Source organism: Variovorax sp. 10L421, from assembly GCF_056395365.1.
Genome location: NZ_JBFTJJ010000030.1, coordinates 1 through 52002, shown reverse-complemented (window position 1 = coordinate 52002; position 52002 = coordinate 1). Strand labels below are relative to the sequence as shown.

Sequence of the window (52002 nt, the reverse complement as noted above, 5' to 3'; positions counted from 1 at the left end):
CCGCTGCATTTCTTCCGGCGTCAGCTTCTCGATGCAGTGCCCCACGTTCCAGCGATGGCCGAAGGGGTCGCGAAAAACGCCGGAGCGTTCCCCGTAGAACTGATCCTGCGGTGCCATGTCGAGCGTGGCGCCTGCAGCGACTGCGCGCGCCACCAACGTGTCGGCATCGTCCACATGCAGGTGCAGCGTGACGGCCGTGCCGCCCAGCGTCTTCGCACTGTGGATGTTGAACTCGGCGAATTCGTCCGAGATCATCAGGATCGCGCCGTTGTGGAAGTCCAGCTCCGCGTGGCCGATGCGTCCGCTGGGTTCGGTCAGGCGAAAGATTTCCTTCACCTCGAAGACCTTGCAGTAGAACTCGATGGCTGCGCCGGCATCATGGACGCAGAGGTACGGAAACAGCTCGTGGATCGCCATGGTTCGTTGTCCCTTCGGGTTGAGATGGGCGCGATTCTGGCGCTCGCCGCAAATCGGGTCTTGAACAATTTTGACCTGCGGGGGCGTGGCAGGCCGCTCAGATCCGCACGTGCCGCGAGGACGCCGGCGCCGCCCGCCGGTACGCCTGCGGCGACATGCCGGCAATGGCCAGGAAGTCGCGATTGAAGTGCGCCTGGTCGCTGTAGCCGGCCTGCAGCGCCAGCTCGACCCAGCGTTGGGTCGGGGCGGTGGCGAACTGGCCGATCACGCGGTCGAAGCGCAGCATGCGCGCGTACTGCTTGGGTGCCAGGCCGGTCATGCCGCGAAAGAGCGCGATGAAGCGCCTGTGGCTGTAGCCGCTTTCCTTCACCAGTTCGCCGATGGCACCGGCTTGCCCGTCGTTGTCGTTGGCACTCGCGCTGGACATGCGGGCCAGTGCCTGCGCCACCGCGGGGTGCAGGCCGCGCAGGGAGGACGAGGCAATGCGCGCGCTCAGCAGGGCTGCGACGATGGCGAGCTGCCGCGCCTGCGAGTCGGTGCCGTGCAGCTGTTCGAGCGCGAAGCCCGCATCGGCACCCCAGAGCGCTTCGAGCGGGGTGTGGCGCCCGGCCAGCGCATCTTCCGGCGCCCCGAGCAGCGCCCTGGCCGCGCCCGGCTGCAGCATGACGCCGACCGAACGCGTCGCAACGGACACATCGCGCACGAAGAAGGCCGAGCGGGTGCCGCCCACCATGGCGTAGCCCACCGTGAAGCCCTGCGCATCGGCATCGTCGCGAAACAGGCGCAATGGCGGCCCCGAGAGCCGGAAGACCAGGTGCATGCCGCCGGTGGGCAGCACATGCTCGCGCACACCCGGGCGCTCGGCAGGCTTGCCCCCGGGCGACGAGGCCCACATCAGCCGCACGAAGGGCCGCAGGTGAGAAGGGGCAAGGCGCGTCAGTTGCACGATCGCGAGCTTCTTCCATGAAGCGGGCTCTGGCCCATCCGCGCATTGTGCGATGGAACGCGTGCCGGAGGCACCGGGCCGGCCGCGATAGCATCCACCCATGAGCAAGCCTTCCACGACCCTGATCCACCACCCCTACGTTCCGCCCGCCACCTTCGCTGCGCCGCAGCCCGGCGTTTTCAAGGCATCGACGGTGTTCTTCGCCGACGTGGCCGCCATGCGCGCGCGCGACTGGCGCACCAAGGCCGGCTACACCTACGGCCTGCACGGCACGCCCACCACCTTCACGCTGGAAGAGCGCCTGGCCACGCTCGAAGGCGGCACCGAGTGCCTGCTCGTGCCCAGCGGGCTGGCGGCCATCTCGCTGGTCTCGTTCGCTTTCCTCAAGACCGGCGACGAGGTGCTGATCCCGGACAACGCCTACGGACCCAACAAGGCGCTTGCCACCGGCGAACTGGCGAACTTCGGCATCACCCATCGCCTGTACGACGCGATGAACCCGGCCGACCTCGCGGCCAAGCTGTCGGACCGCACGCGGCTGGTCTGGGTGGAAGCAGCGGGCTCGGTGACGATGGAGTTTCCCGATCTGCCCGCGCTCGTGAACGTCTGCCGCGCGCGCGGCGTGATGACGGCGCTCGACAACACCTGGGGCGCGGGCCTGGCCTTCGCGCCCTTCGATTTCAACGGCAGCGGGCAGGGCGTCGACATCTCGGTGCACGCGCTCACCAAGTACCCGAGCGGCGGCGGCGACGTGCTCATGGGCAGCGTGATCACGCGCGACGAGCGGCTGCACCGCGCGCTCAAGCTCACGCACATGCGCATGGGTTGGGGCATCGGCGTGGGCGACGTGGAAACGCTGCTGCGTTCGCTGCCCAGCATCGCGCTGCGCTATGCCGCGCACGACCGCTCGGCGCGCGAACTGGCCGGCTGGCTCAACGGCTGCGAAGAGATTGCGCAGGTGCTGCACCCCGCGCTCGAAGACTCGCCGGGCCACACCCACTGGCGTGCGCTGTGCGGCGCCACCGACCTCGCGGCGGGCCTGTTCTCGGTGGTATTCGACGAGCGCTACAGCACCGAGCAGGTCGATCGTTTCTGCGACAGCCTGCGGCTGTTCCGGCTCGGCTACTCGTGGGGCGGCCCGATCAGCCTCGTGGTGCCTTATGACATCGGCCTGATGCGCGACGCCGGCGTGGCGCGCTGGCCCTACAAGGGCACGCTCGTTCGTTTTTCCATCGGCCTCGAAGACGTGGAGGACCTGCGCGCCGACCTTCAGCAGGCATTGGCGCGGATGTAAAAAATCGCTTCGCGCTCCCTGCGAGCGTCATGGGGTACCGTCTCGAGACCGCACCGTTATCGCTTACAGTAGGCCACGTGCAGTCACCCTGACTGCCTCGCCCAAGGAGAAGCAGTGGCAACACCCAATTACGGCTACGAGAAGCGCCAGAAAGAGCTGGCCAAGAAGAAAAAGAAGGAAGAGAAGCTCCGGGAAAAGGCGAACCGCAAACTCAGCCCGAGCAGCGACGGCTTGGCCCCCGGAGACCCGGAAACCGACATGGCCTCGCTCGAACGCGATCCACCCACCGTGCCCGAGTTGCCCACCAAGAACGGTTGATCCGCTCCTGGCGTACCGATCGAGAAGAAGCCGCCGCAGGCCTGTGCCTGCGGCGGCTTTTTCCATTACCTGGGCAGCAGCTTGCGCAATTCGGGCCAGACGTTGTCGAGCAGTTGCGGCTGTGCCGCGGCCGTCGGATGGATGCGGTCGGACTGGAACAGCGAGAGCGCATCGGGCGCATCGGCCACGCCCTTGAGCAGGAAGGGAACGAGCGCGGACCTGGTGGCGCCAGCCACCTTGGAAAACACCGCCTCGAAGCGCCGCGTGTAGTCGCCGCCATAGTTCGGCGGCACCTGGATGCCGACGATCAGCACCTTCGCGCCCGCAGCCTGCGCGGCCCTGGCGATTTGCAGCAGGTTGCTTTCCGTGTCCGACAGCGGCAGGCCGCGCAAGGCGTCGTTGGCGCCGAGCTCGATCACCACGTGGCTGGGCTTGTGCTGCGCGAGCAGCGACGCAAAGCGGGCTCGCCCACCGGAACTGGTGTCGCCGCTGATGCTGGCGTTGACCACCGTGGCCGGGATCTTCTGCTGCGCAAGCCTTTTTTCCAGCAAGGGTACCCAGCCTTCGCCGCGCTTGAGGCCGTACTCTGCGCTCAGCGAATCGCCGAGCACCAGGATCACCGGCTTGCCGGTTGCCACGGCCTGGGCCTGCGCCGCGGCCGTCCATGTCCCCGCGCTGCCGAGCGCGGCGGTGGTCAAGATAAAGTCTCGTCGATTCAAAACCAAAGCCTTTCCATGTCCCAACCCCCGTCTGATGCCATTGTCGCCGTCGAGCATGTCTTCAAGTCCGTCACGGACTCGACCGGCACGCTGGACATTCTGCAGGACATCGATTTCACCCTCGGCGCGCGGGAAACCGCTGCCATCGTCGGCGCCTCGGGCTCCGGCAAGAGCACCTTGCTGTCGATCATTGCGGGGCTGGACACGCCCACGCGCGGCACGGTGCGCATCGCCGGCGAGGACATCTTCGCCATCGACGAGGACGAGCGCGCAGCGGTCCGGGCGCAGCGCGTGGGCTTCGTGTTCCAGAGCTTCCAACTGCTCGGCAACCTCAGCGCGCTTGAAAATGTGATGCTCCCGCTGGAGTTGGCCAACCGCAAGGACGCCCGCAAGGCAGCCACCGAAATGCTCGGCCGCGTCGGGCTTGGGCAGCGGCTCGGCCACTATCCCAAGGTGCTCTCGGGCGGCGAACAGCAGCGCGTGGCGCTGGCACGTGCCTTCGTGGTCCAGCCCGCGCTGCTGTTGGCCGACGAGCCCACCGGCAGCCTCGACTTCGCAACGGGCGAGCAGGTGATGCGGCTGATGTTCGACCTCAACCGCGAATTGGGCACCACGCTCGTGCTCGTCACCCACGACCGCGGCATCGCGGCGCAGTGCGAACGCCGCATCACGATCGAGGCCGGGCACGTCTCGCTTAATGAAAAAGTGGCTCTGGCGCCCGCATGACAAGCGCACTAGGCTATCAAATGAATAGCGAGTCAACTCGAGGAGATAGCCATGGAGGAACTTCCGCAGGACGCCGTCCTGGCGCTGCAGCGCGGCAGGATGATCGAGGCCATCAAGATCGTGCGCAATCGCACGGGCATGGACCTCAAGGCGGCCAAGGAAGCCGTCGATCGCTATGCCGACCGGCAGGAAGCAGGGGATGGCGATGCCGCCTGCGGACGCTGCGCGCCCACTGCCGCAAGGCAGGAACGCGGCTTTGCGGCTATGCCCTCCACCGCGCTCGCGGCCCTGGCGAGGGGCAACAAGATCGAGGCCATCCGCCTTACCCGCGAAGCCACCGGCCTGAGCCTGGCCGCGGCGAAGCGGCTGGTCGACAACCACGAGGATCCGTCGGGCATCGGCTTCGGCCCGCTGACCCGGCACATGCCCCGGTGCTCGATGAACGAACCGGGCCGCGAGCACGGCGGTGGCTACAGATGGCTGCCGGCGTTGATCATCGCGATGGCCGCGCTCATGATCTGGCTGTATTTCGGCAGAGGGGCTTGAGCCGATGATCGTTCCCCAGTTCTGGGCGGAAGGCCGTATCCAGGAGCGTGTCGCGGGCAAGCAGTTCACCGTGCGCCGCTATGGCTGGTCCGACGAGAGCCCGATCGCCGCGCAGGCGCATGCCGACCAGCGCACGCGCGACGCCTTCGACCGCATCGTCCACCAGGGCGAGAAGCTCGACCGCCGCGAGCGCAAAGTGCCCTACAACGGCGCCGATGGCGTGCCGATCCGCGAGGAAATCGTCGAGCGCCATGGCGACACCGTCATCACGCGCAACACCTACGGCGCGCGCTGCCTCAATACGCCCGATGTGCTGTTCGTCGACATGGATTTCGAGGAGCCCCTGCGCGGCAGCGTGTTCGGCTTTGCGCTGGTGCCGGCGCTGATCGCAGGCGTGGTCGGCGGCTGGGCCGCCAAGACCTGGCTGGGTGGACTGATCGCGGCCATCGTGGTCTTCGCCGTGGCCTGGGTCATCGGGCAGCGCAAGAAGCGCGGCGAGCCCAGCGGCAACCCCGTGCCGGAGAAGCAGGCGGCCGAGCGCATCGCGCGCTTCATGCAGCAGCACCCCGACTGGAACCTGCGCATCTACCGCACGCCCGCGGGCTTCCGGGTGCTGGCGATGCACGATGTCTTCAGCCCGTCCGACACCGCGGTGGCCGACTGCTTCCAGGCGCTGGGCGTCGACAAGATCTACGCGCGCATGTGCCGCAACCAGAACTGCTTTCGCGCCCGGGTGAGCGCCAAGCCTTGGCGGATCGGCATCGGCGACCACATGCGGCCCCGGCCGGGCGTGTGGCCGGTGTCGCCCGACAAGCTGCCCGCGCGCGACGCCTGGATCGCGCGCTACGAAAAGGCCGCCGAAGGCCATGCCGCCTGCCAGTACCTGGAGAGCGTGGGCAATGGCGGGAAGGTGCATCCGAGTGCGCTGGCGGTGCAGGAACTGCACGACGAGCGCACTCGCGCGCTCAGCGGTTTGCCGCTCGCTTGACGGGCCTTTGGGGCAGGGGCGCGCGGCACTCGATAATCGGGGGATGTCTTCTCCCAAAGTGATCTTCGGCTTCCATGCCGTGGGCGTGCGCATCAAGACCGCGCCGAAATCGGTGCTCGAAGTGATGTTCGACGCCAGCCGGCGCGATGCGCGCATGAAACAGTTCATCGCGCGTGCGCAGGAAGCCGGCGTGCGGCTGGTCGAGGCCGATGGCCTGCGGCTGTCCAAGCTCAGCGGCAGCCACGGCCACCAGGGCGTGGTGGCGCGGGTCGAACCTGTGGCACAGGTCCGCTCGCTCGACGAACTGCTCGAAGGCCTCGAAGAGGCCGGCACCGTGCCCCTGCTGCTGGTGCTCGACGGCGTGACCGACCCGCACAACCTCGGTGCTTGCCTGCGCGTGGCCGACGGCGCCGGCGCGCACGCGGTCATCGCCCCCAAGGACCACGCGGCCGGCATCAATGCCACCGTGGCCAAGGTGGCGAGCGGCGCGGCCGAGACGGTGCCGTACTTCATGGTCACCAACCTTGCGCGCACGCTGAACGAACTCAAGGAACGCAACATCTGGTGCGTGGGCACCAGCGACGACGCGCCGGGCACGATCTATCAGAGCGACTTCAAGCGCCCCCTGGCACTGGTGCTGGGCGCCGAGGGCGAAGGCATGCGGCAGCTCACGCGCAAGACCTGCGACGAACTGGTGAGCATCCCGATGGCCGGCGCGGTCGAGAGCCTGAACGTCTCGGTGGCGAGCGGCGTGTGCCTCTACGAGGCGATGCGGCAACGCGGCGCCTGAGCGTCTTTCGGGCTAGTTTCCTGGCGACGATCCACCCTTGCGGTGGAAGTAGATGAGTTCGGCCACCCGCCGCATCTGCGGCGTCCCCAGCAGGTGGTTGAACATCCAGTCGCTCTGGAAGTGGTCGAAGGCCCAGCGCAGCGTGCGCTTGAGGCGAAAGCCGGGGTAGCTGCGCACGAACCACGTGGCGGGATCGCCGGCCTCGCGGCGCACGAAGCGCGCAACAGCCTCGCCCGCGCGCTGGCCGTGCAGCAGCGCCGTGTGGATGCCGCCTGCCGTTACCGGCGACACCATGCCGGCCGCATCGCCCACCAGCAGCGCCCGTTCCCGCGCCACCACCGGCAGCACGCCGCCGCACGGGATCATGCCCGCGCGCACCGCGACCGGCGGCGCATCGCCGGGCGCGACCACCGGCGCGATCTTGCGCAGCAGAGGCTCGAGCTTCAGCGCCCCGGCATGGTGGTGCGCCACGCGGCGCGCCAGTCCGATCTGGCTGACGCCCACGCCCTGGAGCGCCCAGCCGATGTAGCCGGGCGCGAGCCTGCGGTCGATGAAGCAATGCAGCAGGCCCGGAGCCATCAGCGCGCCCTGGTATTCATGCTCGATGCCGTAGAGGAAGCGCGTGTTGCGTGACAGTCCCAGCGTCTTGGCAACGCGCGAATGGGGCCCGTCGGCGCCCACGAGGTAGGTGGCCGTGATGCAGGGTCCCTGCGTCACCGGCACTTCCCAGTGTCCGTTGACCCACAGTGCCTGCTCGAACAGCGTGCCCAGCCGCACGTCGACGCCGCAGTCGCGCGCCGAACCCACCATCCAGTCGAGCAGCGCTGGCGCGTCGGTGGCCCAGAACCAGTAGCCTGGTGCGTGCAGGTCGACGTGGCGCATGTTGGGGGCATACAGGCGCACCCCTTCGATCCGGCGCACGAGCGCGGGCGGCACCTCTGACAGCCAGGGCACGCTGTCGACCGCGTCCTTGACGATGATGCCCGTGGTGTGAAGCTTGGCCCCGGCGCTGGCCTTCTTCTCCACCACCATCACGCTGAGGCCCGCGAGGGCGGCCGCCCGCGCGCAGGCGAGGCCGGCAAAGCTCGCGCCCACCACGAGCAGGTCGACCTTGAGGCCGCCCACATGGTCGGCCGGGGGAAGGGGCGAAGGCGCTGCCGAAGAGGCAGGCGAAAAGAAGGGAGAAAAGAAACTGGAAGAAGAACTGGGAGAAGAGGTGTGCATGGAGGCCGCCGACTTGAAGCAATGCGCACCGCGTTCCGCGATGCGCATGCGAAGTTAGCGACCCTCTGTGCGTGCGGCGTGAAGCCTTCGTGAACTCAGGAAGGATCCTTGCTGCGTGTGCGGCTCACCGCGCTGAAGATGCCGATGCCCAGCAGGATCACCACGCCGATGCCGATGTAGAGCGAGGGCACGCCGGCCACGGAGGCGCCCCAGGCGAGGCCGGCCAGGAAAATCAGGAAACCGATCAGGTAGAGCACGAAAGACATAGTCGTTCCTCTGGAAGCCACGATGGCTTGCAGTATCCCGGGCCGTGCCAACCGTCGCACCGGTGCGCGCCGACTGTGCATGTGGGAGCTTGCCTACCCTGCGGACGCTGCCCGAGGCCCGCGCTACTGCGGACTGGCCGCCAACAGGTAGCGGCAGCCGGTGCGGCCCAGCGCCTTGAAGGCCAGCGGCCGGTCGACGCCGAAGTCGAGGCAGTCGCCGGGCGAGAGCTCGAAGCGCTCGTCGCCGTAGTCGACCCGGAGGGCGCCCTCGAGCATCCACAGGCATTGCCGGTACGGCTTGCCGCTCCAGCGCGGGTAGTCGACCTGTGCCGAGCGCGGCAGTTCGACCTCGACCAGTTCGACGCCGCCCCCCCGGCGCTCGGCGACCTGCCGGCGCAGGTAGCCTGCCTTCGGGTCGCGCCAGATCTCCTGTTCGGCGCGAGTGCGCAGCCGCTGCGGCTGCTCCCTCTCCTCGGTGAGAAGCTGCGCCAGCGGTACGCCGAGCCCGGCGGCCAGCCGTCCCAGCAGAACGGCCGTGGGGCTGCTCTGGGCGCGCTCCACCTTGGAGATCATGGCCTTGCTCACCCCCGAGCGCTCGGCCAGGTCCGCAAGGCTCAGTGCCTGCACCTGCCGCAGCGCCAGCAGCCGGGCGGCGATGAGCGTGTCGATGTCCGGGCCGGGCGCGCTGGTTGTCGTTGGATCGTTTCTCATATGAGATTATTATTCTCTTATATTGAACGAAACTTCAAAGAGGAAAACCATGCGTCTCATCTCCTGCAGCGAGGAAACCCACGCCGCCGCGATACTGGCGATCCTCAACGAGGCCATCGCCACCTCCACCGCGCTGTACGACTACAAGCCGCGCACGCCCGAGAACATGGTCGCGTGGTTCGCCGCCAAGCGCGCCCACGGCTTCCCGGTGATCGGCGCGGAGGACGACAGCGGCAAGCTGCTGGGCTTCGCGAGCTATGGCGCTTTCCGCGCCTTTCCCGCCTACAAGTACACGGTGGAGCACTCGGTGTACGTCGACAGCGCGCACCGCGGCGAAGGCCTGGGCCGCACGCTGATGGAGGCGATCATTGCCGAGGCGATGGCGCGCGACATGCACGTGATGGTCGGCGCCATCGACGCCGCCAACGCCGGCAGCATCGCGCTGCACGAGCGCCTGGGTTTCGAGCATTCGGGCACCGTGCGGCAGGCCGGCTTCAAGTTCGGCCGCTGGCTCGACGTGGCCTTCTATCAGCGCATTCTTGCGACGCCGCTGAACCCGGTAGACGGTTAGACCAGCGTGTAGAAGCGCATCACCACTTCGGCAGGGTGGCGCACGCCGGCCCCGGTGAACATGCGCTCGTTGATCCACCGCAGCGAAGGCGACGCGGTCTCGAAGCGCGGGCTGCAGCGGAAATACACCTGCGACGGATCGACCGGTTCGCCGCGCAGCAGCCTGCCCATCACCTCGGGCGAGGCCGAGCGCACAGCGTGGTTCTGGACGTAGACGAGGTCACCCGCATCGGTCTCGAGGCCGTAGCGCGCGTCGAGCTCGGAGAGCGTATCGCTCACGATCAGCTGGAAGTCGCTGCCGCCCGGCAGCACGCGCGCCCGCCAGCCGTGGCCGATGGCCTCGCCGCCGGTGATCGGCACCACGCGGCGCAATCCGCGCTGGCTGCTACCCAGCACCTGCGGCACGCCCACCTCGACGCGCAGGTCGGCGAAGTGCTCGAGCGCAGGGGCTGCGATGGAGTCGAACACACTCATTGCCGTTGGCCGTTCAGGCTGCGGGTTGGGTTTCGGCGCTGGCGCGATCGAGCATTTCGATGGTGCCTGCGTCGAGCTTCAGCTGCGTCGCGACCACGAGTTCTTCGAGCTGGCCGATGGAGGTGGCGCTGGCGATGGGCGCCGTCACGCCCGGCCGCGCGATCTGCCACGCAATGGCGACCTGGCCCGGCTTGGCGTTGTACTGCTGGGCCACCTTGTCGAGTGCGTCGAGGATGCGCAGGCCGCGCTCGTTGAGGTATTTCCTGGTGGTGTTGGCGCCGCGCGGGCTCTTGGCCGCATCGGCCTCGGTGCGGTACTTGCCCGTGAGGAAGCCGGCCGCCAGCGCGTAGAAGTTGATCACGCCCACTTCGCGCTTCAGGCACAGCGGCTCCAGCGCGTCCTCGAACACCGCGCGGTCGTACAGGTTGTAGAGCGGCTGCAGGCTTTCATAGCGGGCAATGCCCAGGCGCTCCGACACGTCGAGCGCCTCGGCCAGCCGCGGCGCGCTGTAGTTCGAGGCGCCGATGGCGCGCACCTTGCCTTCCTTGATCAGCTTGTCGAAGGCGCCGAGCGACTCCTGGAGGGGCGTGCCGGCGTCATCGTCGTGCGACTGGTAGAGGTCGATGTAGTCCGTCTGCAGGCGCTTGAGCGAGGCCTCGACAGCTTCGCGGATGTATTGGGGCGACAGGCCCGACTTGCCTTCTCCCATCGGCTTGCCGACCTTGGTGGCCAGCACCACGCGGTTGCGCTTGCCGCTCTGCTTGAGCCATTTGCCGATGATGGTCTCGGACTCGCCGCCGACGTGGCCCGGAACCCAGGCCGAATAGACGTCGGCGGTGTCGATGAAGTTGAATCCCGCGTCCAGCCAGGCATCGAGCAGCTTGAACGACGCTGCCTCGTCGACGGTCCAGCCGAACACGTTACCGCCGAAGGCGAGCGGGGAAACCAGGAGGCCGGAGCGGCCGAGCGGACGAAGTTGCGACATGTCGAGGTGTTCCTGAGTAAGACGAAGGAATGCGAAAGATGAGAGCGGTCAGACGAAGCCCACGGCGCCCAGGATCGCCCCGGCGCCGAGCAGCCAAAGAAGGTGGATGCGCGTGCGCCAGACGATGAGTGCGGTCGCGCCGCTCAGCAGCCACAGGTGCCATGCAGGCGCATCGCCGGCATGGTTGCCGGCGGCCAGCACCCAGCCGGTGGCGATCAGCAGGCCCACGACCACGGGTGCCATGCCCTGCTTGAACGCGCGCACTTCGCGCCGCGTGCGGTTGCGGTGGCCCCAGCGCGTGGCGAAGTAGGTGAGGGTGGTGCTCGGCAGCATGATGCCGACCATGGTGACCGTCAGGCCGAAGAAACCGAGCGCCCAGGCCGGGAGCCCGGCGCCGATGCCGCCGCCCGCGTTGAGGCCGACGTTCCAGCCCATCAGCGCCACGAACAGCACGTTGGGCCCGGGTGCGGCCTGTGCGATGGCGACCGAGGAACTGAACTGCGCATCGGTGAGCCAACCGTTCTGGGCCACGAGGTAGCGGTGCATGTCGGGCACGGTGGTGATGGCGCCGCTGATCGACAGCAGCGACAGCAGCATGTATTGCCCGAACAGCGCCAGCCAGTCGTGCCATTGCATCGCGATGCTCATGCGGGGATTTTCTTCCAGGTCCACACGCAGGCCACGCCCCCCACCACCAGCAGCACCCAGCCGAGCGGCATCTTGAGCACCACGATGGCCACGAACACCAGCGCCATGAAGGCGAGGCAGGCTGCGAAGCCCAGCGGGTGCTTGCGCAGCTGCGGCACCAGCTTGATGCCGGTCGCGGCAATCAGTCCGCCCGACACCGCGCCCATGCCGCGCAGCGCCGCCGCCACTTGAGGGTTGCCCGCGTAGTGCGCGTACAGCACGGCCAGCGCGAGGATGACGACCATCGGAATGGCCAGCATGCCCGCCACGGCGGCGAGCGCTCCGCGCAGGCCGAAGTAGCGGTCGCCGATCATCAGGCCGAGGTTGATCACGTTGGGCCCCGGCATCACCTGCGCCACGGCCCAGTCTTCGAGGAACTGCTCGGGCGTGAGCCATTTCTTCTTCTCGACCATCTCGCGCTGGACGATGGCGAGCACGCCGCCAAAGCCCTGCAGCGCGAGCCAGGTGAATGAAAGGAACAGGTCGCGTGGCGATTGGGGCTGGGCGGCGGGGGGAGACGGGTGCATGTGGAGCGATTATCGTAGGCAGGCTTTCAACTTGCCGGGCAACGGACTGACACGGCACCGGGCGGCTTCACTGAGAAACTTCGGCATGCTCATGCAACTGCGCGCACTCTTCGATCTTTGCCAGCGGGCCTTCAATTCCTGGTCGAACGACTACGCGCCGAGCATGGGCGCGGCGCTGGCGTACTACACGGTGTTCTCGATCGCGCCGCTGCTGCTGATCGTGATCTCGGTCGCCGGCCTGGCGTTCGGGGAAGAGGCCGCGCGCGGCGAGATCTTCGCGCAGCTCGCCGGGCTCATGGGTGCACAGGGCGCGGCGGCGGTGCAGGGCATGCTGCAGGCCGTCAACAAGCCGGCCGAGGGCATCGTCGCGACGGCGATCGGGGTCGGGTTGCTGGTGGTGGGCGCCACCACCGTCTTCGGCGAGCTGCAGGATGCGCTCGACCGCATCTGGCGCGCGCCGGCCCGTGCCAAGAACAAGGGGCTGTTCAACCTGCTGCGCGTGCGGCTGCTGTCGTTCGGCATGATCATGGGCATCGGCTTCCTGCTCATGGTGTCGCTGGTGGCGAGCGCGGCACTCGCGGCGCTGGGCAAGTGGTGGTCGCCGGTGTTCGGCCCCTGGGAGGCGGCGGCGCAGGCCGTCAACTTCGTCTTCAGCTTCGCGATGGTGACGGTGATCTTCGCGATGATCTACAAGATCATGCCGCGCGCCAGGGTGCAGTGGCACGACGTGTGGATCGGGGCAGGCGTCACTGCGCTGCTCTTCACCGTGGGCAAGCACCTCATCGGGCTGTACATCGGCAAGAGCAGCGTCGCCTCGGGCTACGGGGCCGCGGGCTCGCTGGTGGTGGTGCTGGTGTGGGTGTACTACTCGGCGCAGATCTTCCTGCTGGGAGCCGAGTTCACCTGGGTCTATGCGCGCACCTACGGCTCGATGAAGGATACCAAGGGCGCGGGCGACCTGAATCCGTCCCCGACGCGCGAAGCGCCGCTTCCACACAACGACGCCTGAGCGTCAGCCGGCAAAGCCGCCTTCGTCGAGAAAGCGCTGTTCTTCCGCCGTGCTGCTGCGACCGAGCATCCTGTTGCGGTGCGGAAAACGGCCGAAGCGCGCAATGATGTCGCGGTGCAGCACTGCATAGCGCTGCGTGTTGGCGTCGAGCGCCGCGTTGAGTTCGACCGAGCGCTCCTGCTCGGCCAGCACCTCGGAGTGCATGAAGGGCAGGTAGAAGAAGGGGCGCAGCGCCGGCTCGCACTGCCGGTCGAAGCCCGCAGCTACCGCCTGCTTCGCCACGGCCAGCGCCTTGCCATCGGTAGCCAGCATGTGCGGATTGCCGCGCCAGGTGTTGCGAGGGAACTGGTCGAGCAGCACCAGAAGGGCCAGCGCACCTTCGGCATCGGACGCCCAGTGGTCGAGCTCGCCGCGGGCTGCAGCCTGATGGGCTTGCGAGAAGCGGGCGGAGAAATCGGCGTCGAAGGAATCATTCTTGGCGAACCAGCGGCCGGGACCGGCTTCGCGCCAGAAATCGGCCACGTCGCGGGCGCTGGGGAGGGGGGTGGAAGTCATCGCCGCATTCTCTTCCAGCCACCTGGGCGCCATCAAAGTCGGGGTGGTGGCCGACAAGACAAGAACCGCGGCGCTGCCTATGCTGTGGAGGTTTTCATAACTCAGGAGATCAAGCTCATGACCAACTATGGCACTCTTTTGCGCGCAGCTCTCGTCACCGCGGTGGCCAGTGCCGCGCTGGTCGGCTGCGGGATGATGTCGAAGTCGAACGTGGCGAGCTTCAGCGGCGCGATGAACGCGGCCAGCGAAGTCCCGCCCAACATGACGCGCGGCAGCGGCATGGCCGAGGCCTGGCTCAACCGCGACACCAACGTGCTCAAGTACAAGATCACCTACAGCGGCCTGAGCGGCCCGGCCACCATGGCGCACTTCCACGGCCCGGCCGCCGCCGGCGCCAATGCCGGCGTGGTGCTGCCCTTCGCCAACCCGGCGAGCCCGATCGAAGGCCAGGCCACGCTCACGCCGGCACAGGCCGCCGACCTGGCTGCGGGCAAGTGGTACGCCAACGTGCACACCGCCGCCAACCCGGGCGGCGAGATCCGCGGACAGATGCTGCCGAAGATGTGACATCGTTCCGGGGCGGCAAGCCCTGGTCAGGTTGGCGTCGCGGGGCTGGTGTCAAATGAACGAATGACGACACCACCCAAGAAGAAAATCCGTGCCGCCTCCAAACCCCTCGACCCATTCGCTTCGCGCCGCGAAGACATGCGCACCGCCCGCAAGGCGCTGGTGCTGCAGGGCGGGGGCGCGCTCGGCGCTTACCAGGCCGGCGTGTATGCAGCGCTCAGCGAAACCGAACTGCAGCCGCACTGGATCGCCGGCGTTTCCATTGGGGCCATCAACGCGGCGCTGATCGCGGGCAATGCGCCCGAACGCCGGGTCGACCGGCTGCGCGAGTTCTGGCACCTGGTGTCTTCGGGTCCTTCGCAGCGCCTGCCTTCATGGCTCGGCGACCGGGCCACGCAGAACCAGTACAGCGCGACGATGGCCTCGCTGCTCGGCATTCCGGGCTTCTTCGAACCGCGCTACTCGCCGGCCTTCCTGATGGGCGGCGCGGCGCCGCTGCTGAGCTACTACGACACCTCGCCGCTGAAGGCCACGCTCGAACGGCTTGTGGACTTCGACCGCATCAACGCCTGCGAAGCGCGCTTCAGCGTAGGCGCGGTCAATGTGCGCACCGGCAACTCGGTGTACTTCGACAACACGCGCCAGCGCATCGGGCCCGAGCACATCATGGCCAGCGGCGCGCTGCCGCCGGGTTTCGCACCGGTCAGCATCGACGGCGACGACTACTGGGACGGCGGCATCGTGTCGAACACGCCGCTGCAGTATGTGCTCGACATGCACCCGCGCTCCGAACCGCTGGTGGTGCTGCAGGTCGACCTGTTCAATGCGCGTGGCGAGATGCCGCGCACCATGGCGGGCGTGATGGAGCGGCAGAAGGACATCACCTACTCGAGCCGCACCCGCATGAACACCGACGCGCTGGCCGCCAACATGAACCTGCAGCAGGCGATTGCCGACCTGATCTCCAAGCTGCCGGTCAGCCTGCGCAACGACCCGAGCGTGCTCGCGGTGCAGTCGCAACTGACGCACCAGCCGATCGACATCTTCCATCTGATCTACCGCGACAAGCCCTACGAGCTGGAGTCGAAGGACTACGAGTTCTCGCGCGCCGCGGTGGAAGAGCATTGGGAATCGGGTGCGCGCGACATGCGCAACACGCTGGCCCACCCCGAGACCCTGCGCGCCGACGCCACGGTCAATGGCGTGACCACCTTCGACCTCGGTGAACATGGCGCGGGGCGCGTCAAGCGGCCGGGCCTGTCGACATGACGATGAAGGTGCCTCGATTCAGCCGCGGCTAAGAAACCGGCGCCAGACTGGCTGCCACTTCAACAGGAGGAATGTCCATGAACATTGAAGACGTGCGACGAACGGCATTCGCGATGCCGTTGACCAGTCCCGCTTTTCCGCCCGGCCCGTACCGGTTCGCGCGGCGCGAATTTCTCGTCGTCACCTACAGCACCGACATGGACGCTCTGCGCGCCGTGGTGCCCGAGCCGCTCGAAGTGGTCGAGCCGCTGGTCAAGTACGAATTCATCCGCATGCCCGACTCCACCGGCTTTGGCGACTACACCGAGTCGGGCCAGGTCATTCCTGTGCAGCTGCGCACCGCCAGGGGCGTGGAGAAGGGCTCGTACGTGCACGCGATGTACCTCGACGACCATCCGCCGATTGCCGGCGGGCGCGAACTGTGGGGTTTTCCGAAGAAGCTGGCCTCGCCGGTGCTCGACTATGAGACCGACGTGGTGGTCGGCACGCTCGACTATGGCAAGGTGCGCGTGGCCAAGGCCACGATGGGCTTCAAGCACCGCACGCTCGAGCCCGGGCCCATCCTCGCGGGCATCGCGCAGCCGAACTTCCTGCTGAAGATCATTCCGCACGTCGACGGCACGGCCCGCATCTGCGAGCTGGTGCGCTATCACATGGTCGACGTCACGCTGCACGGCGCGTGGGCCGGCCCGGCTTCGCTCGAACTGCATCCCCATGCACTGGCGCCGGTGGCCGACCTGCCGGTGCGCAAGGTTGAATCCGCGGTGCACTACATCGCCGACATGACGCTGGCGCTGGGCACCGTCGAACACGACTATCTCGCCTGACTCCCGCAGCCTCTTTCCCTCCCAACCCTCATCCAAGGAACTCACCATGCAACTCAAGGACAAGGTCGCCTACATCACCGGCTCGGCCAGCGGCATCGGCAAGGAAATCGCCATTCTGTTCGCACAGGAAGGCGCGAAGATCATCATTGCCGACCTCAACAAGGAAGCGGCCGACGCTACCGCGGCCGAGCTCAAGGCCACGGGCGCGCAGGCCATCGGCGTAGGTGTCGACGTGACCAACGAAGACCAGGTCAATGCCTCGGTCGAAGAGGGCGCTGCGGCCTTCGGCGGCATCGACATCCTCATCAGCAACGCCGGCATCCAGATCGTTCACCCGGTGGAAGAGTTCAGCTTCGCCGACTGGAAGAAGATGCTCGCCATTCACCTCGACGGGGCCTTCCTCACCACCAAGGCCTGCCTGAAGCACATGTACGCGCAGGGCCGCGGCGGCAGCGTGATCTACATGGGCTCGGTGCACTCGAAGGAAGCCTCTCTGCTGAAGGCGCCCTACGTGACGGCCAAGCACGGCCTCATCGGGCTGGCCAAGACTGTCGCGAAAGAAGGCGCCAAGCACGGCGTGCGCGCGAACGTGATCTGCCCGGGCTTCGTGCGCACGCCGCTGGTGGAGAAGCAGATTCCCGAGCAGGCCAGGACGCTGGGCATCAGCGAGCAGGAAGTCATCAAGAACGTGATGCTGAAGGAAACGGTGGATGGCGAGTTCACGACCACGGAAGACGTGGCGCGCGTGGCGCTGCTGTTCGCGGGCTTCCCGACGAATGCGCTCACCGGCCAGTCGCTGGTGGTGAGCCACGGCTGGTTCATGCAGTAACTGTTGCTCGTCCCCAGGCTGCGCGCACTTCGTGTCGCTTCGCCAACCCCCTACCGGGGGCAACACCTGAGGCCCGGCAAAGCCGGTTCCTCGGTGTTCCTGGCACTACAACTTCAATTCCCAGGTCTCGCCCACGAGATGCTGGCCATAGCTCTCGTGCGGCTCCGACTTGGCGAGCTGGAAGCCGCGCTTCGCATAAATGCCGCGCGCGGCCGACAGGCAGCTGTTGGTCCACAGCACCATCTTCCGGTAGCCCTTGCGGCGCGCGAAGGTGATGCACTCGTCCACCAGCTTGCCGCCCAGGCCCAGCCCGCGCGCGGCGGGCGCCAGGATCAGCATGCGCAGCTGCGCCACCGTGGCCGACTTGCGCACCACGAAGATCGCGCCTACGCGCTCGCCGTTGAGTTCGGCGATCCAGCAGCGCTCCCACTCGGGCTGGAACTTGAGCAGGAACTCGCTCGCGATGCCGGCCACCAGAGCCTCGAACTCGCCGTTCCAGCCGTACTCGCGCGCATAGATTTCGCCGTGCTGCTGCACCACCCAGCCGATGTCGCCGGGCGCCGGGTCGCGCAGCACGGCCGCCTGGAGCTTCGCGGGCGGCGCCTCGGAGTCGAGCAGCGCTTGCATCGTGCCCATCGCCTGCACCAGCTGCTGGCGCTGGGCCGGCGCCAGCGGGGCGAGCAGGGCGGCGGCTTCTTCGCGCGATTTCTGTTGCAGCGGCGCGAATGCGGCGTGGCCGGCGTCTGTCAGGCGCAACACGCTCTGCCGCGCATCGCGCGGATGCGGCTTGCGCGAAAGCCAGCCCTCGTTCTCGAAGCGGCGCAGGATGCGGCTCATGTAGCCCGCATCGAGCCCGAGGTCGCGGCCGATCTCGCTGGCGACGGCCGTTTCACGGTGCGCCAGCTCGTACAGCACGCGCACGTCGGTCAAGGACATGGTGCTGCCGAGGTAAGGATCGAGGGCGCCGATACGGCGCGTGTAGAAGCGGTTGAACTGCCGGATTGCCTTGACGGCGGCGGGATCAACGGTTGGAGATGGGGTGGACATGATTGCCATTGTCATCAAATTATTTGACTTTGGCAATCAATTGAAGGCCTTGCGACCACCGGGTCACAGGATGTTTGTCGCGACAGACATGGTGGAAAACCCTAAAATCGAGGGTTGCCCACAACGGCGCCGCTATGGCGCTGTCAACGCCCACCGATGAACGCCCCCGTCGACGTCTCCCTTTTTGCACGTGCCGCCAAGCCGCTGACCAGCTACCGCAAGTACTGGGCCGCCCGTTTCGGCACGGCGAAGTTCCTGCCGACCTCGCGCAAGGAAATGGAAGCGCTCGGCTGGGACAGCTGCGACATCATCGTGGTCACCGGCGACGCCTACGTCGACCACCCCAGCTTCGGCATGTCGGTGATCGGCCGCATGCTGGAGGCGCAGGGTTTCCGTGTGGGCATCATCGCCCAGCCCGATTGGCAGAGCGCAGAGCCCTTCAAGGCGCTGGGCAAGCCGAACCTGTTCTTCGGCGTGACCGCCGGCAACATGGATTCGATGATCAACCGCTACACGGCCGACCGCAAGATCCGCAGCGACGACGCCTATACGCCCGGCGACGTCGGCGGCTCGCGCCCCGACCGCGCGGCCATCGTGTATTCGCAGCGCTGCAAGGAAGCCTGGAACGACGTGCCGATCATCCTCGGCGGCATCGAAGGTTCGCTGCGCCGCATCGCGCACTACGACTACTGGTCGGACAAGGTGCGCCGCTCGATCGTCGTCGATTCGAAGTGCGACCTGCTGCTGTACGGCAACGCCGAGCGCGCCATCGTCGAGATCGCGCACCGCCTGGCCGCCAAGGAGCCGGTGCAGCAGATCACCGACGTGCGCGGCACCGCGTTCGTGCGGCGCGAAACGCCCGAAGGCTGGTTCGAGATCAACTCCACCAGCGTCGACGAACCCGGCCGCGTCGAAGCGCATGTCAACCCGTACCTGATGGTGTCCGACCAGGCCAAGGCCAACGGCGCGACCTGCGCGAAGGAAGACGAGGCCGAAGCCGTCGCCAAGGCGGCAGAAGCTGCCGGCTCCGCTGCCGGTTCGGTCGTCAACCCCGCCATCAAGCCGCTGAACTTCGTGCCCAACCCGGCGCTGGCCATGCGGGCAAGAATCAAGGTTCCGCCGCGCGACCATTCGGTGATCCGCCTGCCGTCGTACGAGCAGGTGCGCAGCGACCCGGTGCTCTACGCCCACGCCAACCGCGTGCTGCACCTCGAGACCAACCCTGGCAACGCCCGCGCGCTGGTGCAGGCGCACGGCGAGGGCGCCACGGCGCGCGACGTGTGGATCAACCCGCCGCCCATTCCGCTCACCACGGCCGAGATGGACCACGTGTTCGACCTGCCATACGCGCGCAGCCCGCATCCGCGCTATGCCGACGAGAACGGCAGCCACGATGGCGCGACCAAGATCCCGGCGTGGGAAATGATCCGCTTCAGCGTGAACATCATGCGCGGCTGCTTCGGCGGCTGCACCTTCTGCTCGATCACCGAGCACGAAGGCCGCATCATCCAGAGCCGTTCGGAAGACTCGATCATCAAGGAGGTCGAGGCCATCCGCGATTCGGTCAAGGGCTTCACCGGCACCATCTCCGACCTGGGTGGCCCCACGGCCAACATGTACCGCATCGGCTGCAAGTCGCCCGAGATCGAGTCGGCCTGCCGCAAGCCCAGCTGCGTGTATCCGGGCATCTGCCCGAACCTCAACACCAACCACGACCCGCTCATCAAGATCTACCGCCGGGCGCGTGCGCTCAAGGGCATCAAGAAGATCCTCATCGGCTCCGGCCTGCGCTACGACCTGGCCGTGCAGTCGCCCGAATACGTGAAGGAACTGGTGCAGCACCACGTCGGCGGCTACCTGAAGATCGCGCCCGAGCACACCGAACAGGGCCCGCTCACCAAGATGATGAAGCCCGGCATCGGCAGTTACGACAAGTTCAAGCAGATGTTCGAGAAGTACTCGGCCGAGGCTGGCAAGAAGCAATACCTCATTCCGTACTTCATTGCCGCGCACCCGGGCACCAGCGACGAGGACATGATGAACCTCGCGATCTGGCTCAAGAAGAACGGCTTCCGCGCCGACCAGGTGCAAACGTTCTACCCGAGCCCGATGGCCACGGCGACGACGATGTACCACACCAACAAGAACCCGCTGCGCAAGATCACGCGCGAGAGCGAGACGGTGGACATCGTGCGCGGCGACAAGCGCCGCCGCCTGCACAAGGCCTTCCTGCGGTATCACGACGCCAACAACTGGCCGCTGCTGCGCGAGGCGCTCAAGAGCATGGGCCGCGCCGACCTGATCGGCAATGGCAAGCACCACCTCATCCCGACTTGGCAGCCGCTGACCGACGGCGGTTACACCAGCGCGCGGCGCAAGAACTCGACGGCCGCACCGGTCAAGCTGACGCCGGTGAAGCCCTCGAAGGGCCGCATCCTCACGCAGCACACCGGCCTGCCGCCGCGCGACAACGGCTCTGGGCCGGTCTCGCGCAAAGCCGCTGGCCCGGTGCGCGGCAGCATCCGCAAGCCGCGCTAATCTCAGAACGCTGGCGCGGTCCGACCGACAGCGAAGATGGACAGTCCGCTGTATGGTGTGGTCCATGAGCAGTTCTCCCTCCCCGCGGGCTTCATGGACGCGCACCTTGGCCGGGGCGCTGCTGCTCGCGGCCTCGCTGCAGGCGCTTGCCGCCGCACCTGAAAACTCTTCTGCCCAGGCGCTGCGTGCCACGCACCAGCGGATGAGCGACAAGCTCGATCACAGCAGTTTCGGGCGCCCCGTGCAGCTCGATTCCATGGAGACGACCGACGGCCTGCAGGGTGACGTCTACGCGGTGGTCGAACATCCGCTGTCGGCGATCAGCGCCACGCTCAAGGGATCGGCCCACTGGTGCGGCGTGCTGACCCTGCACATCAACAACCGGCGCTGCCGCACGGCCAGCGGCCCGCAAGGCAGCGAAATGCTCACGCTCTATGTGGTGCGTCGCTACGACAAGCCGATCGACCAGGCCTTCGAGCTGCCGTTCGTCTACCGGGTTACCAACGCCACGCCCGAGTACATGTCGGTCGAGCTCATGGCCGAGAGCGGGCCGCTGGGCACCAGCAACTACCGTGTCACGCTGCAGGCCGTGGCGCTCGACGAGCGCAAGAGCTTCCTGCATTTCAGCTACAGCTACGACCACAACGCGATGGTGCGGCTGGGCACCATGGCCTACCTGGCGACTTTCGGCAGCGACAAGGTCGGCTTCACTGTGGTGGGCAAGACGCCGGAAGGGCAGCCCGAATACATCCGCGGCCTGCGCGGGCTGGTGGAGCGCAACGCGATGCGCTACTTCCTGACGCTCGACGCCTACCTCGCCGCGCCGGGCCCCGACCAGGCCGAGCGCCGCCAGCGCCGCTGGTTCGCAGCGGTGGAGCAGTACCCGCGCCAGCTGCACGAAGTGGACCTCGATACCTATCTCGCACTGAAGCGCGAAGACCGGCAGCGCGACGGCGCGGCGCGCTGAATCAGCTGGCCATCGTGAGCAGCGGCACGTCGCGCGTGCGGCTCATGGCTTCGAGTTCGGCGCGTGTGCGGGTCGCGAGCCACGCGGCCAGCGCCTCGTGCGTGGCCGGCGCAGTCATGTCGCGCGAAGCGATTGCAGCCGCCTCGCATAGCCGGGCCGCGAAATGCGGCTCCAGCGCGGCCACGGCCACGCGGCCGTCGGCGCAGGGGTAGACGCGGTAGCCGGCGTGCGCGCCGCCGACCATGCCCGAGGGCTGCGTGAGGCCCCAGGTGCGGGGCAGGGCGAGCCAGTCGGCCGAGGCGTTCAGCGCCACCTCGAAATACGCGCCGCCGGCCTTGCGGGACCGCCGCAGCATGGCCTTCAGCACAGCCTCGCTTGCGAGCAGGGCACCGCCCATGTCGGCATAAAGTGTCGGCGGCAGCTCGGTGCCGGTGACGAGCCCGCTTTCGGCGAGGTAGGTCAGGTCGTGGCCCGGTTCCTCGGCGCGCTCGCCCGGCGCGCCGACGATGGCCACCTGCGACAGGGCCGGATGACGCGCATGCAGCGTGGCCCAGTCGAGCCCGAGCTTGCCGAGCGCGAAAGGGCGGAATGAGGTGAGCAGCACGTCGGTCGCCGCGAGTTCGGCGTGCAGCAGCTGCTGCCCGGCCTCGGTCTTGAGATCGACGGTGCGGATCTCGATGCCCGCATGCAGCGCCGCATACGCGGGCCGGTTGTAGAGCCCCATCGGATCGCCGCCCGGCGGCTCCAGCTTGAGGCAGGTGGCGCCCATTTCACGGCAGCGCAGCAGCGCGGCGGGGCCGGGGAGGTTGAGCGCGACGCTCACGACGCGCACGCCCTCGAGCGTCGCGGCATGGTCGTTGGCGGGGCTGGCGGAACTCGGCATCGGCGTCTTGTCTCCGGGAAACTCGTTCCGCGCATTCTCACCCCGGCACCCGAAGCCACTTCCCGCAAGCCGACGCCGCGTCTCGCGCGTAGCATCCGCGAGTGGCAGCCACCTCCCTTGCCGCTGCCTCAATGACAAGGAGACGAACCATGTTTGAAGCTTCCCTCATGAGCGGCCGGCGCATCCTCGTGACCGGCGGCGGCACGGGCCTCGGCCGTGCGATGGCCGAGCGCTTCCTGGGCCTGGGCGCCGACGTGGCCATCTGCGGCCGGCGCCAGTCGGTCTGCGACGAGACCGCGGCCGAGTGGCGGCAGCAGTTCCCGGACAGGCGTATCGACACCTTCGGCGTCGACATCCGCATCGCGCAGCAGGTCGACGAGATGGTCGAGAGCCTGTTCCAGAGTGGCGGCCTCACGGGGCTCGTCAACAACGCGGCGGGCAACTTCGTCTCGCCGACCGAGAATCTCTCGCCGCGCGCCTTCGACGCCATCGCCAACATCGTGTTCCACGGCAGCTTCTACGTGACGCAGGCGGTGGGCAAGCGCTGGGTGGCGCAGTCCAAGTCGGGCGAGTGGAAGCCGGGCGATGCCTTCCGCAGCGTGATGAGCATCATCGTCACCTGGGTGGACAACGGCAGCCCCTACGTCGTGCCCTCGGCCATGAGCAAGGCCGGCATCGAGGTCATGACCAAGTCGCTTGCGGTGGAGTGGGCGCGGCATGGCATCCGCCTGAACGCCGTCGGCCCCGGCGAGATTCCGACCGAAGGCATGAGCAAGCGCCTGAACCCAGGCGAGGAGCCCGGCGCGCGCAGCAAGCAGCACAACCCGATGGCACGCACCGGCCGCATGAGCGAACTGCAGAACCTCGCGTCCTTTCTGATGGCGCCCGGGCAGTGCGACTGGCTCACGGGCCAGAGCATCATGATGGACGGCGGCAACGCGCTGGCCACCGGTGGCAACTTCTACGAGCTGCGCCAGTGGAGCGACGCCGACTGGCAGGCCGCGCGCGAACGCATCGAGGCGCAGAACCAGAAGGACAAGGCGCAGCGCTGAAGCCTCGCTCGCGGGGTGTGCGTCGACCCGCTCAGTCTGCGATGTCCGCGCCGCGTTCGGCCAGCAGGCTGCGCAGCACGGAGCGATGGCAGTGCGATTCGTCCTCGCAGTAGCAGCCCACCGAAAGCGAAGTGCTGTGAGACAGCGCGGCCAGCAGGTCGAGGCTGCGGCTCGCGTCGGGCTCGGCCATCTCGGCCTTGAACTTGCGCACGAAGGCGCTCCACTGCGCGGGTGAGTCGGCTTTCTGGGCTTCCTGCGCCTGCTTCATCGTCTCGACGGAGGGCGCGAGGTTCGGGTACCACACGTCGTACCAGTCCTGCGATGCGAACTCGGTCTTCGGAACGCCGCGCGGCGGACGGCGCACGGTGCCTACGCGCAGGCCCTCGTCGGGCGCGCGCGGGGTGCCGAGACGGACGATGCGGATGCTCATGGGGGTTTCCCCTTTCTCTGTTTGTCTCAGGTGCCGACGATACCGCCGTCGCGCCGGCGAATCGCCAGCGTCGCGGAGCGCGGCCGCGCGCTGCCCGGCTCCGTGCCGTCGGGCCAGGCGCTGTTGGGTTTCGTGTCGCCGTCGTCGCGCGCCTCGCCCGGATGCTGGATGTTGACGAACAGCGTGCGCCGGTCGGGCGTGACCACGCAGCCGGTGATCTCGCAGCCGTTTGGTCCGGTGAGAAAGCGCTTGATGCGCCCCGATGCCGGGTCGGCGCACAGCATCTGGTTGTTGCCCAGAGAGGTGTAGGGCGGCCTGCCCAGCACCTGGCCGCTCAGATCGGTCTGGATCCACAGCAGGCCGCCCTTGTCGAAGTGCAGGCCGTCGGGGGCGCCGAACATGTCGGCCTCGTTTGATGGATAGCGTGCGCCGCTGCCGGACTGCGCGGGATCGCCCGCGAGCGCGAAATGGTCCCAGGCGAAGCCGGTGCTGGCAGCGTCGCCACCGTCTTCGCGCCAGCGCAGGATGCCGCCGAACAGGTTGTTGGCGCGTGGGTTGGCTGCGTCGGGCCCGGGCTTGCCGGCGTCGCCGCGCTGGCTGTTGTTGGTGAGGGTCACGTAGACCTCGCCCGACTGGGGGTGCACCGCGATCCATTCGGGCCGGTCCATCTTCGTGCCACCAACGACGTCGCCTGCCAGCCGGGCGTGGATCAGCACCTCGGCCTGGTCGGCGAAGCCGTTCGCCGCATCGAGCCCATCGCGGCCGTGCGTAAGCTCGAGCCAGCGGCCGCGGCCGCCGGTGTCGTAGCGCGCCACGTAGAGCCTGCCATCGTCGAGCAGGTGGCGGTTGGCGGCGCGTGCGGCGGCGTCGGTGCCGGGGCGCACCTTCTCCCGGCTGACGAACTTGTAGATGTATTCGAAGCGCGAGTCGTCGCCCATGTAGACGACCAGACGGCCGTCCTTGGCGACCGTGCAGGTGGCGCTTTCCTGCCGCTTGCGGCCGAGCGCGGTGCGCTTGATGGGCTCGGCGGCCGGGTCGAAGGGATCGATCTCGACCACCCAGCCGAAGCGGTGCGGCTCGTTCGGATGCCGGCTCAGGTCGAAGCGCTCGTCGTAGCGCCAGTACTCCACCCATTGCGAGCCGGCCACCGTGCCGTAGCGGCGCTGGGCAGCCGTCGCGTCCTGGGCGGCCTCCTTCGGCCCGCCGAAGTAGCCATGGAAGTTTTCCTCGCACGTGAGGTACGTGCCCCACGGCGTGACGCCCATGGCGCAGTTGGCAAAAGTGCCGGACACCGCATCGCCCGCCGGGTTGGCGGCGGTGCGCATCAGCGGCGTTCCTGCGGCCGGACCAGTGATGCGCATCGGCGTGTTGCCGTGCACGCGGCGCGCGAAGGGCGAGGGCTGCACCTGCTGCCAACCCTGTGCGCTGCGCCGGATCTCGATCACCGAGACCCCCATCGCGTGCAGCGACTTGCGCACCTTCTCGGCGGTCCATACCTTCACGCCGTCGGTATGCAGCAGCTGCTCGTCGGTGTATTCGTGGTTCATCACCAGCAGGCCGCGCTCGCCGCTCGCGTCGAGCGCGAAGAAGTGCATGCCGTCATGGTGCATGCCGGCCTGCACCGCCTGGTCGTCGGCACTGTTCCCGGCATCGGGCGCGAAGGCCGGCATCCGCCCCGCGATGCCGGTGGGCGTGCCCCAGGGGTAGAGCAGTTGCCACTCGTACCCGGGCGGCACCACGACGCCGTCGTGCAAGGAAGCCGGCACGCCGGCGAAGCCCAGCACGTCGCCATGGGGCGCGGACGGGTAAGGGGCGGCACAGCCCTGGCCGAACAGCGCCACCACGGCGGCGGCCGAACCCGATTGAATGAGAAAGTGGCGGCGGTCCAGAGGCATGGCAGAGGGTGTTGTGCAGGCGACAGGCGCCATCATCGCCGAGTGCCAGGCCCGGCGATACTGGCGCAGGACCCATCCCGGAGACATCGAATGACCGACCGCATCGAAACGACCCGCCACGCCGACGGCGTGGTGGAACTGCAGCTCGCGCGCGCCGACAAGATGAACGCGCTCGACCCCGCGATGTTCGATGCACTCATCGAGGCCGGCGAGGCGTTGCGTGACGACAAGGCAGTGCGGGCCGTGGTGATCTCGGGCCGCGGCAAGGCCTTCTGCGCGGGACTGGACATGGCGTCTTTCGAGCGCATGCAGCAGGGCCCGGGCTCCGATGTGCTGGGCGAGGGCGCGGCCGGCGCCGACCTGCTGGCGCGCACGCATGGCATCTCGAACGCCGCGCAGCAGGTGGCGATGGTCTGGCGCGAGGTGCCGGTGCCGGTCATTGCGGCCGTGCATGGCGTGGCCTTCGGCGGTGGGCTGCAGGTGGCGCTGGGCGCGGACATCCGCATCGTGGCGCCCGACACCAGGCTCTCGGTGATGGAAATCAAGTGGGGCCTGGTGCCCGACATGGCCGGCATGGTGCTGATGCGTGAGCTCGCCCGCAGCGACGTGGTGCGCGAACTCACCTTCACGGGCCGCGTCTTCTCCGGCGAGGAGGCTCTCCGGATCGGCTTCGCCACCCGCATTGCGGTCGATCCGCTGGCCGAGGCGCTGCAGATGGCGCACGAGATCGCAGGCAAGAGCCCCGATGCGATCCGTGCCGGCAAGCGGCTGCTCAATGCGTCGGCCTCGCAGAGCGCAGCTGAACTGCTGGTGGCCGAATCGGTCGAGCAGAAGGCCCTGATCGGCAGCCCGAACCAGCTTGAGGCCGTGAAGGCCAACATCGAGCGGCGCATGCCGCGATTCAGTATTCCGGCCTGATCCACATCTGGCCTGCGGCCTTGATGCAGGGGCTGGTCGCTGCGCCGTCCCACGTCCGGGCGGCCGGGTAATCCCCCAGCCCGGAGGGTGCCGAACTTCGCGCAACCTCGTATCCCCCAGCTTTCGCGCCTGCCGCTGCCCGTGGGCGACCCTCTTAGGTCGCGTTCAAACCGCCGAAAACACACGAGTGCTTTTTTCGGCGCCCTTGTGTAAGAATAAAGTAGTTGTTTTAAGGGGAGGAGAAGAGAGAATGGAGGTAGTTTGTGTGCAGAAGGTCACGTCTTCCCCTCTGATGGCTACGCAGAGGGTGGTTGTTGACAGCGCACTAATTAACAATTGAACGCTTTGCTTAGCGACGGCGATCCTGCATGTCGACGACCACGTTTTTTTGCAACCTCAGCGTGCCCATCCTGGTGGGCGAGGATCGCTACAAGTACATCCCCATCGTGGGGGTCTTCCGCAGCATTCCATTCGATCAAGTCGATAAATGGGTGATGCATCCCGACGGCGGGCCGCGCAGCGACCGCGAATTGGCGGCTGAAGTTCTTGTCGAGATCCGCAAGCCACTCGGTTCGAGTGGACGCACAGCGCCGCACGCTTTCGATGTGGGAGACATCCTGCAGCTCGACCGCGCCGCCGCGATCGTCGTGTCCACCTTCCTTGCGGCGCTTCCGCGCGTCTGACGCCGCTGCGGTCGGCCCCCAGGACGCCTATCGCCTGCCGCGCGCGTCCACCGGCCAGATGGCGACAAGCGTGCCGCCTTCGACCACGTGATACGCGTCATGCAGGTTGACCGTCGGGTCGCAATGCGGCGTGACGAACTCCACGCGAGCACCCAGCGCGGGCCGCTGCGCCTGCGAGCCCTGGGGCGGTATCAACTTGCCGTGCTCGTCGCCGAAGAAGGCATAGCGGCTCGCGGCGTCGGCGCCTTTGGCCACCAGCGGCACGCCGCTGTCGGTCGAGAAGCACTTGGTGCCGCCGTCCACCGTCACCCAGCCGGTCGCATTCGTGCTGACCACTGCCGTCTGCACGAACAGCGAAACCTCGAAGGGCGACGGTTGCCCGTCGTTGGCGAGCACCTGCGTGTACTCGGCATCCATGAACACGTACGAGCCCGCCTGCAGTTCGGTGAACGCGTTCTCCTGCGAATCGAGATCGTGCGTGCCGGTGCCTGCACCGGTCACGATGTCGAAGTGCAGGCCCTGCCGCTTCGCCGCCGCGACGATGTCCGCCACCGTTTCGCGCAGGCCGGCCGCCGCCGTGCTGCGCTCCTCGCGCGACACGATGTGCTGCAGGTTGCCCGCATAAGACTGCAGCCCGCGCAGCCGCAGGCGCGGCTCGGCGGCCACCAGTGCCGCGAGTTCGAGCACCTTCGCCTGCGTGGCTGCGCCGGTGCGGTTGTAGCCCGCGCCGTAATCCACCAGCACGTCGAGCGGGTGCGTGAGTTCGCTCACCGCACGCGCCAGGTCGGCCAGGTTCTGCGGGTTGTCGACCACCACCATCACGTCGCCCGGGCGCGCACGCTGCGCCAGCTTGATGAGCCGCGAGATCTTGCTCGGCGTGACGGCGGGCGAGGTGATGAGCACGCCCGGAATGCCGCCCTGGACCATCACCTCCGCCTCGCCCAGCGTGACGCAGCTCACGCCGATGGCGCCCGCCGCAACCTGCCGCCGCGCGATCTCGACCGACTTGTGCGTCTTCACATGCGGTCGCAGGTTGATGCCGCGCGCCTTGGCGAAGGCGGCCATGCGTTCGATGTTGCGCGTCATTGCGGGCAGGTCGATCAGCAGGGCGGGCGTGTCGAGCAGGTGGCGGCCGCCGGGAACGCCGATGAGGGGCGCGTTGACTTGCAGCGGGTCTTGGGGCATCGGGAAAAGCCTTTGAAGGGGAGGGGGCGAGAAAAATGAGCCAGCATTTCGCGCGCGAATGATCGCACTGAATGCCTGCCTGGCGCAGGACGCCGGAGACGGAAATGTCCCTACGCCGGACGCGATGGTCCGTGGTGCGTTGGCCGGCGCAGCGCCAGCCACCAGAGCAGCGCGGCATTGATCGCCCAACTGCCGGCCAGCAGCATCAGCGCCGTGTTCGCCACGCCGGGCGACAGGTCCAGCGTCAGCAAGCTCATCGACCATGGCAGCCCGCCCAAGACGGCGGCGAGCAGGCCCGCCTCGCTCTCGGGCACGGCGGCGCAGGCCAGGACACACGCGACGCCGGTGACCGTGTAGATCAGCGCGGCGACGCGCCATCCGAAGCGCGCTGGCGGCCGTGAATTTGCAGTGGGCATGCCCTGAGCATCGCCGATCCCGCACCGGGCCGTGAAGGCCTGTTGCGCGAAGGGACGTAGTGTTCCGGCGATGCCGTTCCCAGCGGCTTCTTCGGCTTGTCATTTGAGCGCTCCACCATCTGAACATCCGGCGGCTGTCATCGAGGAGCGGCCTTGGCTGACACGCCCTCCCGAGGGGTGGCGGTGAGATGGCTGCCAGGGAGTTTGCGCAGGTCCGCACGGGCCTGCAGCGTGCTTCCCCGTCGAACCGACAACAAGACTGGGATTTCACATGGTTGAGTATTTCCGCGTAGGTCTTCCCTACATTCGAATGCGCTTCAAGGTGCCGGCGCGGCGCGGCAGCAGGGTCGAGTTCAATGGCCGTTTCGGAATCATCTCCGGCGCGAGCGGCGAGTACCTGCTGGTGAAATTCGACGGCGAGGCCGCAGCAGCCGTCGTCCACCCGATCGAGCTCAACTACGTGGAGACGGGCGAGGCTATCGAGCCTTTGTCGCCATTGATTCCAGAGGGCGCAGAGAGGGCACTCTGACGAGCCCTGGCGAGGGTTAATCCCGGAGATTTTTGTCTGCGGCAAGGCTATCTTGGCTGCGCGATCAGCTGCTGGCGGTCCCTGCTTGCCTGCCCGGACGGGGCCCAATGGCTGATGATGGTGGCCAATTCAGCCAAGGATGTGCCAAAGTCGGGTATGAGTTCCAGACGTCATTGCGCCGAAGACACATAGTGTTTCGCCGGCCATCCATCACCTTCCGGACGACGGCTTTCGTGGCCGTGGTTTGCCTCACCCTCGTGGTGCTCGACTGCTGGAACAGCTGGCACGCGCGCACGGTCCTGCTCCAGCAGATGGGCGTCGCGGCGTCGAATCTCGCGCGTGCAATGGCACAGCAGGCGGAAGACACGGTCAAGCAGGCCGATACGGCGCTGGTCGGCATCGTCGAGCGCGTCGAACACGACGGCACGGAGCCGGCGGCCGTCGAACGGCTTCGCAAGGTTCTTGCCATGCGGGTGGCCGAACTCCCTCAGCTCGATGCGATTCACATCTATGACAAGGATGGAAACTGGGTCGCAAACTCCAGGCAGACGACGTCGCAGAATCCGAACCTGAACAATGCGAGCCGGGAGTACTTTCTATTTCATCGAGAGCACGAGGAGCGGGGGCCGCACATCGGCATTCCGGTGCAAAGCCGAACCAACGGAAAGCTGCTCGTTCCCGTCTCCCGGCGCATCAACAATGCGGATGGCAGCTTCGCCGGCGTGGTGCTTGCGTCGATCGATATCGACTTCTTCAAGAAGTTCTACGACAGCCTCGACATAGGCCGTGCCGGCGCGATCGGGCTGGTCCTCGAAACCGGGACCATGATGATTCGCCGGCCGTACAGCGCAGACATGGTGGGACGGAACATGCGGGAGACCGGGCTCTTCCGCGCATACCTTGCACAAGGTCCGGTAGGAACGACCGAAGTCTTATCAGCGCAGGACGGCGTCACGCGCCTGAACAGCTTTCGGCGTCTCGACAACTATCCGTTGTTCGTTACTGCAGCACTTTCGAAGGATGAGATCCTGGCCGCATGGTGGCAGGACACGCTCTGGCATACGGCGGGCATCATTCTCATGACGTCGATCGTCGGCTTCGTCGGATGGCGGCTGGTGAAGCAGATGGAACTGCGAAACAAGAGCGAGGCCGAACTGCGGCGGGCGCGCGACGCGCTGGAAACGCTCAACAAGACCTTGAATACGCTCGCCATGGAGGACGGCCTTACCGGGTTGGCAAATCGCCGCCAGTTCGACGTGACGCTCGACAGCGAATTCAGCCGGGCCATGCGCGATGCGAGCACCCTGGCGCTCATCATGATCGATGTCGATTGCTTCAAGCAGTACAACGACATCTATGGACATGCGGCCGGCGACGAGTGCCTGCAGACGATCAGCCGCACGATCGCCAGCCTCGCTTCGCGCCGTCCGGGAGATCTCGCGGCCCGCTACGGCGGAGAAGAACTCGCGGTGTTGTTGCCGCATACCGATGTGGCTGGCGCCGTCATCCTGGCGGAAAGAATCCGCAGTGCAGTTCGTGGCCTGGAAATCGTGCACGCCGGTACGCCAGACGGGTTCGTGACGCTGAGTGCCGGCGTGGATGCGCTCAGCCCCGCAATCACCAAGGGGCCGCCGAAGGCGTTGATCCAGGCAGCCGACAAGGCGCTGTACGAGGCCAAGATGGGGGGGCGGAACCGTGTTTGCACGACGATGCGAAAGGCGGCCTGAAGGGGACACAGCTTGAAGGAGCCCGTCGCCTTGGAACGGACCCAAGCCAACCCTGATGGCGACAACGGCCGGTCGCTTGCGAACCGGTGCCTACGCGCCCTCCCGCAGCGGTGGGGCTTGCATGCGTTCCTGCCCCGGCATCGGAGAGTGGCAAAACGTCTGGCTCCTGCGTCGCAGTGGTATGCAGTCGCGCGTCCGACCTCCCGGCATGCCGGCGGGGTATGGGCAACTTCGCGATGCTCACCATGAACGCCGACGCGCAGCTTTGATGGCGCGCATGTACAAGCCCGACCCGATCCGACCCGACGTTGCCGCGGGATCAGCAGGACAAGCGCTCGGTGATCCCAATGGAGGCTGTGACTTGACGCAATCTCCTCCACCGAGGAAGCACGAGGCTTGGCCAAAGCGTCCCTCATGCTCTGCTTCAGCACCGGCCTGGCGATCACGATGGTTGCGGCGGGCGTCGTCGCTGCCCTGGGTGTGAAGCATGTCGCCGGTGTGGTCCAGAGCCACAGTTCACCCGTACTGACGGCGAAACTGCCTGACCAAGGCATCGGCGGGTCCACGATTCCGTTCGCGCGCTCGTTTTCATCCCGGAGCGACGGGCTTTGAAAGTGCCTACGCGCCGAGACGCGGGCGCAGCCATCCAAAGAAAGAGCCCGCCAGGAACGCCCACAGGCTCATCACGAGAAAGGCTTCGACAAAGCCGCGCACCGAAAAGGGCGCGGGCCGACTGAGGACGGAGAAGTCCATGCCATGGAACAGGCTGTTCATGAAGCTCAGAAACGGGCCGGGTGCAGCGACCCAGGCCAGGGTGCACAGGGCATAGAAAACCGCGACGGTGGTGGCCAGCGCCACTCCTGTGCGAAGCGCGGTCGACGGTGCGCCGCTTTCCTGAATCGAAGGCGACGTGTGGTTCATGAATTCTCCTTGGAGGTTGGAGATGCCTCTCAGCCAATCCAGGCGCGCCGCGAGCCTTCTGCCTTGACCTAGCGCAAGCTGCGGAGCGCTGGGTGTCCCGAAACTTGGTTAACAAGCCGGAGGCCCTCTATGCGCTCAATTCTTCTTCTCACCATCACCGCGGCGCTTTCGAGCGGCGCACTGGCGCAATCCGCGCAGGACCATGGTGCCCATCACCCTGCGAACGCGGTAGCGCCAACGTCTGGAACGTCGAAGGCGCCCAAAGTACCACCTGTGCAGATGGAGATGCAGATGAAGTCCATGCAGGCGATGCACCAAAAGATGATGGACGCGAAGACGCCGGACGAACGCCAGGCGTTGATGGGCGAACACATGAAGGCCATGCAGGACGGCATGGCGATGATGGGCCAAATGCACACTTCCGACGGCAAAGGCGGCGCGCGCATGTCTCCCGAGATGATGGGCAAGCGCATGGACATGATGGAAATGATGATGCAGATGATGATGGACCGCGACGGGATGAAGCCACCGGCGGCCAAGTAGCCGTCGGCCGCAAGGAGCAAGGCCATGGGCGATATGAACCACGAACCGCCCCCGTTCTGGCGCTCGCGCGGAGGCGTAGTGCTGCTCGTCGTATCGGCAGTCGGCGGTTTTCTTCTGTTCACCGAACACCGCGCCCATGTATTGGGCGTCTTGCCGTTCGCACTTCTGCTGGCGTGCCCGCTGATGCACCTCTTCATGCACCATGGCCACCACCACGGCAGCCACTCAAGAAAGGCTGACGATGAACACCCCAGACAATGACTACGGCCTGTGGGACCTGGGGGTTCTCAACTCGGCCATCTTCGTCGGGTTCGCCTACAGCTTCTTCAAGCCGACGACCCTGCGCGACTGGCGCAGCTTCGGCGCCTACTCCGGGTTCATCGTCGCGCTGTTCGCGGAGATGTACGGCTTCCCGCTGACCATCTACCTGCTGTCGGGCTGGCTGGGCTCGAAGTTTCCGGGTGTCAACCTGTTCGGTCACGACGCCGGTCACCTATGGTGGCTGCTGACCGGTCGGCATGGCAATCCGCACCTCGGTGTACTCCACATCCTGAGCATCGTCGTGCTCTTCGCTGGTTTCATGCTGCTCTCGAAGGCCTGGTACGTGCTCTATCATGCCCAGCGGCGTCATGCGCTTGCGACCGCGGGACCGTACCGACTGGTGCGCCATCCGCAGTACATCGGCTTCGTGCTCATCATGTTCGGCTTCCTGCTGCAATGGCCGACACTGCTGACGATGGCGATGTTCCCGGTGCTCGTGGCGATGTATGTGCGGTTGGCCATCTCCGAGGAGCGCGACTCGGAAGCCGCATTCGGCGACGCGTGGCGCGATTACGCGGCTGCCACGCCACGGTTCATTCCGCATTTCTCGAAAGACGACCGTGCCCGGCCGGTCAACAGCCACACGGGGCGCTGAGCTCGCTTCCGGTCTCGGCGCCATGGTTTTGGGCGCCGGTTTGGCGCTCATTGCCCCAGAGGCCATTCGGCCCTACGCCGTCCCATTGCTCGGCGTGGGTCTGCTGGTCCATGGCGCAGGGATGACACTGAAGTACCGGCTCGAAGGCCGCGAAAGTCCACCGGCCTGGTGGGAGCGGTTGCTGTTCTGGTTGTGCTGGGCATTTCTGGCCGGTGGCGGCCTCTGGATTGCCTCGGTATTGGCGTTTCGGTAGCGCCTCTTGACCTTCCAACCATGGGAAGGTTGAAACTAGCCACAACAACAGGAGAGCGCGATGCGACCCAGCAACGTAACGACCCATGACCCCATCCGCCCGCCCCCGACAAAACCGGCGCCGGACGGACGACCTCACGAAGGCCAGCACGTCATGCCAGACGGCACCGTGATGGACGATGCCCACCATGGCCACAGCCACCACGCCCATGCGCACGCTGCCGCCAAGCCGGCGGCCGAGGGCGACCAGGGTCAGGTCGAGTACACCTGCCCGATGCACCCTCAGGTGCGTCAGATGGGTCCGGGCAACTGCCCGATTTGCGGGATGACGCTCGAGCCGGTGCTGGCGACGGCAGAGCAGGGCGAGAGCCCCGAGCTGCGGGACATGACGAAGCGGTTTTGGGTCGGCATGGCGCTCGCGGTGCCGGTCTTTGCCCTGGAGATGGGCGGACACCTCTTCAATATCCACCACCTCATCGCGCAGCAGCCCTCGAACTGGGTGCAATTGCTGCTGGGAACACCGGTCGTGCTGTGGGCAGGTTGGCCCTTCTTCGTGCGTGCTGTGGCATCGGTGAGGAACCGAAGCCTGAACATGTTCTCGCTCATCGCGTTGGGCACCGGAGCGGCCTGGATCTACAGCATCGTCGGGACCGTCGCGCCCGGGCTGTTTCCGGCTGAACTTCGGCTGCAAGGCGGTGCCGTTCAGGTCTACTTCGAGGCTGCGGCGGTGATCACGGTGTTGGTGCTGCTGGGCCAGGTGCTCGAGCTTCGAGCGCGCGAGAAGACGTCCGGGGCCATCAAGGCCCTGCTCGGGCTTGCGCCGAAGACCGCGATCAAGGTGAAGGCCGATGGTTCGGACGAAACCGTTCAGGTCGATGCCATCCAGGTCGGTGACCTCCTGCGCGTGCGACCTGGCGAGAAGGTCCCGGTCGACGGTGAGCTCACCGACGGCAAGGGCAACGTCGATGAGTCGATGGTCACGGGCGAACCCATTCCCGTGGCAAAAGCGGTCGGCTCCAAGGTGACTGCCGGAACGCTCAACCAGACCGGGGGCTTCGTCATGCGCGCCGAGAAGGTCGGCGCGGATACGCTGCTCTCGCAAATCGTTCACATGGTGGCGGCGGCCCAGCGCAGCCGCGCGCCCATCCAGCGCATGGCCGACCAGGTTGCGGGCTGGTTCGTGCCGATCGTCATCCTGATCGCGGTCATCACGTTCGGCGTCTGGCTGGTGTGGGGCCCCCCGCCGGCGTTCACCTACGCCCTCATCACGGCGGTCGCCGTTCTCATCATTGCCTGTCCGTGTGCGCTGGGCCTGGCCACGCCGATGTCCATCATGGTCGGGGTTGGCAAGGGCGCGCAGCACGGCGTGCTTGTCCGCGATGCGGAAGCGCTCGAGCGCATGGAAAAAGTCGACACGCTGGTGCTCGACAAGACCGGAACGCTGACCGAGGGTCGGCCGAAAGTGGTCCACGTCGAACCGACCGAGGGCTTCAGCAAGGACGACGTGCTGCAGAAGCTCGCGAGCGTCGAGCGGGCCAGTGAACACCCGTTGGCCCTGGCCATCGTGAACGCGGCGCAGGAGGGAAAGTTGAACCTGTCCGCCGTCACGGACTTCGACTCGCCCGTCGGCAAGGGTGTGGTCGGCACGGTCGACGGACAGCAGGTGGTCTCGGGCAGCGCGAAGTTCCTGGCCGAGAGCGGCATCGAATCGGCGCCATTGAACCAGGCTGCGGAAGAGCAGCGCGCCAAGGCGGCCACCGTCATCTTCGTCGGCGTCAATGGCAAGCTCGCCGGCTTCGTCGCAATCGCCGACCCCATCAAGGCCACGACGCCCCAGGCGCTCCAGCTGCTGAAGGCTGCAGGTATTCGCATCGTCATGCTCACGGGCGATGGCAAGACGACGGCCGAAGCTGTGGGCAAACAGTTGGGCATCGACGAAGTCGTTGCCGAGGTGTTCCCCGAGGACAAGGTCGCGGTCGTGCAGCGCCTGATGAAAGAGGGCCGGGTCGTGGCCATGGGCGGCGACGGCGTCAACGACTCGCCAGCGCTTTCCGCCGCCACGGTTGGCATCGCGATGGGCACCGGCACCGACGTGGCGATGGAAAGCGCCGGCATCACGCTGCTCAAGGGCGACCTGATGGGCATCGTTCGCGCGAGGACGCTGTCGCACGCCGTCATGCGCAACATCCGCCAGAACTTGTTCCTCTCGTTCGCCTACAACGTGGCCGGCATCCCGCTTGCGGCCGGGGTGCTCTACCCCTTCTTCGGCATGCTCCTGTCGCCGGTCGTTGCCGCTGCGGCGATGGCGCTGTCGTCGGTCAGCGTGATCGGCAACGCGCTCCGACTGCGGACGGTGAAGGTGGAGTAGCGTTTCTCACCACGGCGTGTCCCCCGGCGTCGCCCTCAAGATCCTGCGGCCGCCGCCACTTTGACCTTGCCGACCATGCCTGCTTGATAGTGCCCCGCGATGAGGCAGGCGAAATCGAATTCGCCCGCACGATTGAAGGTCCAGACAATCTCGCCGGTCTTGCCAGGAGCGACGTGCGCCATGTAGGGCTCGGAATGCGCCATGCCCGGGAACTTCATCATGAGTGCGGCATGGTCGTCGAGCTCCTTCTTCGTTCCGATCACGAACTCGTGCATGGCCTTTCCTTCATTGTGGATGGCGAGCTTGACGGTCTCGCCCTGCTTGACCTGGATGCGATTGGGTGTGAAGCGCATGCTGTCATTCATCTTGAATTCCAGCGTTCGCCTGGCCGCACTCGCATCGCCCGCGATGCCCCATTCTTTTTGCTCCTTGCGTACCGGTCCGCTCGACGCACTGTGATCCTCGTCGCCATGTGCGAGGGCCAGGCCCGAGAACGTCAGGGTGCTGGCGAGCACCAGTGTCTTGATCGATTTCATGTGTTTCCTTTGGGAGGCGGTTGGGCTTGTCTGGGAAGGGTTCGGTGCTTCTTCGACCTTCAGTGCGCGAGCATCTTGGAGAGAAAGTCCTGGGCGCGCGGTGGCCGGCTCTCGGGACGGCCGAAGAACGCCTCGCTCGAGCAGTCTTCGACGATGCGTCCCTGGTCCATGAAGATCACCCGGTCGCTGACCTGCCGGGCAAAGCCCATCTCGTGGGTCACTACCATCATCGTCATGCCTTCGCGCGCGAGCTTCACCATGACGTCGAGCACCTCGCCCACCATCTCCGGGTCGAGCGCCGAGGTCGGCTCGTCGAACAGCATGACGATCGGGTCCATGGACAACGCCCGTGCAATGGAGACGTCGTTGATTTCGATCATGGAGTTCATTCAGATCGCAGCCGCGGCCTTGCGCCGCTGCAGCCAGGTGACCCACCAGGCGCCTGCCGTGCACAGCACCAGATAGACGACAGCGACCAGAATGTAGATCTCGACCACGCGCCCGTCGCGTTGTCCCACCTTGCTGGCCGCCCCGAGGAAGTCGTTCAGGCTGATCACGTAGACCAGCGAGGTGTCCTTGAGCAGGGCGATGGTCTGGTTGATGAGCGAGGGCGTCATGTTGCGAAACGCCTGCGGCAGGATCACGTGGCGCAGGGCCTGCCACGGCGACATGCCGAGCGACTGCGCCGCCTGCATCTGGCCCGCGCGCACGCTGCCGATCCCGGCGCGAATGATCTCGCAGTAGTAGGCCGACTCCGCGAGCACGAACGCCACGAGCGCAGCATAGATCGGCCCGACGCCGAGGTTCGCATCTCCGGTCACGGCCCGCAGCAGGACGGGCATCAGGAAGTAGATCCACAGGATCGTGAGGATCAGCGGGATCGAGCGGAACAGGTTCACATACCCGGCCACCAGCGCCGCGATCAGACGCGGCGCGAAGATCCGGGTGATGGCCAGCAAGGTCCCCAGCGCGACGCCGGCCGCCATCGAGACCACCACCAGGAAGGCGGTCATCTGCAGGCCCTGCATCAGATAGGGCCAGGCGCGCTGCAGAGAGGCCCAGTCGAAGTCGTAGCCCATCACGCGGCTCCCAGCAGGCCAGGCACCCGCGTGCGGCGCTCGACGTGGCGCATCAGCACGATCACGCCATAAGTGATGGCCACGTAGATCAACGTCGACGCAATGAAGGCCTCGAAGGGATGCGCGCTGAACTCACTGAACTGGCGCGTCTGCCCGGTCAGCTCCATGAGGCCGATGGTGAGCGCGACGGCCGAGTTCTTGAACACGTTCAGGAAGTCCGAGGTCAGCGGAGGAATGACGGTGCGCAAGGCCTGCGGCAGGATCACGTGGCGATAGGCCGCCGTGGTGCCCAGTCCGAGCGCCATGGCAGCCTGTTTCTGGCTGCGCGGCACCGACTCGATGCCCGCGCGCACCTGCTCGGCGGCCTTCGCGGCGGTGTACAGCGTCAGGCCTACCAGCACGGTGAGGAACTGGTTCGTGGTCGGGTTCATCTGCTTGAGTGCATTGCCCCATTCGACGGGCAGCAGCTCCGGCACCACGAAGTACCAGAGAAAAAGCTGCACCAGCAGCGGTGTGTTGCGAAAGCAGTGGATGTAAACCGTGGACAGGTATCGCGCCGTGCGGCTCGGCAAGGTCCGGGCCACGCCGGCGAAAAGGCCGATGCCCAGCGCCAGCGTCCAGGCCAGCAACGACAACACGACCGTCCACAGCAACCCGCGCAGCAGCATCAGGCCGTACATGCCTTCACCCGTGACCGAGGGTTTGAAGAAGATCAGCCAATCCCAGGTGTAGTGCATCTTGAAAGTGCTTGGAGACGGTTCGTGAAGCGGTGGTCGAACTTGTGGCGTTCGGCGCCTTACAGCGGCTGGTCGTTCGGGTGACGCAGGAGTTCCTGCATGTCGGGCGACATCGGGAAGTTGACCGTCACGCTGCCCTTCACCGCGATGGGCTTCAGGAAGTACTTCTCGTACAGCGAGGCGAATTCGCCGGAGCGCATCATTCCGGTGATCACGCCGTCGACGAGCTTCTTGAAGGCGACGTCTCCCTTGCGCAGCATGCAGCCATAGGCTTCCTTTTGCTGCGGCACACCGACCACTTCCCAATCCGCCGGGTTCCTGGCGCGAGCGATGTTGCTGAAGAGAATGATGTCGTCCTGCGTCGCTGCCACCGCGCGGCCCGTCTCCACGGTCAGGAAGTTCTCGTTGATGTCCTTGGCCAGGATGATGTTGATGCCCCACTTGTTCTTCTCGTTGAGCTGCCGCAGCATGCGCTCCGCGGTGGTGCCCGCACTGACCACGACGTTCTTGCCGACAAGGTCGGACCAGTGCTTGATGCCGGAATTCTTGCGCACCAGCAGCCGTGCGCCAACGACGAAGAACGTCGTCGAGAACGACACCTGGTTCTGCCGCTCCGCGTTGTTCGTCGTCGAGCTGCACTCCAGATCGACGGTCTGGTTGGCCACCAGCGGAATGCGCGTCTGCGGCGTGACTTCCAGGGCCTTGACGTCCAATTTCGCCAGCTTGAGGTCCTTCTTCGCCCGGTCGACCACGCGCTGCGCGATCTCCCAGGCAAAGCCCGCCTGCTTGTTGTTGTCATCCAGGTAGTTGAACGGGATGGAAGCGCCTCGCGTGGCCACCGTGATCGTCCCGGTGTCCTTGATCTTCTTGAGCGTGCCCTCCAGCGGCGGCGCGGTTTGCGCGGCGACACCGGCGCACAGCGCGAGGCCTGTTACGGCGAGAAAGGAGCGAATCAACGCAGTGTGAAAGGTCGGCTTGAGGGTCATCGCGGGCTCCAGATGGCGTGAATCAGAGGTTGAAACTCGTTTCGCAGGCGCGCAAGGCGCCTTGCAACTCGTCAAGCAGCGCTTGGGGATCGTCCAGGCCGATCGACAGACGGATGACAGGGCCTCGGACGTCGCAGAAATTGCGCTTGGCCAGCTCTTCCGCCGGATAGAAAGCAGCGATGCTGCGCACACCTCCCCAGCTGGCACCGATGGAGAACAGCTTCAGATTCCCGAACAGCGCCCGGTAAGCGTCGTAGGGGCCGTCCAGCAGCTGCAGCGACATCACGCAGCCGGACTGCCTGAAGTCACGCGCCCAGAGCGCATGGTCCGGCGCGCCGGGCAGCGCGGGAAAGAGCATCCGGCGCACCAGGCGATGCGCTGCGAGCCGCTCGGCGATCAACTGTGCGCTGGTCGCCTGGCGCTCCATGCGCACCTGCATCGTGTCCAGACCTCGGGCAACCAGGAAGCAGTCCTCAGGGCTCACGGCCAGTCCCATCTGCGACTGGAGTCCGCGCAAGGACTTGTACAGACCTTCGTCGTTGGTCGCGATGCTGCCCATCAACACGTCCGAATGGCCGCCCATGTACTTGGTGCAGGCGTGAATGCACAGGTCGACGCCACGTGCCAAGGCCGCGAATCCCAGCGGACTGGCCCAGGTGTTGTCAATGGCGGTCAGTACGCCACGGGCACGCGCCACGGCGGTGATCGCCGGCACGTCTTCCACTTCCATCGTCACCGTGCCGGGGGACTCCAGCCAGATGAGGCGCGTGTTCGGACGCACCAGGCGTTCGATGTCCGCACCGATCCGCGGCGGATAGAACTCGACCTCGATGCCGAGCGCTTGCAGCCGCTCGACGGCGAAGGACTTGGCCAGGCCGTAGGCGGCGTCGGTCATCAGCAGGTGATCACCCTTCTTGAGCAACGCCAGGAGCGTGCTGCAGATCGCCGCCTGCCCGGAGGGAAAGACGACGCAATGTGCGGCACCGTCCAGTTCGGCGATGCGTGTCTCCAGGGCGCGCTGCGTCGGCGTGCCCGTGGTGCCGTAGCTGAAGCCATCCGGCAGACGGGTGCGGCGATTCACGAAATCGTCGAGTGAATCGAAGACGACCGTGGAGGCACGCCACACCGGCGGGACCAGGCTGGCGAATGCACCACGAGGAGAGGTGCCAAGATTGGGGATGGAAGAGTTCACGATGAAAGACGGGGCTGTTCGTTGGACGTGCGATCAGTTGGCAGGTGCGGATTCGATGAGCTGCAGCGCCTGCTTCATCTGGTCGACGGCCATGTTCTCGAGATCGGTGTAGACCTTCATCTCCACCGACAGACGGGCGAAGGTTTCCTTGGCCGCGGCGATCTTGGCCGGGTCGTTGGTCTTCGGATTGGCCAGTGCCGCCTCCAGGCGCTTGTACTCGCTGGTGAGGAAGGCCGGTTGTTCGCCGATGGCGCGCAGGCCGGCGTTGGTCATCGAGCGGATGCGCAACACCATCTTCACGTCCGACTGCTCCATCTCGCCCTGCGCACGCTCCAGCGCGAGCTTCGCGGCCAGCGCCTGCTGACTATCGGGCTTTTTGGTGGCGGCGATGGTCCGGAACCTGGCGATGTCGCCGGAAAAATCGTGCGCCCACGCAGGTGCGGCACATGCGAGGACGGTCACTGCAAGAACTGTTTGAAGTTTCATGTCGCTTCTCCGGAAGGTGGCTGAAGACGCCAACTCTAGGACGACAGGGATAATCTGATTCGCGCTCGAAATTCTTTCTCCATAAGCGGTTGTTATATGTTGCTCCGAGAGATCGAGGTGTTCCGTTCCGTGATGTCCGCCGGCTCCGCGAGCAAGGCGGCCGCGCTCCTGGGCGTCACGCAGCCCGCCATCAGCCAGTCGTTGCGCAGGCTCGAGGAAGCGGCGGGATTCCCGCTGTTTCGCAGGCTGCGGGGCCGGCTGCAGCCCACGCCCGAAGCGCATGCCTTGCTGGTCGAGGTCGAGCGCGTCTTCGTGGGTCTCAGCAGCATCGAGCACCGCATGCGCAGCCTCAAGCGCTTTGGCGTCAACACGCTGCGCATGGCGGTCTATCCGGCCTTCGGCCTGACCTTCGTCCCGCGAGTCCTGTCGCGGCTGGTGGCCGAGCGCCGCGACAGCGACGCCCGGCCCCAGATCTCGCTGCAGGTGCTCAGCTCGCGGGAGGTGCACGAGGCCGTGCAGGGGCGGCAGGTCGACTTCGGGCTGATGGCCGACGAGATGCCGACGACAGGCCTGGAGCACTCCGAGTTCGCGCGCTTCCCGGGTGTAGTTGTGATGCATGCGAAGCACCGCCTGACCAAGGCCAGGGCCATCCAGCCGCATCAGCTCGCGGAAGAGCCATTCCTTGCACTCAACCCCGAGGACGCATCCCGGCGACGTCTGGAACGCGCCTTGGCGGAGTGCAACGTCGGGTTGAGCGTGCTGGTCGAGACCCCCTACGCGGCGAGCGTGTGCGAGATGGCCTTGAGCGGGATGGGCATCGGGTTCGTCAATCCGGTCACCGCAATGGAATACGCCCAACGCGGTCTGGCCATCCGTCCGCTGTCCCTGGAAGTCTCCTTCGCGGGGGTGTTGGTGCTTCCCCCTGGGCAGCCGCTGTCCGGCCTCGCCCTGCGAGTGCTTCAGCTCATGCGCATCCAGTTGGCCGAAGACCAGAAGGCCCTCGCGAATCTCCTCAAACCCCGCGCCGCATAGCGCCACTACAGCCGATTGAGGCCGATGTCCCGTGCGTTGCGGATCACTTCGGCGGGTAGCCGGCTTCCGTCAGGGCCGCGATCACAGATGCGCGGTCTTCGGCGCTGTCGACGCGCACCGTCTTGGTCGGCAGGTCGACTTCGATCTTCGCTGCGGCGTCCAGATTCTTGACGGCCTGGGCGATCCGGCTCGCGCAGCCACCGCAGGACATTGACTGGATGATGAACTCTTGCATGAGAGACTCCTTGATTGAAAGTGGTTCCAGTTTCAGGCTTGACATTGTGTGAAGGTCAAGCGACTGGCATCAAATCCTTCAACGGCGTGGTTTCTTGCATTCAGGCTTTTCAAGAGGCCGGGCGAAGCGAATCGCAGGAACAGTTGGTCAGCGTCCTCGTGACTTGTCTCTGCGAGGCAGACGCAAGGGGGGCTGAATGCATACAGACAAGGACGCCGCCGGGCCTCTAAGACTGGCCGGCGGCCGACGCGATGTCTGTCAGACGCTCGCTCCACCAGGACTTCCGGCGCTGCCACACGATGACGGCCACGAAGATGACAACTCCAACGAGCCAGGCGACGAACATCGTGCCGACAACATTGGTTGAAACCCATCGTCCCGTCACATACATGCCTACCTCCTGAGGCGACGGCAGCTCTGGACGCATGGCGTCATTCAATGAAGCCCCGCGATGTAATCGGACACAGCCTTGATCTCGCGATCGTTGAGCTTCGCTGCAACGCCGCTCATGGGCACGCTGTTGAGTCGCCCTCCATCGCGAAACGCGGTCAGCTGCGCGGCGATGTATTCGGCGTGTTGTCCGCCCAGTCGGGGGTACTGGATCGGGATGCCCGCCCCGTTGGGGCTGTGACAGCCCGCGCAGGCCGGCACACTGCGGTCCCCGACGCCGCCGCGATAGATCTTCTCGCCCAACGCCACCAGATCCTTGTCCTTCGCAAACCCCGGCTTGATGGGCTTGGAGCCCAGGAACCAGGCGACGTCGCGCATTTCCTGCTCGGAAAGCATCGCCGCCATGCCGCTCATGACTGCGCTTTTTCTCTTGCCGGATTTGAACTCCTGCAGTTGCTTGAGCAGGTACTCAGGATGCTGCTGGGCCAGCTTGGGATTGGCGGGGATAGCCGAGTTTCCATCCCCGCTGTGGCACGCGGCGCATGACTTGCCATTGAAGACGACTTCGCCGTTCGCAATGTCGGGTTTTGCCGATTTGGCGGGGACTCTGTCGATCGGCGCTGGCAGGGCAGGATCGGCCGCGAAAGAAAAGCCGGAGGACAATCCGCCCAGAGCGGCTAGCAAAAGAGGCGCGAACAATTTCATGGGGTGCTCAGGTTTGGGGGGAGGCTGGCTGCAAAGATGGCTGGAGATCGTGCGCAGGCCGAGTCAGCCGGGTGGCACTTGTGCATGCGACAACACGCGAATGGCTGTGCCGCACCTGTCGACGTTGGCCGAAACGATGTCGCCCAACTCGGCGGATGTCGCCGGATTCAGCATCACGACGTGCGCGTGGCGCTGCCCGTGGAGCGATCGACCAGGATCGCGAAGCGCTGTCCGGCAAGTTCGTCGGCGCCGGCCGTCTTCCTGCAATTCAATCTCTTCGATGAAGCTGCCACGGTTGTAGACGTGCATCGGTGAGAAGCAGCCGGCCCCAATATTCTGGGTCGTCACGTAGTCCTCACCATCGCAGAGGCGCGACTTGTTCAACAGGATATGCCGTGGCAGTCTTTCGCACCGGTGGAGCAGATCGTTCGGGCGTGCGTCCTCGAAACAGTGCAGGGAACCTGCGTCGAGCCAGATGTCATTCCTGCACAGCGCCTGGTGAAGATGCGCTCAGCGAGCTGATTCGATCTTCGTGACCATGATCTTTCCGTCGATCTTTTCCGCCTGGAAGCGGACCTTGACGCCGGTCTCGACCTTGTCGAGCATGGCGTCGTCCTTGACCCCGAACACCATCGTCATGCCAGGCATGTCCAGGTTCTTGAGCGGGCCGTGCTTGATCGTGAGCTTCTTGTTGTCCTTGTCCACCTTGCGGATCTCGCCTTCGGTGAGATCCGACGCCGCGGCAGCATCCGCTGCGCCGGCGGCCGGTGCCTTCTCGGACATGCCCGGCATGTCGGACTTGGAAGATTGCGCGCTGGCCGTGCCAGCGAACGAGAGTGCGGCAGCAAATGCCAAGAGTGCGATGCGAATGTTCGACATGAGAATCTCCTTGGATATGAATGAAATTGAAGCCCGCCGCGTCCCGATAGAGGCCCGCGGCGCGCGTTTGGCGCTTACTTCCCGGTCTTGGTCACGTTCACGGCGCCCTTCATGCCGGCGTCGTAGTGGCCCGGCTGCAGGCAAGCGAAGTCGACCTTTCCGGCCTGGGTGAACTGCCAGACAATCTCGCCGGTCTTGCCCGCGGCCAGCGTCACCATGTTCGGATCGGAGTGCTCCATCTCCGGGTTCTTCTTCATGACTTCGTAGTGCTCCTTGAGCTCCTTCTCGGTCCCGATCACGAGTTCGTGCTTGAGCTGGCCGGAGTTCTTGATGACAAAGCGCACGGTCTCGCCTTGTTTGACGCTGATGTTGGCCGGCGTGAAGCGCATGCTGTCGGTCATGTCGACGTTGATGGTGCGCGTCGCCTTGGTGGCCACGCCGGGCTTGCCGATCGCCTCGTCGGCATCGTGGCCGTGGCCACCGGCATGGGTGCCCGACGCCGAAGCGCCGGCGGCGGCCAGTGCGAGCAGTGCAGCGAGAGTGGTGTTGCGGAAGGTGTGTTTCATGGTTTTCCTTTGAGAGGTTGGAAGGTTTGAGGGGAGTGGAAAAAATGTCAGTGGCCGGAATGACCGCTGGCGGGCTTGCGGATCTGAACTTCGATGTTCTTGGCGGGCATGTTCCGAGCGGGCATCGCGGCTGCGCCGGCGCCGCGCTGGCGCGGGGTTTCCGGCGGCGGGCCGTCCAGTTCGTAGGCGACAGTGCCTTTGGGGTGCTTGAACCAGCCGGGATTGGAGTAGTCACCGGCCTTCTGGTTTTTGCGCACCTTGACCACACTGAACATGCCGCCCATCTCGACCGAGCCGAACGGGCCTTCGCCCGTCATCATTCGCGCGGTGTTGTCCGGGATCGGCATTTCCATCTCGGCCATGTCCGCCATGCCGCGCTCGCCCATGACCATGTAGTCCGGCACCAGGTTCGAGATCTGCTTGGCGACGTCCTTGTGGTCCAGGCCGATCATGGTCGGCACGTCGTGGCCCATGGCGTTCATCGTGTGATGGCTCTTGTGGCAATGGAAGGCCCAGTCGCCTTCTTCGTCGGCCAGGAAATCGATCTGGCGCATCTGGCCGACCGCCACGTCCGTGGTCACCTCGTACTGCCTGGAACTCTTGGGTGTCGGTCCCCCATCGGTGCCCGTGACCAGAAACTCGTGCCCATGCAGGTGGATCGGGTGGTTTGTCATCGTCAGGTTGCCGATGCGGATGCGCACCTTGTCGTTGAGCCTGACGTTGAGCGAGTCGATACCGGGAAAGATCCGGCTGTTCCAGGACCACAGGTTGAAGTCCAGCATCGTCATGATCTTGGGCGTGGCGCTGCCGGGCTCCACGTCGTAGGCGTTGAGCAGGAACACGAAGTCGCGGTCGACCTTCTCGATCAGCGGATGCTCGGCCTTCGGATGCGTCACCCAGAAACCCATCATTCCCATCGCCATCTGCGTCATCTCGTCCGCGTGCGGGTGGTACATGAAGGTGCCGGGACGGCGCGCCACGAATTCGTAGACGAAGGTCTTGCCCGGACGGATCGGCGGCTGGTTCAGGCCTGCGACCCCATCCATGCCGTTGGGCAGGCGCTGGCCGTGCCAGTGCATGCTGGTGTGCTCCGGCAGCTTGTTGGTCACGAAGATCCGCACCCGGTCGCCTTCCACCACTTCGATGGTGGGGCCGGGCGACTGGCCGTTGTAGCCCCACAGATTGGCCTTGAAGCCCGGCGCCATCTCGCGCACCACGGGCTCGGCCACCAGGTGGAACTCCTTCACGCCATTGTTCATGCGCCAGGGCAGGGTCCAGCCGTTGAGCGTGACCACGGGGTTGTAGGGGCGTCCGCTCGAGGGCATCAGCGGAGGCATGGTGTTGGGCGTCGTCTGGAGCACAGGCTCGGGCAAGGCGGCCATGGCCACCTTGCTCACGCTCGCGGTTGCAATGGCGCCCGTGATGGCACCGGCACCGCTCAGGAAATTGCGTCTGTTGGTCATGTCGTTCAAATCGTTGATGAGCCCCGGGGGCACTAGTGGGCGGCGCCAGTGGAGGCGCCTTCGCCACCCGAGCTGGCCGTCGCGGCGCCCATGGACGTGGGCTTGCCCATCACGGAAGCCGCGAGGGCGGCGTCGGCCAGCCAGAACTGCTGCTGGGCGTTGATGGCGTTGGTCACGCTGGAGATCTGGTCGCGCGCTTCGGCCAGCAGTTCGAAGACGCCGATCAGCATGCCGTTGTAGCGAAGCACGTTTTCGTCGGCCATGGCCTGGCGCAGCGGCACGATCTCGTCGCGGTAGTGCCGCGCGATGTCGTAGGCCGTGCGGTAGGCCGAGTAGCCTTCGCGCAACTGCGAAGAAGCGCCGCGCACGGTGGCGTCATATCGGTTGGCCGCGGCCAGGGACTGAGCGTTCAATGCATCGCGTTGCGCAGAACCCCAGTCGAACAGCGGCAACCGGATGTCGAGCTCGAAGCCACGCCGGGTGCTCTTGGTGCCCTCCGCGTTGTCGAACACTGTGTCGCGACGACCACCCACTTCGACGTCGATGAAGGTCGACAGCAGGTTGATGCCCTGCGACTTGCCTGCCACATCCAGCTGGGCGCGGGCGAGTTGGACATCGAGACGCTGCTCCGTCGCAGTGGCTGCGACTTCCTTCGCCTCGCGAGGTGCCTTCGGCAGGTCGGGCAAACGCTCGGGCAAGGTCAGCTTGGCGGCCTGGGCATCGTCCAGTCCCAGGACACGGATCAGTTCCTCGCGCGCGGCCGTCATGGCGTGCTGCGCGGAGGCGAGCTGAGTGGTTGCGTCTGCATGGAACACCTGCTGGCGCGCGCGCTGGAGCTTGCTGAAGTTGCCGATGAGCTGCATCCGGCGTGCGAGCTCGGCGCTGGCCTGGGCTGACTTGTTGACCTGCTCCGCGTACTGCAACGATTGCTGTGCGGCGACGGCACGGACCCAGGTCTGTCTGACCTGGGTGACCTGGTCGACCACGGCGCCTGTCAGCTGGACATTGGCCTGGTTGGCCTGGCTCTTCGAGATCGACAAGCGCTGCGGCAGCAAGATGAGGTCCACCAGCCCGAAGGACAACAGACGTCCGAGCTCGAGTTCGCTGTTCAGGCGCATGCGCTCGAACGTGAAGATCGGGTTGGGCAGCCGGCTGCTCTGGTTTGCGGCAGCAATGTCGCCCCAGCTCTGGGCAATCAGGGCCTGGACGGAGGGACTGTTGGCCAGGGCGAGTTGCACCGCATCGTTCTGCGACAGCGGCTTGGCCAGCAGTTCCTGCGTCAACGCAGAGCGGCGATCACGCTGCTCCTGGGTCCGGCTGAGTTCGAGCTTGCCGCCGGTGAACTGCTTGGCATTGGTGTTCGTGTCCTTCAGGGCGTCGTCGATATCGACCGAGGCGCACCCGGCCAGAAATGCGGCTGCGACGGCGATGGCCGTCAAACGCAAGGCGCGCTTCATGGCTTCTCCTTCTTCGCAGGCATAGGCATGGGATGGCCTGGCTGCGTGGCAGGTGCAGCGGCTGCGCCCTTGGGCGATTCGGCCTCAGCCGTGCCGGTGCCCGACGCCTCCTTGGCGTAGGCTTGCCAGCCACCGCGGCGGTAGACCGTCTCGTTGGCCTCCTTCCAGGGGATGGGCTTTTCTTCAGCAAAGGATTGATGGCCTTCGAGCGCGGATTTAAAGGTCAGGACTGGCGGCGGTGCCGCGGTCGCGGCTGAGCCAGCAGATGTAGGTGCGGGAGGTGGCGTGGGCGCAGGCTGGGCCACGGCGGCCAGTGCCACCATAGCGGGGAAAACAGCCAGCCAACGGGCTGACGATGAATGGAACATGGGGTCCTCGCAAGTTCATGAACGGATTGCGTCAGAGCTGCCCGAAAGGGCATGACGCAGGCGATGCATGAGCGTCCGCGGCGGCCCGTGACGCGAGTCACAGGCGCACGAACGCGTTAGGCGCGAGGAGGCTTGTCGAGTACGCGCGGCGCGAGCGTGACCATCGTGATGGCCGGCTCCACCAGATCGGCGTGCGGAAGATCGTGGAAGACGGCCAGGTCCAACGTGCTGGTCAGCGCCGTGGCATGGCACGCGCCGCACGTGCCGCACTTGTGCATCGTGTCAGGCTCCGCACTTGCGGTCTTGTCGGTGCCGTCTTTCGCCGGTGGCTTGGCGGCCTGTGCCGCCTCGTGGTGATGGTCGCTGCGCCCGTCGGCATGCGGAGACCGGGCATGGTCATGCCCCCCGGACAGCTCGACAGACATGTCGGCCGTCGCACCGGCATGTCCGGGTCCGCAAAAGACCATGGCTGCCGCCGCGTACCCCTGAAAGGGCACGGCGAACATCACGATCCAGAGAACGAACAGGCGAACCCGATACATGCGCAGCATTCTGGTTGGAGCGGTGTGTCAGGTGGCCCGTGCGTATATCCAGTTCTGCGCACAACCCTCAGGGTTGCGCCTGCGCACGAGCCTTGCTCGTGTCGGCCTTGGGCGCTGGCAGGGGCGCACCGAGCCTTGCCGCGGCGTCCCAGTTGGGCTGCTTCTGCGCGGCTTCCAGTTCGGCCGCCATCTGGGCATCGGTCTTGGCGGCGCCGGCCTCGGCCGGGTGGTAGACCACGCCGGCTTCGTTCGGCGCGAAGTGAGAGGAACCTTCCGCGTAGGCCGCGAGCGGTGCGACGAACGCGCCGCCCACGCCTGCGGCGAGTGCGAACGAAAGGATTTGACGGTTCTTCATGATGGTCTCCTTCAACGGTTGGCTCAATTTCGTGAGCTGCACTGAACTCGCCTGGATCGACAACCGAGCCGGCGGTGCCAGCCTGTCGACCGGCATGCAAGCACTCTAGGAAGCCAGTCCGCCAATCACCCATCACTTGGATTACAAAGAAGTAATCCACGCACGAGACCTCGCGCCGTACCATTTGGCGATGCGCATACTGGTCATCGAAGACGAACACAAGCTCGGCGATTACCTCGTGAAGGGACTCACCGAGAGCGGCTTCGTGGTTGACCTCGCGCGCACCGGTATCGAGGGACGCAGCCTTGCACTCGATGGGGACTACGACCTTTTGGTCCTCGACGTGATGCTTCCTGGCATCGACGGCTTTGCGGTGCTGGATGCAGTGCGCAAATCCAGGTCGATGCCGGTGCTGATGCTGACAGCGCGTGACGAAGTAACCGATCGGGTGCGCGGACTCCAAAGCGGTGCGGACGACTATCTTGCCAAGCCGTTCGCCTTCTCCGAATTGCTCGCCCGGATCCAGGCCCTCCTGCGTCGCGGCAAGTTGCACGAGGTGTCGAACTACGTGCTCAAGGACCTGCGCCTCGATGTGGTTGCGCGCAAGGCCTCGCGCAACGGACATCGGCTCGAGTTGACCGCCAAGGAGTTCGCGCTGTTGACCCTGCTCATGCGCCGCCAGGGCAACGTGCTGTCGCGCACGCAGTTGGCTGAGCAGGTGTGGGACATGAATTTCGACAGCGACACCAACTTGGTGGAAGTGGCCATCCGGCGGCTGCGCAGCAAGATCGACGATCCTTTCGAAGAGAAGTTGCTGCACACGGTGCGCGGCATGGGGTATGTGCTGGAGAGCCGGCAGGGCAGCGGATCGTGAACGCCATCGAAACCATCGGAGAGTCCAGCGCCGTAGCCGACCTCGTGGTTGTCAAGTCAGCAGCAACCGATGCGGCCTCCAACACCGAGAGCACAGGCTCCATCCAGGCCGCGCTGTCTCGCTGGTTTGCGGCGCAGGCCTTGATCGGCCTCAGCCTCGTCTGCGTGGCGATCTACGCCGTCACGGCGTGGAGCTTTCAAGTCAAGCAGGCCAGCGAGTTCGAGCGCCAGTCCGAACTGATCAGGCACCTGATCCAGGAGTCGCGGGGCGATACAGGGACGGACGGGTTGCGTCACAAGCTGGACGATTTCTTCCTCACGCATGCCGAGATCAGCCTGGTGCTTCGCCGCGGCGACGAGACCATCTACTCGACCACGCCCACCCGGGCATCCGCGCGCTGGCTGTGGAAGCCGACAGAAGAGCATCCGGCACAGCCGGGTGAGGCCACCATGCAACTGCAGCTCGGCATCGACATCCAGGAAGACTCCCGGCTCCTGAGTCGGCTTGCCTGGACGCTGGTCGGCGCGGTCGTGCTGGGGTCCGCAATGATCGCCCTGACCGGTGCGCTGCTGGTGCGCCGGGGCCTGAAACCCTTGAAGAAGCTGATTCGGCAGACCGCAGCCACGGGACCGGCACACCCCGGACGGCGTATCGATCCCTCCCCGTATGCCTCCGAAATCACCCCTTGGGTCGCGCAGTTCAACGCGGTGCTCGACCGGGCCGAGCAGGCCTATCAGCAACTGGAATCGTTCAACGCGGATGTCGCGCACGAACTGCGCACGCCGCTGGCCAACCTGATCGGGATGGTGGAAGTGGAACTGGCGCGGCCCAGATCGGTCGAGGAACTACGCGATGCCCTGCTGTCGGCACTCGAAGAAGCAAGGCGCGTCTCTGCGATCGTGATCGACATGCTCTTTTTGTCCCACGCGGACCGTGGGGCGGTTGCACGCCGCTCGGCCCCGGTCAGCCTGGCCGACCAGGTGCGCACGGTGCTGGACTTTCATGAGGCCACGCTGGAAGACGTCGGACTGAAGGTGCATGTCAGCGGCGATGCGACTATTGGCGTCGACGCCGCACTGGTGCGTCGGGCATTGTCGAACCTGCTGAGCAACGCTAGCCGGTATGCGACGCCCGGCTCCACGATCGCGGTTGCTATCGACATGCAACCCGATGGCGTCTGGATCAAGGTTGCCAACCGGGGCGAGCCGGTCTCCGCTGATGTGTTGCCTAATCTTTTCAAGCGCTTCTTTCGGGCGGAACGGTCTCGCACCGATTCGTCGGAGCACCACGGACTCGGCCTGGCAATAGTGGCCGCGATCGCGCGAATGCATGGAGGCCAGACCCGCGCCACATCCCGATCCGGCGTCACCGAGATCAGCTTTTCCATGACGCCGGAAGGCTGATACGCCTTGCTTACCGCGTCGTTCTCCTCCCTGACGACGCGCGAGCCATCTTTGGTAATAGTCCGCTCGAGGCCGTTGTTGACGGCCGGGTGGTTTAAGGCGTGATGTCGGTGACGTGTTGAAGCAGAGCGAACGCCACGCGCCATGCGCGACCGTCGCAGTGAACGGTGGCTGTGCGCTGGTTGATCCGAACGATTTCTCCG

The 52002-nt window shown here is 66.0% G+C and carries 64 protein-coding genes and 1 pseudogene (1 of these 65 only partly in view); 29 read left to right on the top strand and 36 right to left on the bottom strand.

Features of this window, described 5'->3' with window-relative positions; genetic code table 11:
* Together AC1DFC_RS26460 and AC1DFC_RS26455 are read right to left on the bottom strand one after the other, a co-directional pair.
* A protein-coding gene (locus AC1DFC_RS26460; RefSeq protein WP_478180281.1) for a VOC family protein crosses the window boundary here: on the bottom strand, positions 1–417 show its 5' portion. The gene continues 33 nt to the left of window position 1, outside the view; only the first 417 of its 450 coding nucleotides appear in the window; it begins with the start codon at positions 415–417; the stop codon falls past the left edge of the window.
* Positions 418–514: 97 nt separating this feature from the next.
* A complete protein-coding gene (locus AC1DFC_RS26455) occupies positions 515–1363 on the bottom strand; it encodes a helix-turn-helix domain-containing protein (protein ID WP_478180280.1) in 849 nt (282 codons plus the stop codon).
* A gap of 100 nt (positions 1364–1463) precedes the next feature.
* Here AC1DFC_RS26455 and AC1DFC_RS26450 point away from each other — a divergent pair, with 100 nt between their 5' ends.
* Together AC1DFC_RS26450 and AC1DFC_RS26445 are read left to right on the top strand one after the other, a co-directional pair.
* On the top strand, positions 1464–2657 hold the full coding sequence (locus AC1DFC_RS26450; RefSeq protein ID WP_007828307.1) for a PLP-dependent transferase: 1194 nt from the start codon (positions 1464–1466) through the stop codon (positions 2655–2657).
* Between the two features lie 114 nt (positions 2658–2771).
* Complete coding sequence (locus tag AC1DFC_RS26445; protein WP_007828308.1) at positions 2772–2975, top strand: hypothetical protein; 204 nt, start codon at positions 2772–2774, stop codon at positions 2973–2975.
* A 65-nt stretch (positions 2976–3040) separates the two neighbouring features.
* Here AC1DFC_RS26445 and AC1DFC_RS26440 read toward each other — a convergent pair whose 3' ends face one another.
* Complete coding sequence (locus AC1DFC_RS26440) at positions 3041–3673, bottom strand: arylesterase (protein ID WP_413313029.1); 633 nt, start codon at positions 3671–3673, stop codon at positions 3041–3043.
* A gap of 36 nt (positions 3674–3709) precedes the next feature.
* Here AC1DFC_RS26440 and AC1DFC_RS26435 point away from each other — a divergent pair, with 36 nt between their 5' ends.
* Genes AC1DFC_RS26435 through rlmB form a run of 4 tightly spaced genes read left to right on the top strand, consistent with a single transcriptional unit; the run spans position 3710 to position 6744 of the window.
* Positions 3710–4420, top strand: a complete 711-nt coding sequence (locus AC1DFC_RS26435) for an ABC transporter ATP-binding protein (RefSeq protein ID WP_007828312.1) — start codon at positions 3710–3712, stop codon at positions 4418–4420.
* A gap of 51 nt (positions 4421–4471) precedes the next feature.
* Positions 4472–4966 (top strand): hypothetical protein, encoded by a 495-nt coding sequence (locus AC1DFC_RS26430; protein WP_413331420.1) that lies wholly within the window; start codon positions 4472–4474, stop codon positions 4964–4966.
* Positions 4967–4970: 4 nt separating this feature from the next.
* Entirely contained in the window at positions 4971–5954 is a 984-nt protein-coding gene (locus AC1DFC_RS26425) for an inorganic phosphate transporter (RefSeq protein WP_007828316.1), read from the top strand.
* A gap of 43 nt (positions 5955–5997) precedes the next feature.
* A complete protein-coding gene (gene rlmB, locus AC1DFC_RS26420; protein WP_007828317.1) occupies positions 5998–6744 on the top strand; it encodes a 23S rRNA (guanosine(2251)-2'-O)-methyltransferase RlmB in 747 nt (248 codons plus the stop codon).
* Positions 6745–6756: 12 nt separating this feature from the next.
* Here rlmB and AC1DFC_RS26415 read toward each other — a convergent pair whose 3' ends face one another.
* From AC1DFC_RS26415 to AC1DFC_RS26405, 3 genes are all read right to left on the bottom strand, one after another.
* Entirely contained in the window at positions 6757–7968 is a 1212-nt protein-coding gene (locus AC1DFC_RS26415) for an NAD(P)/FAD-dependent oxidoreductase (RefSeq protein WP_478180279.1), read from the bottom strand.
* A 95-nt stretch (positions 7969–8063) separates the two neighbouring features.
* A complete protein-coding gene (locus AC1DFC_RS26410) occupies positions 8064–8234 on the bottom strand; it encodes a hypothetical protein (protein WP_007828319.1) in 171 nt (56 codons plus the stop codon).
* A gap of 123 nt (positions 8235–8357) precedes the next feature.
* Complete coding sequence (locus tag AC1DFC_RS26405) at positions 8358–8945, bottom strand: helix-turn-helix domain-containing protein (RefSeq protein WP_413331422.1); 588 nt, start codon at positions 8943–8945, stop codon at positions 8358–8360.
* 49 nt (positions 8946–8994) lie between these two features.
* Here AC1DFC_RS26405 and AC1DFC_RS26400 point away from each other — a divergent pair, with 49 nt between their 5' ends.
* Positions 8995–9516, top strand: a complete 522-nt coding sequence (locus AC1DFC_RS26400) for a GNAT family N-acetyltransferase (RefSeq protein ID WP_007828321.1) — start codon at positions 8995–8997, stop codon at positions 9514–9516.
* On the opposite strand, the gene AC1DFC_RS26395 is transcribed toward AC1DFC_RS26400, so the two are convergent.
* Genes AC1DFC_RS26395 through AC1DFC_RS26380 form a run of 4 tightly spaced genes read right to left on the bottom strand, consistent with a single transcriptional unit; the run spans position 9513 to position 12188 of the window.
* The gene (locus AC1DFC_RS26395; RefSeq protein ID WP_413331423.1) at positions 9513–9989 is read right to left on the bottom strand and encodes a DUF3237 domain-containing protein; all 477 of its coding nucleotides are present in this window, start codon (positions 9987–9989) and stop codon (positions 9513–9515) included. The genes AC1DFC_RS26400 and AC1DFC_RS26395 overlap by 4 nt on opposite strands.
* A gap of 13 nt (positions 9990–10002) precedes the next feature.
* Positions 10003–10974, bottom strand: coding sequence for an aldo/keto reductase (locus tag AC1DFC_RS26390; protein ID WP_413331424.1), 972 nt, complete (start codon positions 10972–10974; stop codon positions 10003–10005).
* Between the two features lie 48 nt (positions 10975–11022).
* Positions 11023–11622, bottom strand: coding sequence for a chromate transporter (locus AC1DFC_RS26385; RefSeq protein WP_413331425.1), 600 nt, complete (start codon positions 11620–11622; stop codon positions 11023–11025).
* Positions 11619–12188: a chromate transporter gene (locus tag AC1DFC_RS26380; protein WP_007828328.1), complete on the bottom strand. Its 570-nt coding sequence runs from the start codon at positions 12186–12188 to the stop codon at positions 11619–11621. Before AC1DFC_RS26380 ends, AC1DFC_RS26385 begins: the two co-directional genes overlap by 4 nt.
* An 85-nt stretch (positions 12189–12273) precedes the next feature.
* Between AC1DFC_RS26380 and AC1DFC_RS26375 the strand changes: the two genes are divergently transcribed.
* Entirely contained in the window at positions 12274–13197 is a 924-nt protein-coding gene (locus AC1DFC_RS26375) for a YihY/virulence factor BrkB family protein (protein ID WP_413331426.1), read from the top strand.
* 3 nt (positions 13198–13200) lie between these two features.
* On the opposite strand, the gene AC1DFC_RS26370 is transcribed toward AC1DFC_RS26375, so the two are convergent.
* Entirely contained in the window at positions 13201–13752 is a 552-nt protein-coding gene (locus tag AC1DFC_RS26370) for a DUF924 family protein (RefSeq protein ID WP_042672612.1), read from the bottom strand.
* A gap of 117 nt (positions 13753–13869) precedes the next feature.
* On the opposite strand from AC1DFC_RS26370, the gene AC1DFC_RS26365 reads away from it, so the two are divergent.
* The 4 genes from AC1DFC_RS26365 (at position 13870) to AC1DFC_RS26350 (ending at position 17244) form a co-directional block, all read left to right on the top strand.
* Positions 13870–14319, top strand: a complete 450-nt coding sequence (locus AC1DFC_RS26365; RefSeq protein WP_007828331.1) for a CHRD domain-containing protein — start codon at positions 13870–13872, stop codon at positions 14317–14319.
* 138 nt (positions 14320–14457) lie between these two features.
* Positions 14458–15588, top strand: a complete 1131-nt coding sequence (locus AC1DFC_RS26360; RefSeq protein WP_413313191.1) for a patatin-like phospholipase family protein — start codon at positions 14458–14460, stop codon at positions 15586–15588.
* A 77-nt stretch (positions 15589–15665) separates the two neighbouring features.
* Positions 15666–16415 carry an acetoacetate decarboxylase gene (locus tag AC1DFC_RS26355; RefSeq protein ID WP_413313049.1) on the top strand — a complete coding sequence of 250 codons (750 nt, stop codon included), beginning with the start codon at positions 15666–15668 and terminating at the stop codon, positions 16413–16415.
* Between the two features lie 46 nt (positions 16416–16461).
* A complete protein-coding gene (locus AC1DFC_RS26350; protein WP_413313050.1) occupies positions 16462–17244 on the top strand; it encodes a 3-hydroxybutyrate dehydrogenase in 783 nt (260 codons plus the stop codon).
* Positions 17245–17349: 105 nt separating this feature from the next.
* Here AC1DFC_RS26350 and AC1DFC_RS26345 read toward each other — a convergent pair whose 3' ends face one another.
* Entirely contained in the window at positions 17350–18300 is a 951-nt protein-coding gene (locus AC1DFC_RS26345; protein ID WP_478180278.1) for a bifunctional helix-turn-helix transcriptional regulator/GNAT family N-acetyltransferase, read from the bottom strand.
* Here AC1DFC_RS26345 and AC1DFC_RS26340 point away from each other — a divergent pair.
* The 3 genes from AC1DFC_RS26340 (at position 18290) to AC1DFC_RS26330 (ending at position 21796) form a co-directional block, all read left to right on the top strand.
* Complete coding sequence (locus tag AC1DFC_RS26340; RefSeq protein WP_478180277.1) at positions 18290–18451, top strand: hypothetical protein; 162 nt, start codon at positions 18290–18292, stop codon at positions 18449–18451. The genes AC1DFC_RS26345 and AC1DFC_RS26340 overlap by 11 nt on opposite strands.
* Complete coding sequence (locus AC1DFC_RS26335) at positions 18448–20829, top strand: YgiQ family radical SAM protein (RefSeq protein ID WP_478180276.1); 2382 nt, start codon at positions 18448–18450, stop codon at positions 20827–20829. Before AC1DFC_RS26340 ends, AC1DFC_RS26335 begins: the two co-directional genes overlap by 4 nt.
* A gap of 64 nt (positions 20830–20893) precedes the next feature.
* Complete coding sequence (locus AC1DFC_RS26330) at positions 20894–21796, top strand: hypothetical protein (RefSeq protein ID WP_478180275.1); 903 nt, start codon at positions 20894–20896, stop codon at positions 21794–21796.
* Between the two features lies 1 nt (position 21797).
* Here AC1DFC_RS26330 and AC1DFC_RS26325 read toward each other — a convergent pair whose 3' ends face one another.
* Positions 21798–22679, bottom strand: a complete 882-nt coding sequence (locus tag AC1DFC_RS26325) for a CoA transferase (RefSeq protein WP_413313056.1) — start codon at positions 22677–22679, stop codon at positions 21798–21800.
* Between the two features lie 149 nt (positions 22680–22828).
* Between AC1DFC_RS26325 and AC1DFC_RS26320 the strand changes: the two genes are divergently transcribed.
* Complete coding sequence (locus tag AC1DFC_RS26320) at positions 22829–23731, top strand: SDR family oxidoreductase (protein ID WP_478180274.1); 903 nt, start codon at positions 22829–22831, stop codon at positions 23729–23731.
* A 31-nt stretch (positions 23732–23762) separates the two neighbouring features.
* Here the strand turns inward: AC1DFC_RS26320 and AC1DFC_RS26315 are convergent, their stop codons facing one another.
* The gene (locus tag AC1DFC_RS26315; RefSeq protein WP_413331431.1) at positions 23763–24161 is read right to left on the bottom strand and encodes a DUF488 domain-containing protein; all 399 of its coding nucleotides are present in this window, start codon (positions 24159–24161) and stop codon (positions 23763–23765) included.
* A gap of 26 nt (positions 24162–24187) precedes the next feature.
* Positions 24188–26056 carry a PhoX family protein gene (locus AC1DFC_RS26310; protein WP_478180273.1) on the bottom strand — a complete coding sequence of 623 codons (1869 nt, stop codon included), beginning with the start codon at positions 26054–26056 and terminating at the stop codon, positions 24188–24190.
* A 90-nt stretch (positions 26057–26146) separates the two neighbouring features.
* Here AC1DFC_RS26310 and AC1DFC_RS26305 point away from each other — a divergent pair, with 90 nt between their 5' ends.
* Together AC1DFC_RS26305 and AC1DFC_RS26300 are read left to right on the top strand one after the other, a co-directional pair.
* Complete coding sequence (locus AC1DFC_RS26305; protein ID WP_478180272.1) at positions 26147–26974, top strand: crotonase/enoyl-CoA hydratase family protein; 828 nt, start codon at positions 26147–26149, stop codon at positions 26972–26974.
* A 368-nt stretch (positions 26975–27342) separates the two neighbouring features.
* The gene (locus tag AC1DFC_RS26300; protein ID WP_007828349.1) at positions 27343–27657 is read left to right on the top strand and encodes a hypothetical protein; all 315 of its coding nucleotides are present in this window, start codon (positions 27343–27345) and stop codon (positions 27655–27657) included.
* Between the two features lie 27 nt (positions 27658–27684).
* On the opposite strand, the gene AC1DFC_RS26295 is transcribed toward AC1DFC_RS26300, so the two are convergent.
* Both AC1DFC_RS26295 and AC1DFC_RS26290 read right to left on the bottom strand, forming a co-directional pair.
* Positions 27685–28842 carry a DSD1 family PLP-dependent enzyme gene (locus tag AC1DFC_RS26295; protein WP_413331434.1) on the bottom strand — a complete coding sequence of 386 codons (1158 nt, stop codon included), beginning with the start codon at positions 28840–28842 and terminating at the stop codon, positions 27685–27687.
* Positions 28843–28952: 110 nt separating this feature from the next.
* Positions 28953–29258, bottom strand: a complete 306-nt coding sequence (locus AC1DFC_RS26290) for a hypothetical protein (protein WP_007828351.1) — start codon at positions 29256–29258, stop codon at positions 28953–28955.
* 271 nt (positions 29259–29529) lie between these two features.
* Here AC1DFC_RS26290 and AC1DFC_RS26285 point away from each other — a divergent pair, with 271 nt between their 5' ends.
* The 3 genes from AC1DFC_RS26285 to AC1DFC_RS26275 all read left to right on the top strand — a co-directional run bounded on the left by AC1DFC_RS26285 (position 29530) and on the right by AC1DFC_RS26275 (position 32126).
* Entirely contained in the window at positions 29530–29787 is a 258-nt protein-coding gene (locus AC1DFC_RS26285) for a hypothetical protein (RefSeq protein WP_007828352.1), read from the top strand.
* A gap of 191 nt (positions 29788–29978) precedes the next feature.
* Positions 29979–31514, top strand: a complete 1536-nt coding sequence (locus tag AC1DFC_RS26280; protein ID WP_042672615.1) for a sensor domain-containing diguanylate cyclase — start codon at positions 29979–29981, stop codon at positions 31512–31514.
* Positions 31515–31910: 396 nt separating this feature from the next.
* The gene (locus AC1DFC_RS26275; RefSeq protein ID WP_007828355.1) at positions 31911–32126 is read left to right on the top strand and encodes a hypothetical protein; all 216 of its coding nucleotides are present in this window, start codon (positions 31911–31913) and stop codon (positions 32124–32126) included.
* A gap of 6 nt (positions 32127–32132) precedes the next feature.
* Here AC1DFC_RS26275 and AC1DFC_RS26270 read toward each other — a convergent pair whose 3' ends face one another.
* On the bottom strand, positions 32133–32435 hold the full coding sequence (locus AC1DFC_RS26270) for a DUF5676 family membrane protein (RefSeq protein ID WP_007828357.1): 303 nt from the start codon (positions 32433–32435) through the stop codon (positions 32133–32135).
* A 291-nt stretch (positions 32436–32726) separates the two neighbouring features.
* Here AC1DFC_RS26270 and AC1DFC_RS26265 point away from each other — a divergent pair, with 291 nt between their 5' ends.
* The 5 genes from AC1DFC_RS26265 to AC1DFC_RS26245 are packed head-to-tail and all read left to right on the top strand — an operon-like array spanning position 32727 to position 36514.
* On the top strand, positions 32727–32978 hold the full coding sequence (locus AC1DFC_RS26265) for a hypothetical protein (RefSeq protein ID WP_478180271.1): 252 nt from the start codon (positions 32727–32729) through the stop codon (positions 32976–32978).
* Positions 32979–33002: 24 nt separating this feature from the next.
* Complete coding sequence (locus AC1DFC_RS26260; protein WP_007828361.1) at positions 33003–33239, top strand: DUF2933 domain-containing protein; 237 nt, start codon at positions 33003–33005, stop codon at positions 33237–33239.
* Complete coding sequence (locus tag AC1DFC_RS26255) at positions 33220–33894, top strand: methyltransferase family protein (protein WP_478180270.1); 675 nt, start codon at positions 33220–33222, stop codon at positions 33892–33894. Before AC1DFC_RS26260 ends, AC1DFC_RS26255 begins: the two co-directional genes overlap by 20 nt.
* A gap of 22 nt (positions 33895–33916) precedes the next feature.
* Positions 33917–34147: a hypothetical protein gene (locus AC1DFC_RS26250; RefSeq protein WP_007828365.1), complete on the top strand. Its 231-nt coding sequence runs from the start codon at positions 33917–33919 to the stop codon at positions 34145–34147.
* 60 nt (positions 34148–34207) lie between these two features.
* Positions 34208–36514, top strand: coding sequence for a copper-transporting P-type ATPase (locus AC1DFC_RS26245; RefSeq protein WP_478180269.1), 2307 nt, complete (start codon positions 34208–34210; stop codon positions 36512–36514).
* 35 nt (positions 36515–36549) lie between these two features.
* Here AC1DFC_RS26245 and AC1DFC_RS26240 read toward each other — a convergent pair whose 3' ends face one another.
* The 7 genes and pseudogenes from AC1DFC_RS26240 to AC1DFC_RS26210 all read right to left on the bottom strand — a co-directional run bounded on the left by AC1DFC_RS26240 (position 36550) and on the right by AC1DFC_RS26210 (position 41530).
* Complete coding sequence (locus tag AC1DFC_RS26240; RefSeq protein ID WP_478180268.1) at positions 36550–37050, bottom strand: cupredoxin domain-containing protein; 501 nt, start codon at positions 37048–37050, stop codon at positions 36550–36552.
* Positions 37051–37109: 59 nt separating this feature from the next.
* A pseudogene (locus tag AC1DFC_RS26235) lies at positions 37110–37412 on the bottom strand (ATP-binding cassette domain-containing protein); the annotation flags it as partial.
* A 27-nt stretch (positions 37413–37439) separates the two neighbouring features.
* On the bottom strand, positions 37440–38129 hold the full coding sequence (locus AC1DFC_RS26230; protein ID WP_478180267.1) for an amino acid ABC transporter permease: 690 nt from the start codon (positions 38127–38129) through the stop codon (positions 37440–37442).
* The gene (locus tag AC1DFC_RS26225; protein ID WP_007828383.1) at positions 38129–38866 is read right to left on the bottom strand and encodes an amino acid ABC transporter permease; all 738 of its coding nucleotides are present in this window, start codon (positions 38864–38866) and stop codon (positions 38129–38131) included. Before AC1DFC_RS26225 ends, AC1DFC_RS26230 begins: the two co-directional genes overlap by 1 nt.
* 59 nt (positions 38867–38925) lie before the next feature.
* Positions 38926–39852 carry a transporter substrate-binding domain-containing protein gene (locus tag AC1DFC_RS26220; RefSeq protein ID WP_007828385.1) on the bottom strand — a complete coding sequence of 309 codons (927 nt, stop codon included), beginning with the start codon at positions 39850–39852 and terminating at the stop codon, positions 38926–38928.
* A gap of 22 nt (positions 39853–39874) precedes the next feature.
* Positions 39875–41044 (bottom strand): trans-sulfuration enzyme family protein, encoded by a 1170-nt coding sequence (locus AC1DFC_RS26215; RefSeq protein ID WP_413331438.1) that lies wholly within the window; start codon positions 41042–41044, stop codon positions 39875–39877.
* A gap of 33 nt (positions 41045–41077) precedes the next feature.
* Positions 41078–41530 carry a hypothetical protein gene (locus tag AC1DFC_RS26210; RefSeq protein ID WP_007828389.1) on the bottom strand — a complete coding sequence of 151 codons (453 nt, stop codon included), beginning with the start codon at positions 41528–41530 and terminating at the stop codon, positions 41078–41080.
* A gap of 96 nt (positions 41531–41626) precedes the next feature.
* Here AC1DFC_RS26210 and AC1DFC_RS26205 point away from each other — a divergent pair, with 96 nt between their 5' ends.
* Entirely contained in the window at positions 41627–42562 is a 936-nt protein-coding gene (locus AC1DFC_RS26205; RefSeq protein WP_478180266.1) for a LysR substrate-binding domain-containing protein, read from the top strand.
* A 43-nt stretch (positions 42563–42605) separates the two neighbouring features.
* Here AC1DFC_RS26205 and AC1DFC_RS26200 read toward each other — a convergent pair whose 3' ends face one another.
* From AC1DFC_RS26200 to AC1DFC_RS26150, 11 genes are all read right to left on the bottom strand, one after another.
* The gene (locus tag AC1DFC_RS26200) at positions 42606–42797 is read right to left on the bottom strand and encodes a heavy-metal-associated domain-containing protein (protein WP_478180265.1); all 192 of its coding nucleotides are present in this window, start codon (positions 42795–42797) and stop codon (positions 42606–42608) included.
* 226 nt (positions 42798–43023) lie between these two features.
* The gene (locus AC1DFC_RS26195) at positions 43024–43224 is read right to left on the bottom strand and encodes a hypothetical protein (protein ID WP_042672621.1); all 201 of its coding nucleotides are present in this window, start codon (positions 43222–43224) and stop codon (positions 43024–43026) included.
* 8 nt (positions 43225–43232) lie between these two features.
* Positions 43233–43892, bottom strand: coding sequence for a c-type cytochrome (locus AC1DFC_RS26190; protein ID WP_413313088.1), 660 nt, complete (start codon positions 43890–43892; stop codon positions 43233–43235).
* 63 nt (positions 43893–43955) lie between these two features.
* Positions 43956–44276, bottom strand: a complete 321-nt coding sequence (locus tag AC1DFC_RS26185; RefSeq protein ID WP_478180264.1) for a hypothetical protein — start codon at positions 44274–44276, stop codon at positions 43956–43958.
* Positions 44277–44402: 126 nt separating this feature from the next.
* Positions 44403–44771, bottom strand: a complete 369-nt coding sequence (locus AC1DFC_RS26180; RefSeq protein ID WP_478180263.1) for a copper-binding protein — start codon at positions 44769–44771, stop codon at positions 44403–44405.
* Positions 44772–44845: 74 nt separating this feature from the next.
* Positions 44846–45337, bottom strand: a complete 492-nt coding sequence (locus tag AC1DFC_RS26175) for a cupredoxin domain-containing protein (protein WP_007828402.1) — start codon at positions 45335–45337, stop codon at positions 44846–44848.
* Between the two features lie 47 nt (positions 45338–45384).
* The gene (locus AC1DFC_RS26170) at positions 45385–46800 is read right to left on the bottom strand and encodes a multicopper oxidase family protein (protein WP_413331440.1); all 1416 of its coding nucleotides are present in this window, start codon (positions 46798–46800) and stop codon (positions 45385–45387) included.
* Positions 46801–46832: 32 nt separating this feature from the next.
* The gene (locus AC1DFC_RS26165; RefSeq protein WP_413331441.1) at positions 46833–48257 is read right to left on the bottom strand and encodes a TolC family protein; all 1425 of its coding nucleotides are present in this window, start codon (positions 48255–48257) and stop codon (positions 46833–46835) included.
* The gene (locus AC1DFC_RS26160; RefSeq protein ID WP_478180262.1) at positions 48254–48625 is read right to left on the bottom strand and encodes a hypothetical protein; all 372 of its coding nucleotides are present in this window, start codon (positions 48623–48625) and stop codon (positions 48254–48256) included. Before AC1DFC_RS26160 ends, AC1DFC_RS26165 begins: the two co-directional genes overlap by 4 nt.
* 116 nt (positions 48626–48741) lie before the next feature.
* Positions 48742–49176 carry a hypothetical protein gene (locus AC1DFC_RS26155; RefSeq protein WP_478180261.1) on the bottom strand — a complete coding sequence of 145 codons (435 nt, stop codon included), beginning with the start codon at positions 49174–49176 and terminating at the stop codon, positions 48742–48744.
* 58 nt (positions 49177–49234) lie between these two features.
* Positions 49235–49522 carry a DUF4148 domain-containing protein gene (locus tag AC1DFC_RS26150; RefSeq protein ID WP_478180260.1) on the bottom strand — a complete coding sequence of 96 codons (288 nt, stop codon included), beginning with the start codon at positions 49520–49522 and terminating at the stop codon, positions 49235–49237.
* A gap of 190 nt (positions 49523–49712) precedes the next feature.
* On the opposite strand from AC1DFC_RS26150, the gene AC1DFC_RS26145 reads away from it, so the two are divergent.
* Together AC1DFC_RS26145 and AC1DFC_RS26140 are read left to right on the top strand one after the other, a co-directional pair.
* Positions 49713–50396, top strand: a complete 684-nt coding sequence (locus tag AC1DFC_RS26145; protein ID WP_478180287.1) for a heavy metal response regulator transcription factor — start codon at positions 49713–49715, stop codon at positions 50394–50396.
* The gene (locus AC1DFC_RS26140) at positions 50393–51799 is read left to right on the top strand and encodes a heavy metal sensor histidine kinase (protein WP_478180259.1); all 1407 of its coding nucleotides are present in this window, start codon (positions 50393–50395) and stop codon (positions 51797–51799) included. The genes AC1DFC_RS26145 and AC1DFC_RS26140 overlap by 4 nt, the downstream gene beginning before the upstream one ends.
* The last annotated feature ends 203 nt before the right edge of the window (positions 51800–52002 follow it).

What these genes read in the sequence shown, in the direction of transcription:
- AC1DFC_RS26450 (WP_007828307.1), top strand. Translation starts at nt 1,464, where the DNA reads ATGAGCAAGCCTTCCACGACCCTGATCCACCACCCCTACGTTCCGCCC.
- AC1DFC_RS26435 (WP_007828312.1), top strand. Translation starts at nt 3,710, where the DNA reads ATGTCCCAACCCCCGTCTGATGCCATTGTCGCCGTCGAGCATGTCTTC.
- AC1DFC_RS26430 (WP_413331420.1), top strand. Translation starts at nt 4,472, where the DNA reads ATGGAGGAACTTCCGCAGGACGCCGTCCTGGCGCTGCAGCGCGGCAGG.
- AC1DFC_RS26425 (WP_007828316.1), top strand. Translation starts at nt 4,971, where the DNA reads ATGATCGTTCCCCAGTTCTGGGCGGAAGGCCGTATCCAGGAGCGTGTC.
- rlmB (WP_007828317.1), top strand. Translation starts at nt 5,998, where the DNA reads ATGTCTTCTCCCAAAGTGATCTTCGGCTTCCATGCCGTGGGCGTGCGC.
- AC1DFC_RS26415 (WP_478180279.1), bottom strand. Translation starts at nt 7,968, where the DNA reads ATGCACACCTCTTCTCCCAGTTCTTCTTCCAGTTTCTTTTCTCCCTTC.
- AC1DFC_RS26410 (WP_007828319.1), bottom strand. Translation starts at nt 8,234, where the DNA reads ATGTCTTTCGTGCTCTACCTGATCGGTTTCCTGATTTTCCTGGCCGGC.
- AC1DFC_RS26405 (WP_413331422.1), bottom strand. Translation starts at nt 8,945, where the DNA reads ATGAGAAACGATCCAACGACAACCAGCGCGCCCGGCCCGGACATCGAC.
- AC1DFC_RS26400 (WP_007828321.1), top strand. Translation starts at nt 8,995, where the DNA reads ATGCGTCTCATCTCCTGCAGCGAGGAAACCCACGCCGCCGCGATACTG.
- AC1DFC_RS26395 (WP_413331423.1), bottom strand. Translation starts at nt 9,989, where the DNA reads ATGAGTGTGTTCGACTCCATCGCAGCCCCTGCGCTCGAGCACTTCGCC.
- AC1DFC_RS26390 (WP_413331424.1), bottom strand. Translation starts at nt 10,974, where the DNA reads ATGTCGCAACTTCGTCCGCTCGGCCGCTCCGGCCTCCTGGTTTCCCCG.
- AC1DFC_RS26385 (WP_413331425.1), bottom strand. Translation starts at nt 11,622, where the DNA reads ATGAGCATCGCGATGCAATGGCACGACTGGCTGGCGCTGTTCGGGCAA.
- AC1DFC_RS26380 (WP_007828328.1), bottom strand. Translation starts at nt 12,188, where the DNA reads ATGCACCCGTCTCCCCCCGCCGCCCAGCCCCAATCGCCACGCGACCTG.
- AC1DFC_RS26375 (WP_413331426.1), top strand. Translation starts at nt 12,274, where the DNA reads ATGCTCATGCAACTGCGCGCACTCTTCGATCTTTGCCAGCGGGCCTTC.
- AC1DFC_RS26370 (WP_042672612.1), bottom strand. Translation starts at nt 13,752, where the DNA reads ATGACTTCCACCCCCCTCCCCAGCGCCCGCGACGTGGCCGATTTCTGG.
- AC1DFC_RS26365 (WP_007828331.1), top strand. Translation starts at nt 13,870, where the DNA reads ATGACCAACTATGGCACTCTTTTGCGCGCAGCTCTCGTCACCGCGGTG.
- AC1DFC_RS26360 (WP_413313191.1), top strand. Translation starts at nt 14,458, where the DNA reads ATGCGCACCGCCCGCAAGGCGCTGGTGCTGCAGGGCGGGGGCGCGCTC.
- AC1DFC_RS26355 (WP_413313049.1), top strand. Translation starts at nt 15,666, where the DNA reads ATGAACATTGAAGACGTGCGACGAACGGCATTCGCGATGCCGTTGACC.
- AC1DFC_RS26350 (WP_413313050.1), top strand. Translation starts at nt 16,462, where the DNA reads ATGCAACTCAAGGACAAGGTCGCCTACATCACCGGCTCGGCCAGCGGC.
- AC1DFC_RS26340 (WP_478180277.1), top strand. Translation starts at nt 18,290, where the DNA reads ATGATTGCCATTGTCATCAAATTATTTGACTTTGGCAATCAATTGAAG.
- AC1DFC_RS26345 (WP_478180278.1), bottom strand. Translation starts at nt 18,300, where the DNA reads ATGGCAATCATGTCCACCCCATCTCCAACCGTTGATCCCGCCGCCGTC.
- AC1DFC_RS26335 (WP_478180276.1), top strand. Translation starts at nt 18,448, where the DNA reads ATGAACGCCCCCGTCGACGTCTCCCTTTTTGCACGTGCCGCCAAGCCG.
- AC1DFC_RS26330 (WP_478180275.1), top strand. Translation starts at nt 20,894, where the DNA reads ATGAGCAGTTCTCCCTCCCCGCGGGCTTCATGGACGCGCACCTTGGCC.
- AC1DFC_RS26325 (WP_413313056.1), bottom strand. Translation starts at nt 22,679, where the DNA reads ATGCCGAGTTCCGCCAGCCCCGCCAACGACCATGCCGCGACGCTCGAG.
- AC1DFC_RS26320 (WP_478180274.1), top strand. Translation starts at nt 22,829, where the DNA reads ATGTTTGAAGCTTCCCTCATGAGCGGCCGGCGCATCCTCGTGACCGGC.
- AC1DFC_RS26315 (WP_413331431.1), bottom strand. Translation starts at nt 24,161, where the DNA reads ATGAGCATCCGCATCGTCCGTCTCGGCACCCCGCGCGCGCCCGACGAG.
- AC1DFC_RS26310 (WP_478180273.1), bottom strand. Translation starts at nt 26,056, where the DNA reads ATGCCTCTGGACCGCCGCCACTTTCTCATTCAATCGGGTTCGGCCGCC.
- AC1DFC_RS26305 (WP_478180272.1), top strand. Translation starts at nt 26,147, where the DNA reads ATGACCGACCGCATCGAAACGACCCGCCACGCCGACGGCGTGGTGGAA.
- AC1DFC_RS26300 (WP_007828349.1), top strand. Translation starts at nt 27,343, where the DNA reads ATGTCGACGACCACGTTTTTTTGCAACCTCAGCGTGCCCATCCTGGTG.
- AC1DFC_RS26295 (WP_413331434.1), bottom strand. Translation starts at nt 28,842, where the DNA reads ATGCCCCAAGACCCGCTGCAAGTCAACGCGCCCCTCATCGGCGTTCCC.
- AC1DFC_RS26290 (WP_007828351.1), bottom strand. Translation starts at nt 29,258, where the DNA reads ATGCCCACTGCAAATTCACGGCCGCCAGCGCGCTTCGGATGGCGCGTC.
- AC1DFC_RS26285 (WP_007828352.1), top strand. Translation starts at nt 29,530, where the DNA reads ATGGTTGAGTATTTCCGCGTAGGTCTTCCCTACATTCGAATGCGCTTC.
- AC1DFC_RS26270 (WP_007828357.1), bottom strand. Translation starts at nt 32,435, where the DNA reads ATGAACCACACGTCGCCTTCGATTCAGGAAAGCGGCGCACCGTCGACC.
- AC1DFC_RS26265 (WP_478180271.1), top strand. Translation starts at nt 32,727, where the DNA reads ATGAAGTCCATGCAGGCGATGCACCAAAAGATGATGGACGCGAAGACG.
- AC1DFC_RS26260 (WP_007828361.1), top strand. Translation starts at nt 33,003, where the DNA reads ATGGGCGATATGAACCACGAACCGCCCCCGTTCTGGCGCTCGCGCGGA.
- AC1DFC_RS26255 (WP_478180270.1), top strand. Translation starts at nt 33,220, where the DNA reads ATGAACACCCCAGACAATGACTACGGCCTGTGGGACCTGGGGGTTCTC.
- AC1DFC_RS26250 (WP_007828365.1), top strand. Translation starts at nt 33,917, where the DNA reads ATGGTTTTGGGCGCCGGTTTGGCGCTCATTGCCCCAGAGGCCATTCGG.
- AC1DFC_RS26245 (WP_478180269.1), top strand. Translation starts at nt 34,208, where the DNA reads ATGCGACCCAGCAACGTAACGACCCATGACCCCATCCGCCCGCCCCCG.
- AC1DFC_RS26240 (WP_478180268.1), bottom strand. Translation starts at nt 37,050, where the DNA reads ATGAAATCGATCAAGACACTGGTGCTCGCCAGCACCCTGACGTTCTCG.
- AC1DFC_RS26230 (WP_478180267.1), bottom strand. Translation starts at nt 38,129, where the DNA reads ATGGGCTACGACTTCGACTGGGCCTCTCTGCAGCGCGCCTGGCCCTAT.
- AC1DFC_RS26225 (WP_007828383.1), bottom strand. Translation starts at nt 38,866, where the DNA reads ATGCACTACACCTGGGATTGGCTGATCTTCTTCAAACCCTCGGTCACG.
- AC1DFC_RS26220 (WP_007828385.1), bottom strand. Translation starts at nt 39,852, where the DNA reads ATGACCCTCAAGCCGACCTTTCACACTGCGTTGATTCGCTCCTTTCTC.
- AC1DFC_RS26210 (WP_007828389.1), bottom strand. Translation starts at nt 41,530, where the DNA reads ATGAAACTTCAAACAGTTCTTGCAGTGACCGTCCTCGCATGTGCCGCA.
- AC1DFC_RS26205 (WP_478180266.1), top strand. Translation starts at nt 41,627, where the DNA reads ATGTTGCTCCGAGAGATCGAGGTGTTCCGTTCCGTGATGTCCGCCGGC.
- AC1DFC_RS26200 (WP_478180265.1), bottom strand. Translation starts at nt 42,797, where the DNA reads ATGCAAGAGTTCATCATCCAGTCAATGTCCTGCGGTGGCTGCGCGAGC.
- AC1DFC_RS26195 (WP_042672621.1), bottom strand. Translation starts at nt 43,224, where the DNA reads ATGCGTCCAGAGCTGCCGTCGCCTCAGGAGGTAGGCATGTATGTGACG.
- AC1DFC_RS26190 (WP_413313088.1), bottom strand. Translation starts at nt 43,892, where the DNA reads ATGAAATTGTTCGCGCCTCTTTTGCTAGCCGCTCTGGGCGGATTGTCC.
- AC1DFC_RS26180 (WP_478180263.1), bottom strand. Translation starts at nt 44,771, where the DNA reads ATGTCGAACATTCGCATCGCACTCTTGGCATTTGCTGCCGCACTCTCG.
- AC1DFC_RS26175 (WP_007828402.1), bottom strand. Translation starts at nt 45,337, where the DNA reads ATGAAACACACCTTCCGCAACACCACTCTCGCTGCACTGCTCGCACTG.
- AC1DFC_RS26170 (WP_413331440.1), bottom strand. Translation starts at nt 46,800, where the DNA reads ATGACCAACAGACGCAATTTCCTGAGCGGTGCCGGTGCCATCACGGGC.
- AC1DFC_RS26165 (WP_413331441.1), bottom strand. Translation starts at nt 48,257, where the DNA reads ATGAAGCGCGCCTTGCGTTTGACGGCCATCGCCGTCGCAGCCGCATTT.
- AC1DFC_RS26160 (WP_478180262.1), bottom strand. Translation starts at nt 48,625, where the DNA reads ATGTTCCATTCATCGTCAGCCCGTTGGCTGGCTGTTTTCCCCGCTATG.
- AC1DFC_RS26155 (WP_478180261.1), bottom strand. Translation starts at nt 49,176, where the DNA reads ATGCTGCGCATGTATCGGGTTCGCCTGTTCGTTCTCTGGATCGTGATG.
- AC1DFC_RS26150 (WP_478180260.1), bottom strand. Translation starts at nt 49,522, where the DNA reads ATGAAGAACCGTCAAATCCTTTCGTTCGCACTCGCCGCAGGCGTGGGC.
- AC1DFC_RS26145 (WP_478180287.1), top strand. Translation starts at nt 49,713, where the DNA reads ATGCGCATACTGGTCATCGAAGACGAACACAAGCTCGGCGATTACCTC.